General features: G+C 33.9%; 61 protein-coding genes and 1 tRNA gene (1 of these 62 only partly in view). 48 read left to right on the forward strand and 14 right to left on the reverse strand.

Annotated features, from left to right (window positions below):
* Positions 1-294 precede the first annotated feature (294 nt).
* The 3 genes from KQI85_RS06840 (at position 295) to KQI85_RS16910 (ending at position 3058) form a co-directional block, all read left to right on the forward strand.
* Positions 295-1074: an HAD family hydrolase gene (locus tag KQI85_RS06840; RefSeq protein WP_216575341.1), complete on the forward strand. Its 780-nt coding sequence runs from the start codon at positions 295-297 to the stop codon at positions 1072-1074.
* 583 nt (positions 1075-1657) lie between these two features.
* Positions 1658-1915: a glyoxalase gene (locus KQI85_RS06845; RefSeq protein WP_216575342.1), complete on the forward strand. Its 258-nt coding sequence runs from the start codon at positions 1658-1660 to the stop codon at positions 1913-1915.
* Positions 1916-2032: 117 nt separating this feature from the next.
* Complete coding sequence (locus KQI85_RS16910) at positions 2033-3058, forward strand: peptidylprolyl isomerase (RefSeq protein WP_216575343.1); 1026 nt, start codon at positions 2033-2035, stop codon at positions 3056-3058.
* Positions 3059-3196: 138 nt separating this feature from the next.
* Here KQI85_RS16910 and lepB (KQI85_RS06855) read toward each other — a convergent pair whose 3' ends face one another.
* From lepB (KQI85_RS06855) to KQI85_RS06870, 4 genes are all read right to left on the reverse strand, one after another.
* Complete coding sequence (gene lepB / locus KQI85_RS06855) at positions 3197-3898, reverse strand: signal peptidase I (protein ID WP_216575344.1); 702 nt, start codon at positions 3896-3898, stop codon at positions 3197-3199.
* A 75-nt stretch (positions 3899-3973) separates the two neighbouring features.
* Entirely contained in the window at positions 3974-4540 is a 567-nt protein-coding gene (gene lepB / locus KQI85_RS06860; RefSeq protein WP_371820563.1) for a signal peptidase I, read from the reverse strand.
* A 243-nt stretch (positions 4541-4783) separates the two neighbouring features.
* Positions 4784-6787: a molecular chaperone HtpG gene (gene htpG, locus KQI85_RS06865; RefSeq protein ID WP_216575345.1), complete on the reverse strand. Its 2004-nt coding sequence runs from the start codon at positions 6785-6787 to the stop codon at positions 4784-4786.
* Between the two features lie 135 nt (positions 6788-6922).
* Positions 6923-7420: a DUF5721 family protein gene (locus KQI85_RS06870; RefSeq protein ID WP_216575346.1), complete on the reverse strand. Its 498-nt coding sequence runs from the start codon at positions 7418-7420 to the stop codon at positions 6923-6925.
* Positions 7421-7669: 249 nt separating this feature from the next.
* Here KQI85_RS06870 and KQI85_RS06875 point away from each other — a divergent pair, with 249 nt between their 5' ends.
* Positions 7670-8965, forward strand: a complete 1296-nt coding sequence (locus KQI85_RS06875) for a M18 family aminopeptidase (RefSeq protein ID WP_216575347.1) — start codon at positions 7670-7672, stop codon at positions 8963-8965.
* Between the two features lie 291 nt (positions 8966-9256).
* Entirely contained in the window at positions 9257-10096 is an 840-nt protein-coding gene (locus KQI85_RS06880; protein WP_216575348.1) for a DegV family protein, read from the forward strand.
* Between the two features lie 228 nt (positions 10097-10324).
* Here the strand turns inward: KQI85_RS06880 and pdxT are convergent, their stop codons facing one another.
* Positions 10325-10936, reverse strand: coding sequence for a pyridoxal 5'-phosphate synthase glutaminase subunit PdxT (gene pdxT, locus KQI85_RS06885; protein ID WP_216575349.1), 612 nt, complete (start codon positions 10934-10936; stop codon positions 10325-10327).
* An 11-nt stretch (positions 10937-10947) separates the two neighbouring features.
* A complete protein-coding gene (gene pdxS, locus KQI85_RS06890) occupies positions 10948-11823 on the reverse strand; it encodes a pyridoxal 5'-phosphate synthase lyase subunit PdxS (protein WP_216575350.1) in 876 nt (291 codons plus the stop codon).
* A gap of 497 nt (positions 11824-12320) precedes the next feature.
* Here pdxS and KQI85_RS06895 point away from each other — a divergent pair, with 497 nt between their 5' ends.
* A complete protein-coding gene (locus tag KQI85_RS06895) occupies positions 12321-13295 on the forward strand; it encodes a bifunctional oligoribonuclease/PAP phosphatase NrnA (RefSeq protein WP_216575351.1) in 975 nt (324 codons plus the stop codon).
* A gap of 272 nt (positions 13296-13567) precedes the next feature.
* Here the strand turns inward: KQI85_RS06895 and KQI85_RS06900 are convergent, their stop codons facing one another.
* From KQI85_RS06900 to KQI85_RS06920, 5 genes are all read right to left on the reverse strand, one after another.
* Positions 13568-14032 carry a hypothetical protein gene (locus tag KQI85_RS06900; protein WP_216575352.1) on the reverse strand — a complete coding sequence of 155 codons (465 nt, stop codon included), beginning with the start codon at positions 14030-14032 and terminating at the stop codon, positions 13568-13570.
* Positions 14032-14730: an ATP-binding cassette domain-containing protein gene (locus KQI85_RS06905; protein WP_216575353.1), complete on the reverse strand. Its 699-nt coding sequence runs from the start codon at positions 14728-14730 to the stop codon at positions 14032-14034. Before KQI85_RS06905 ends, KQI85_RS06900 begins: the two co-directional genes overlap by 1 nt.
* 70 nt (positions 14731-14800) lie before the next feature.
* The gene (locus tag KQI85_RS06910; protein ID WP_216575354.1) at positions 14801-15169 is read right to left on the reverse strand and encodes a GntR family transcriptional regulator; all 369 of its coding nucleotides are present in this window, start codon (positions 15167-15169) and stop codon (positions 14801-14803) included.
* Between the two features lie 47 nt (positions 15170-15216).
* Positions 15217-15888: a hypothetical protein gene (locus KQI85_RS06915; RefSeq protein WP_216575355.1), complete on the reverse strand. Its 672-nt coding sequence runs from the start codon at positions 15886-15888 to the stop codon at positions 15217-15219.
* Complete coding sequence (locus KQI85_RS06920; protein WP_216575356.1) at positions 15881-16759, reverse strand: ATP-binding cassette domain-containing protein; 879 nt, start codon at positions 16757-16759, stop codon at positions 15881-15883. Before KQI85_RS06920 ends, KQI85_RS06915 begins: the two co-directional genes overlap by 8 nt.
* 388 nt (positions 16760-17147) lie before the next feature.
* Between KQI85_RS06920 and KQI85_RS06925 the strand changes: the two genes are divergently transcribed.
* The 14 genes from KQI85_RS06925 to KQI85_RS06990 all read left to right on the forward strand — a co-directional run bounded on the left by KQI85_RS06925 (position 17148) and on the right by KQI85_RS06990 (position 33459).
* Positions 17148-17218: transfer RNA gene (locus tag KQI85_RS06925), tRNA-Thr, on the forward strand.
* 156 nt (positions 17219-17374) lie between these two features.
* A complete protein-coding gene (locus KQI85_RS06930) occupies positions 17375-17842 on the forward strand; it encodes a PH domain-containing protein (protein WP_216575357.1) in 468 nt (155 codons plus the stop codon).
* A 168-nt stretch (positions 17843-18010) separates the two neighbouring features.
* On the forward strand, positions 18011-19096 hold the full coding sequence (asd, locus tag KQI85_RS06935; protein WP_216575358.1) for an aspartate-semialdehyde dehydrogenase: 1086 nt from the start codon (positions 18011-18013) through the stop codon (positions 19094-19096).
* Between the two features lie 171 nt (positions 19097-19267).
* A complete protein-coding gene (locus tag KQI85_RS06940; RefSeq protein ID WP_216575359.1) occupies positions 19268-20323 on the forward strand; it encodes an aldose epimerase family protein in 1056 nt (351 codons plus the stop codon).
* 43 nt (positions 20324-20366) lie between these two features.
* Complete coding sequence (locus KQI85_RS06945; protein ID WP_216575360.1) at positions 20367-21041, forward strand: methionine synthase; 675 nt, start codon at positions 20367-20369, stop codon at positions 21039-21041.
* Entirely contained in the window at positions 21031-23400 is a 2370-nt protein-coding gene (locus KQI85_RS06950; protein ID WP_216575361.1) for a homocysteine S-methyltransferase family protein, read from the forward strand. Before KQI85_RS06945 ends, KQI85_RS06950 begins: the two co-directional genes overlap by 11 nt.
* 108 nt (positions 23401-23508) lie before the next feature.
* Positions 23509-24873, forward strand: a complete 1365-nt coding sequence (locus KQI85_RS06955; RefSeq protein ID WP_216575362.1) for an ATP-binding protein — start codon at positions 23509-23511, stop codon at positions 24871-24873.
* A 64-nt stretch (positions 24874-24937) separates the two neighbouring features.
* Complete coding sequence (locus KQI85_RS06960) at positions 24938-26926, forward strand: DNA topoisomerase (protein ID WP_216575363.1); 1989 nt, start codon at positions 24938-24940, stop codon at positions 26924-26926.
* 18 nt (positions 26927-26944) lie between these two features.
* Positions 26945-28771, forward strand: a complete 1827-nt coding sequence (gene glmS / locus KQI85_RS06965) for a glutamine--fructose-6-phosphate transaminase (isomerizing) (protein ID WP_216575364.1) — start codon at positions 26945-26947, stop codon at positions 28769-28771.
* Positions 28772-28975: 204 nt separating this feature from the next.
* Positions 28976-29644, forward strand: a complete 669-nt coding sequence (locus tag KQI85_RS06970; RefSeq protein WP_216575365.1) for a UDP-N-acetylglucosamine pyrophosphorylase — start codon at positions 28976-28978, stop codon at positions 29642-29644.
* Between the two features lie 66 nt (positions 29645-29710).
* Complete coding sequence (gene vanR / locus KQI85_RS06975; RefSeq protein WP_216575366.1) at positions 29711-30403, forward strand: VanR-ABDEGLN family response regulator transcription factor; 693 nt, start codon at positions 29711-29713, stop codon at positions 30401-30403.
* Positions 30396-31526 (forward strand): cell wall metabolism sensor histidine kinase WalK, encoded by a 1131-nt coding sequence (locus KQI85_RS06980; protein ID WP_216575367.1) that lies wholly within the window; start codon positions 30396-30398, stop codon positions 31524-31526. The genes vanR and KQI85_RS06980 overlap by 8 nt, the downstream gene beginning before the upstream one ends.
* 212 nt (positions 31527-31738) lie before the next feature.
* Positions 31739-32431 carry an iron-sulfur cluster assembly scaffold protein gene (locus KQI85_RS06985; RefSeq protein WP_216575368.1) on the forward strand — a complete coding sequence of 231 codons (693 nt, stop codon included), beginning with the start codon at positions 31739-31741 and terminating at the stop codon, positions 32429-32431.
* A 17-nt stretch (positions 32432-32448) separates the two neighbouring features.
* A complete protein-coding gene (locus KQI85_RS06990) occupies positions 32449-33459 on the forward strand; it encodes a GGGtGRT protein (protein WP_216575369.1) in 1011 nt (336 codons plus the stop codon).
* A gap of 225 nt (positions 33460-33684) precedes the next feature.
* Here the strand turns inward: KQI85_RS06990 and KQI85_RS06995 are convergent, their stop codons facing one another.
* The 3 genes from KQI85_RS06995 to KQI85_RS07005 form a co-directional block, all read right to left on the reverse strand.
* Complete coding sequence (locus KQI85_RS06995; protein WP_216575370.1) at positions 33685-34791, reverse strand: tyrosine-type recombinase/integrase; 1107 nt, start codon at positions 34789-34791, stop codon at positions 33685-33687.
* A 565-nt stretch (positions 34792-35356) separates the two neighbouring features.
* Positions 35357-35815: a hypothetical protein gene (locus KQI85_RS07000; RefSeq protein WP_216575371.1), complete on the reverse strand. Its 459-nt coding sequence runs from the start codon at positions 35813-35815 to the stop codon at positions 35357-35359.
* A 17-nt stretch (positions 35816-35832) separates the two neighbouring features.
* Entirely contained in the window at positions 35833-36291 is a 459-nt protein-coding gene (locus KQI85_RS07005; RefSeq protein WP_216575372.1) for a helix-turn-helix transcriptional regulator, read from the reverse strand.
* A 153-nt stretch (positions 36292-36444) separates the two neighbouring features.
* On the opposite strand from KQI85_RS07005, the gene KQI85_RS16810 reads away from it, so the two are divergent.
* From KQI85_RS16810 to KQI85_RS07140, 28 genes are all read left to right on the forward strand, one after another.
* Entirely contained in the window at positions 36445-36567 is a 123-nt protein-coding gene (locus tag KQI85_RS16810) for a hypothetical protein (RefSeq protein ID WP_256448197.1), read from the forward strand.
* A 199-nt stretch (positions 36568-36766) separates the two neighbouring features.
* A complete protein-coding gene (locus KQI85_RS07010) occupies positions 36767-37018 on the forward strand; it encodes a helix-turn-helix transcriptional regulator (protein ID WP_216575373.1) in 252 nt (83 codons plus the stop codon).
* 257 nt (positions 37019-37275) lie between these two features.
* Positions 37276-37905: a BRO family protein gene (locus KQI85_RS07015; RefSeq protein ID WP_216575374.1), complete on the forward strand. Its 630-nt coding sequence runs from the start codon at positions 37276-37278 to the stop codon at positions 37903-37905.
* A gap of 165 nt (positions 37906-38070) precedes the next feature.
* Positions 38071-38973, forward strand: a complete 903-nt coding sequence (locus KQI85_RS07020; protein ID WP_216575375.1) for a hypothetical protein — start codon at positions 38071-38073, stop codon at positions 38971-38973.
* 64 nt (positions 38974-39037) lie between these two features.
* Positions 39038-39232, forward strand: a complete 195-nt coding sequence (locus KQI85_RS07025; protein WP_216575376.1) for a hypothetical protein — start codon at positions 39038-39040, stop codon at positions 39230-39232.
* Between the two features lie 2 nt (positions 39233-39234).
* A complete protein-coding gene (locus KQI85_RS07030; protein WP_216575377.1) occupies positions 39235-39408 on the forward strand; it encodes a hypothetical protein in 174 nt (57 codons plus the stop codon).
* Positions 39409-39443: 35 nt separating this feature from the next.
* Positions 39444-39704 carry a DUF6275 family protein gene (locus KQI85_RS07035; RefSeq protein ID WP_216575378.1) on the forward strand — a complete coding sequence of 87 codons (261 nt, stop codon included), beginning with the start codon at positions 39444-39446 and terminating at the stop codon, positions 39702-39704.
* A gap of 13 nt (positions 39705-39717) precedes the next feature.
* Positions 39718-39999, forward strand: a complete 282-nt coding sequence (locus tag KQI85_RS07040) for a hypothetical protein (protein WP_253293778.1) — start codon at positions 39718-39720, stop codon at positions 39997-39999.
* 37 nt (positions 40000-40036) lie between these two features.
* On the forward strand, positions 40037-41344 hold the full coding sequence (locus KQI85_RS07045; RefSeq protein ID WP_216575379.1) for a DEAD/DEAH box helicase: 1308 nt from the start codon (positions 40037-40039) through the stop codon (positions 41342-41344).
* Positions 41313-41498, forward strand: a complete 186-nt coding sequence (locus KQI85_RS07050) for a hypothetical protein (protein ID WP_216575380.1) — start codon at positions 41313-41315, stop codon at positions 41496-41498. The genes KQI85_RS07045 and KQI85_RS07050 overlap by 32 nt, the downstream gene beginning before the upstream one ends.
* Positions 41476-41853: a VRR-NUC domain-containing protein gene (locus KQI85_RS07055; RefSeq protein ID WP_216575381.1), complete on the forward strand. Its 378-nt coding sequence runs from the start codon at positions 41476-41478 to the stop codon at positions 41851-41853. Before KQI85_RS07050 ends, KQI85_RS07055 begins: the two co-directional genes overlap by 23 nt.
* A complete protein-coding gene (locus KQI85_RS07060; protein WP_216575382.1) occupies positions 41823-42506 on the forward strand; it encodes an HD domain-containing protein in 684 nt (227 codons plus the stop codon). Before KQI85_RS07055 ends, KQI85_RS07060 begins: the two co-directional genes overlap by 31 nt.
* Before the next feature lie 2 nt (positions 42507-42508).
* Complete coding sequence (locus KQI85_RS07065; RefSeq protein ID WP_216575383.1) at positions 42509-43579, forward strand: AAA family ATPase; 1071 nt, start codon at positions 42509-42511, stop codon at positions 43577-43579.
* A 36-nt stretch (positions 43580-43615) separates the two neighbouring features.
* On the forward strand, positions 43616-44056 hold the full coding sequence (locus KQI85_RS07070; RefSeq protein ID WP_216575384.1) for a DUF669 domain-containing protein: 441 nt from the start codon (positions 43616-43618) through the stop codon (positions 44054-44056).
* A 64-nt stretch (positions 44057-44120) separates the two neighbouring features.
* Entirely contained in the window at positions 44121-45995 is a 1875-nt protein-coding gene (locus KQI85_RS07075) for a hypothetical protein (RefSeq protein WP_216575385.1), read from the forward strand.
* Positions 45996-46001: 6 nt separating this feature from the next.
* Positions 46002-46451 carry a hypothetical protein gene (locus KQI85_RS07080; RefSeq protein ID WP_216575386.1) on the forward strand — a complete coding sequence of 150 codons (450 nt, stop codon included), beginning with the start codon at positions 46002-46004 and terminating at the stop codon, positions 46449-46451.
* A 23-nt stretch (positions 46452-46474) separates the two neighbouring features.
* Complete coding sequence (locus tag KQI85_RS07085; protein ID WP_216575387.1) at positions 46475-48373, forward strand: phage/plasmid primase, P4 family; 1899 nt, start codon at positions 46475-46477, stop codon at positions 48371-48373.
* Positions 48374-48377: 4 nt separating this feature from the next.
* Entirely contained in the window at positions 48378-48818 is a 441-nt protein-coding gene (locus tag KQI85_RS07090) for a DUF3310 domain-containing protein (RefSeq protein WP_216575388.1), read from the forward strand.
* 87 nt (positions 48819-48905) lie between these two features.
* Positions 48906-49295 carry a hypothetical protein gene (locus KQI85_RS07095; RefSeq protein WP_216575389.1) on the forward strand — a complete coding sequence of 130 codons (390 nt, stop codon included), beginning with the start codon at positions 48906-48908 and terminating at the stop codon, positions 49293-49295.
* 696 nt (positions 49296-49991) lie between these two features.
* The gene (locus KQI85_RS07100; protein WP_216575390.1) at positions 49992-50423 is read left to right on the forward strand and encodes a sigma factor-like helix-turn-helix DNA-binding protein; all 432 of its coding nucleotides are present in this window, start codon (positions 49992-49994) and stop codon (positions 50421-50423) included.
* Between the two features lie 145 nt (positions 50424-50568).
* Positions 50569-51003: a terminase small subunit gene (locus tag KQI85_RS07105; RefSeq protein ID WP_216575391.1), complete on the forward strand. Its 435-nt coding sequence runs from the start codon at positions 50569-50571 to the stop codon at positions 51001-51003.
* Between the two features lie 10 nt (positions 51004-51013).
* Positions 51014-52234, forward strand: a complete 1221-nt coding sequence (locus tag KQI85_RS07110; protein ID WP_216575392.1) for a PBSX family phage terminase large subunit — start codon at positions 51014-51016, stop codon at positions 52232-52234.
* A 1-nt stretch (position 52235) separates the two neighbouring features.
* Positions 52236-53681, forward strand: coding sequence for a phage portal protein (locus KQI85_RS07115; protein ID WP_216575393.1), 1446 nt, complete (start codon positions 52236-52238; stop codon positions 53679-53681).
* Positions 53674-55110 (forward strand): phage minor head protein, encoded by a 1437-nt coding sequence (locus KQI85_RS07120; protein ID WP_216575394.1) that lies wholly within the window; start codon positions 53674-53676, stop codon positions 55108-55110. Before KQI85_RS07115 ends, KQI85_RS07120 begins: the two co-directional genes overlap by 8 nt.
* Positions 55107-55277, forward strand: a complete 171-nt coding sequence (locus KQI85_RS07125) for a hypothetical protein (RefSeq protein WP_216575395.1) — start codon at positions 55107-55109, stop codon at positions 55275-55277. Before KQI85_RS07120 ends, KQI85_RS07125 begins: the two co-directional genes overlap by 4 nt.
* A 233-nt stretch (positions 55278-55510) precedes the next feature.
* Positions 55511-55810 (forward strand): hypothetical protein, encoded by a 300-nt coding sequence (locus KQI85_RS07130; protein WP_216575396.1) that lies wholly within the window; start codon positions 55511-55513, stop codon positions 55808-55810.
* 390 nt (positions 55811-56200) lie between these two features.
* Positions 56201-56869 carry a phage scaffolding protein gene (locus KQI85_RS07135; protein ID WP_216575397.1) on the forward strand — a complete coding sequence of 223 codons (669 nt, stop codon included), beginning with the start codon at positions 56201-56203 and terminating at the stop codon, positions 56867-56869.
* A gap of 12 nt (positions 56870-56881) precedes the next feature.
* On the forward strand, positions 56882-57671 hold the 5' portion of the coding sequence (locus KQI85_RS07140) for a N4-gp56 family major capsid protein (protein WP_216575398.1). It continues 227 nt past the right edge of the window; only the first 790 of its 1017 coding nucleotides appear in the window; the start codon lies at positions 56882-56884; the stop codon falls past the right edge of the window.

Raw genomic sequence — 57671 nt, forward strand, 5'->3', positions numbered from 1 at the left:
TAAGTTTCTAACAAGAACATACGAATCTTAGATGGAAACCTAACTAACTTATAAGAATATGAACTTAATATAAGTTAATTAAGTTTACATAAGTTCATTAATTCCACATAAGTTAATTAATTTCATATAAGTTAATTAATTTCATATAAGTTCATTAATTTTATATAAGTTAATTAATTTCACATAAGTTCATTAACTTCATATAAGTTCATTAACTTTATGTGAAGTTCATTAGCTTTACGTGATAGAGAAGTTATACTATAAAAAGATATTATGAAAGTGCAGGGTAAGAAGATGATAAAATTAATAGCAAGCGATCTTGATGGAACAATTTTAAGAAATGGAGCACAGGACTGTGATGAGAGATTATTCCCACTTGTGAAAGCATTAAAAGAGCGAGGGGTAATATTTGCACCAGCGAGTGGTAGACAGTATCCTAATCTAAAAAGACTATTTGCACCGGTAAGTGATGATCTGATGTATATATGTGAGAATGGTGCATTAGTTATATATAAGGATGAGATAATATATGAAAAACCAATGGATAGAGAACTTGGAATTGAGATTATGAGAGATATATATGATTATGAAGATTGTGAGATACTCTTATCAGGACGTAATACTTCATATCTTATGCCAAAATCCAAAGAATATGTACATAGGATGAAATATATAGTTAAAAATAATGTTACAATAGTGGATAATATATATGAAGTGGAAGAAGATTTGCTAAAGATATCTGTATACAATCCTACTGATATTGAATTATGCAGAGAACATTTTATGAATAAATGGTCAGATAAAGTACAGGCAGTCATATCAGGTAAGCAATGGCTTGACTTTACGGCATTTGGAGTGAATAAAGGTAATGCGATAAAGGCGATTCAGGAAAAACTTGGAATTGACAAAACAGAATGTATTGCATTTGGCGATAATTATAATGATATTGAGATGTTTGAAGCAGTTGGAAGAAGTTTCGGAATGAGTAGTGCTGCAGAAGATATACAGAGAAGATGCACTGATATAACAGATTGTGTGGAAACGGAACTTGACAGAATATTACAGGAAATGTAGTAACAAATATATATGAGCATATATGTATTGTACAAAAAGACTACTAAAAACATAAAAATAGGTCAATAGTACATTGAAAATAGGTCGTATTTCCTATTGTTCATAAAACTACTATTTGGTAAAATATAATTACGTTAAGGAACATTAGACCTTACGCAAAAGCAATTTTTATAAAATTTAATACCTTCAAAATAATAGAAATGCTGTTTATTCATCCTAGACAGCATTTCTATTTTTTTACTTCAGAATTAATATATTTGTGAGCATTTATTCTGTAAAAATCCAACTTAGTAAAAAACCAATTCAGTAAAAATCTAATTCTGCAAAAAACCAATTCTATAAAAAGCCAATTCTGCAGAAATTCAATTCTATAAAAGTCCAATTTTCAAATATCATAAAAATAGCTTTAGTGATGATTGAGAAGATTATTAATTATAGGAGAAAATGTAAAATATAATTGCCGATGAATAATATATATGGTATTATTTTATAAGCTAGAACGTAAAACCCACTACCTTTAGGTGATGGGCAGTTCACAGTAAAATATATATCTGTTAAAAACAGAATTTTGGAGGTAGAATTTATGGATATTACTATGTGTGCTGAGGTTTTTTTAAAGGAGCAGACTAAACTTTTTGATGAACCGGTTGCAGAGACTGTTGAAGAAGCAGAAGAATTTCTTGAGGATGTATTTGCACAGGAATTTGATTCTCTTGAAGATATAAGAGAATATTGGAAAGAAGAAGGAGTTGACGTTGAAGGAATGTCAATTGAAGATATAGAAGAATCATTAGAAGTATTTAAACTTCCTAATGGTAAGTTTCTAGTTGTTGAAGCATAATTGATGATTGAACTGTTTGTATATAGTAAAGATAATATACTGCTTTTGAAAATGCAGTTTTAAAACTTTACTTATGGTGATATAGTAAATAAACGATAACAGATGGGAGAATAGGGTGTGTCTTACAGGATGGATAAGATAAAAAAGAATTTTATTGTTATTGTAATGTCAATTTGTTTCATCTTTTCTGGGTGTAAAAGTAATGACGGAATATTTATATCAACAGGACTTAAGAATGATGAAATGTTTAAGATTGGTGGCAGTGTCTGCACTGTTAAGGAAGCAGAATTATTCCTATATACAGTCCGTAATCAATATGAAGCAGTATATGGTAAGGATATATGGAATGTAAAAGTTAATGATAATGACCAGACTATGCAAGAATATGTTAAGGATGTAGTTAAACAGCAATTAGCAAGGATAAAGTGCATGTATCTTCTTGCAAAGAATAAAGGCATAGAACTTGAAGCATCAGAAGAGCAGCAGATAGAGCTTGCAGCAGATGAATACTATAATGCACTGTCAGATGAAGAAAAGACAGGTCTTAAGATGGATATTGAATCTGTAAAAGAAATATATAGAGAGTATCTATATGCAGAGAAGATATATGAAGAACTTACAGGAAGCGTTAATGTAGAGATAAGTGATGATGATGCGAGAATTATTACGATCCAATATATACGAATTGAGAAGAATGAGCAGAATAGAGATGATAAGTTGTCTGCTATCAATGCGATTGCGACACAAGTAAAAGACGGTGGTGATTTTGCATCGCTTGCGGTAGAACATAGTGATGATGATATATATGAGAAGATGGTAAAACGTGGCGATATGCCAACACAGGTAGACGATGAGATATTTGAACTTGTGAATAATGAAGTATCAAAAGTTATAGAGACTTCAGATAGTTATTATCTTGCAAAGTGTATATCTGATTATAATAAAGATGAGACAGCTAAGAATAAGATAGATCTGCTTAGAAATGCAAAAGAAGAGGCATTTAATACAGAATATGATTCTTATATTAATACACTTCCTTCAGAATTTAATGATGATGTATGGGATAAAATTGATTTCACTGAAGAATCAGTAGGAACAAGTACGAATTTCTTTGATGTATATAATTCGCATTTTGGAAGCTAGAAGCAATAAAAGGGTTATAGTTGATTTAACTATAACCCTTTATATCGTTAAAAACTGGTTATCTTAAAAGAGCGGATAACCCTTTTAAGATAACCAGTTTAAAGAGAGGCTATTTCTTTTAAAGATAAGATATCTTACCTATTTGATAAGTTCAAACTCAGGTGAATAGATAAAGATTGCTTTTGCAAGAATCTTATCTTTGGATACAAACTTGTTATTCCAATAACGTGAGTCTTTAGAGTTAAGTCTGTTATCACCCATCATAAAGTAACTGTCATCAGGAACAACAGTAGCCGGAAAATCTTCCATATATGGATGAGCCGGAAGATATGATTCATCGAGAGCTTCACCATTGATATAGACTATTCCATTAGTTATCTCGATAATATCACCAGGTAATCCTATAATACGCTTAATATAGTTTTCCTCTTCATTATCAGGAAATTTGAATATAATAATGTCTCCACGTTCTGGTTCTGAGAACTTATATGAGAGACGGTTACCGATTATCTTGTCACCTTTCATAATAGTAGATTCCATCGAAGAAGATGGAACACTGGCATTAACAATTATGAAATTGTTAAATACAAGTGCTATAACTATTGCACATAATATAATCTTGATATAACTAAAGATTTCTTTTTTCAAATCAAAAGGTTCTTCATCTTTTGTACGTTTTTTCTTACTTTTTTTTGTAATATCTGAAGACGATGCTGTATAACCATTATCAGCGATAGAATCTCCGGATAGATTTTTATCCTCTTTTGCATTATTTACGGTTTCTTCATCATATAGATTGATATACTCAAAACCACTCTTTTTTTCGTTATCGTTTGCCATATACTAACCACCTATCATATTTTTTATACTGACATAGCCCCATTGCATTATAGCCTATTTTACCATAATTTACAACTATTTTAAAAGCTGGAAATGTGGATAATATACTACAATAGCTTTCGCAATAATGGTATCACGCTCAACAAATGGATTATTCCAAAAACGTGAATCAACAGAATCTTCTCTGTTATCACCAAGAACAAAGTAACATCCATCAGGAATTACAGTTTTTGGGTAATCATCCATACGAGGAGCTTTCGGAAGGTAACTTTCAAAGTATTCAGTACCATTTATATAAACAGCATTGTTCTTAATCTCTAAGGTATCACCAGGCATACCAACAATACGCTTGATATATGTTTTTTCTGGATTATCGGGGAAAGGAAATATAATAATATCCCCACGCTTTGGCTCTGAAAAGCAGTAACTTAATCGATTGCCAATAACTTTATCATTAGTCATAATAGTTGTCTCCATTGAACCGGAGGGTATATTTGCATTCATGATAATATATTTATTAAAACAAAAAGCAATGATGGCTGCAATCAGGATAATGACTATATAACTTATTATTTCTTTGAAGATTGTAGACTTTTTGGAGGATGAATTTATTCCACTATAAGCCTGTTCATTTTCTGCCACAATAATTCCGCCTTTCCTTTTTGTAACTTTGATATATTTATTATCTTACTATTGTACCTTATTCAGTAAAGAATAACAAGATATATGAAAGAGTATTGTAAAATTTACCTCGGCATATTTACAAAAAATATTAACAGGTTGAAATGAAATAAATAGAAAAACGCCAGATTTTTTGAAAAAACTGGCGTTTTTATCTATATGAATAATAAGTTCAAAGCCTGAGATTATAAAGCACTAAATATTTTACATATTAGTAAGGAGAGTCATAATCTCATTGCTTCGTGCAATGAATTTAGTCATTTCATCTGGTTTAAGCTGTGAATGACTTAATAAAGCAAGGTCATAAAGCTGTTCACAGAATAATGATATGTTATCAGCATCTTTATGATCTGCAACATATTTAACAAGACTATTGTTAGCATTAAGAACTAAAGTCTTTGATTCGCCAAACATTGAAGGATCCATTCCATACATATTATACATCTTCATCATATCCTGCATACGGCGATTTTGTTCATTAACAGTAATCATTGATGATATGTTTTCATTCTTTAATTTCTCAACTTTGATGTCGAGTTTGTCATTATTAAGAGCTTTCTTGAAGACATCTGTAAGTGTAGTAGTAAGAGTTTCAAGAGCTTCTTTATCTTCTTCTTTAGTCTCTTCCTTGAATGTATCAGTAAGATCTGAGTCTATACGAAGGAATTTGACATGTTCATTCTTCTGTTCAAGATGTGTTATGAATGGCTGATCAATGTTATGTTTAAGGATTATAGCATCAATGCCTTCTTCCTTGAACATATTGATATACTGGCTTTGTTCATTTTCATCAGTAACATAGAATACTGTATTCTCGTGTTTCTCTTTGTTCTCTTCAAGACATTCAGGAAGAGTAAGATATTTATTATCAAGATTTTTAAAGAGAATATAATCATTCATCTTTTCAGAGAATTTCTCATCTTTTAAGCATCCAAATTTGATGAATGGATTGATATCATCCCAATATTTCTCATAATTTTCTTTATCTGTCTTGCACATTCCTGATAACTTGTCAGCAACTTTCTTAGTTATATAATCACTAATCTTTTTAACAAAGCCATCATTTTGAAGAGCTGAACGTGATACGTTAAGAGGAAGATCAGGGCAGTCAATTACACCTTTTAAGAGAAGAAGGAATTCTGGGATAACTTCTTTAATGTTATCTGCGATGAATACCTGATTATTATATAATTTGATAGTTCCTTCAACTGTATCATATTCTGTATTAAGTTTAGGGAAGTAGAGAATACCTTTTAAGTTAAATGGATAATCCATGTTAAGGTGTATCCAGAATAAAGGTTCTTTATAATCTTTGAATACTTTCTGATAGAATTCTTTGTATTCTTCTTCTGTACAGTCATTAGGATGTTTTGTCCAAAGAGGAGAAGTCTCATTCATAAGAGTAGGTCTCTTTGCAATCTTAATGGAATCTTTAGCAGGTGATACTTCAACAGTCTCTTTAGTTCCGTCTTCTTTATCAACTTCTTTTGTCTTGGCATCTTCGTGGATTCTCTCAATGATTGTATCAGAGTCTTTGAGTTCGCTTTCATCTATTGTCTCATAAGCAGGTTCGCCACCTTCTCTTGAGAAGAAGATCTCAACAGGCATGAATGAACAATATTTCTCAATTACTTCTCTTGCTCTATATTCATTAGCGAATTCATAGCTGTCTTCATTTAAGAATAATGTAATCTCAGTACCATGTGTAGTCTTAGTTCCATCTGACATATCGAATTCAGTACCGCCGTCACAATCCCAATGAACGCTCTTAGAACCTTCTTTATAAGAGAGAGTATCGATAGTAACTCTGTCAGCAACCATGAATGCTGAGTAAAAACCAAGACCAAAGTGTCCAATTATCTGGTCTTCATTAGTCTTATCTTTGTATTTTTCAAGAAAATCAGCTGCACCTGAGAATGCGATCTGATTAATATATTCGTTAACTTCATCTTCTGTCATACCAATACCATTATCGATGAATTTGAGAGTCTTTTCATCTGGATTAGCGATAACAGAGATTTTGTAAACTGTATCATCTTTTGGTTCATATTCACCCATAATCTCAAGTTTTTTCAGTTTTGTAATAGCATCACAGCCATTAGAGATTAATTCTCTGAAGAATATATCATGATCAGAGTATAACCATTTCTTTATAATAGGAAAAATATTGTCACTGTTAATTGATAGATTGCCATGTGTATTTGCCATAATAAAAATCACTCCTTAATCGATTCTGTCAGTAATCTGACCTTTGTATCTTATAATAATACTGCTTATTATGAATGTCAAGGAAAAATTAGCACTCATTTTAAAAGAGTGCTAACAATGAAAATGGCGAAATGTTTATACATTGGTAAAAGGTATACCGCTTGCTTTTAGAAATTCGCTAAAAGTACTATCCCAGGCATGCTCTAGAGATTTATCCATAGTGAATATTTTAAGACTTGTTCCAGTTACAATAGATACAGTTTCATTTTCGTATTTTATAGTTATAAAAAGACCGGCTACATCTTCAGGATTAATATTCACACCACTATTATGTATTATTCTTGCAGCATTATCAGGTAACATTGATAGTACTATCTTGAATGAATGGGGAAGTTTGTTGCCTTTGATAAGTTCATACATTATAGGCTTTATCTTATCCCATAGAGCATAGTCATTGTCACGAAGTGCCATAAGTTCATCTGAATCATAAAAATCACTGTTTAATTTGCCATCAATATTAAATGTTGCGAATGTTGTAAGTGAAACTTCATGAGTGCGAAATGCATTAAAAGTATCTTTAATAAGTAATTTAGACATAAAAGATTTTGTGTCTTCTATTTTTATTCCTAACATATATCCTCCAATAGTTATCCATTCCAGATAATTGCATAACTTCCATCTATATAGTAAACACAATGAGAGTTTAGAAACACAATTATCTATTGCATAATGATATTTTGAATAATTATAACATAAATAATTATTGTGAGCAATGTAATGAGGTATGTAATAATCACATTGCAGTATCCGATAAATTGAGATATACTAAAAATAACTGTCAGTGGACAATTATAAAACTAAAAATTAAAAGGGAGAATTGAAATGGATTTTAGAAAAACAGCAGAACGATTAATAGATACATGTAATGCATCTACATGTTCATTTACTTCAGCTAGATATGCAATGAAGAGACTTTCAGAGGCAGGCTTTGAGAGCCTTGATTTGACTGGAGATTTTAATGTTCAATTTGGTGGCAGATACTATGTTAATGTGTTTGACTCATCAGTTATAGCATTTACAATAGGTAAGAAGTTTGCAGATAATAACAATATAAGAATAGCAGCATCACATACGGATCACCCATGTCTTGCGATTAAGCCTAATCCAGAGATGTTGGTTAAGGAATATGGAAGAATCAATGTAGAAGTATATGGTGGACCAATTCTTAATACATGGCTTGACAGACCTCTCTCAGTAGCAGGAAGAGTGTCACTTAAGAGTGATAATGTATTTGCACCTGAGAAGAAGATTGTTGATTTTGACAGACCGGTATTTACAATTCCAAACCTCGCTATTCATATGAATCGTAAGATTAATGAAGGAATTGAACTTAACAGACAGACAGATATGATACCACTTGCTACAGTTATAGAAGATGAACTTAATAAGAATGATTTCTTTATGGAATATCTTGCAAAGGAATTATCAGTAGCAAAAGATGATATTCTTGATTTTGAATTATATGTATATAATTATGATAAAGGTCAGTTTGTAGGTCTTAATGAAGAATTTATATCATGTCCAAGACTTGATAATACAACATCTGTTGAGAGCTGTGTGCAGGGAATTATTAATGCAGGCAGAGAAGAAGGATTTAATATTGCAGCTATGTTTGATAATGAAGAAGTTGGTAATAGAACTAAACAGGGAGCAGCATCTTCAGTTCTTACAATAATAATGGAAAGAGTATATGCAAAACTTGGATTTGACAGAGATAGATATCTTAGAGATCTTACAGATGGTTTCCTTCTCTCAATTGATGTTGCACATGCATGTCATCCAAATAGAAGTGAGAAAGCAGATCCTACTAATGTTAATATACTGAATCAGGGCGTTATTATTAAGAGAGCAGCTTCACAGACTTATGCAACAGATTGTGAATCAGTAGGAATAATAGAACAGTTATGTCATAAATATGATGTAAAATATCAGAAGTTTGCTAATAGATCTGATGGAACAACAGGAAGTACTCTTGGTTCACCGGCTTCAACACTTATGGCTATGAAAGCAGTTGATATTGGTATTCCAATGCTTGCTATGCATTCTGCAAGAGAGATGATGGGAGTAAAAGACCAGGTATATCTTGAACAGCTTGTTAATGCATTTTTTACAGAATAATTTTGGCAAAATGTGGCATATATAGAATGTCGAATTGTGAAATTTTAAAAATCATATTTAGAGAAATGTAAGATATTGAGATGAAGCTAAAAAATAAACTTTACAGAATATTGAGGCATAATGAATTGATTATACAAAAAAACTTCTTAATGTTATGGCATAGTTAGAATATAATGTTGAAAGATGTAGAAAAAAAGAACTGTTTGATGTAGAAATAGATATTTTCAAAACTGATATTAGGTGTTATAATAAGTAGTAATGGAAACCATATGAGATTGAGAGGGATAATATATGAACTACAGAATAGTTGTAGATAGTTGTTGTGATCTACCTGATGAATATAGAAAAAATGAACATTTCGTTTTTGTACCATTAACACTTGAAGTTGATGGTGAGAATATTGTTGATGATGAGAATTTTAATCAGATTGAATTCATTGAGAAGATGAAGAAGAGTGATAGTTGTCCAAAGTCAGCATGTCCATCACCGGATGCGTATGTTAAAGCTTATGAGTCAGATGAGATGACAGATGTCTATGTTGTAACATTATCATCTAAGTTAAGTGGCTCTTATAATAGTGCTGAACTTGGAAGGAATATATATATAGAAGAAGATGGCAAGAATAATGTCTATGTATGTGATTCAAAGTCTGCATCAGCAGGAGAAGGAGTTATTGCACTTAAGATATTAGAATTATGCGAGAGTGGAAAAAGTTTCGAAGAAGTAGTTGATGAGATTAGTAGATTTAGAGATGGAATGTGTACATATTTCATACTTGAGAGTCTTGATAATCTTAGAAAGAATGGACGACTTTCTAATGTTAAGGCATTCATTGCACAGGCACTTCATATTAAACCTATCATGGGAGCTGATGACGGAGATATTGTTCAGCTTGATCAGGTTCGTGGAATGAATAAAGCACTTAAGAGACTTGTAGAGATTGTTAATTCTGATGTGAAAGACTCTAAGAATAAAGTATTATCAATAGCTCATTGTAACTGCCCTGACAGAGCAGCAGTTCTTAAGGAGGCATTCTTAAAGTCTTGTGAGTACAAAGATATCATTGTAGTTAATACAAGAGGTGTAAGTACATTATATGCTAATGATGGTGGAGTAGTTATAAGTGTATAAAAGTATAATATAGGTAGTCAGGTCCTTATATTTTATACAATATGAAGATATAATATTTTGTAAATACAATGTAAGTACAATGTATTTACATGAGTAAATAGTATGTTTAAAAATAATAAAAAGACTGCAACTTGAAGTTACGGTCTTTTTATTATTGAACAAGCCTATAATTGAAATTCGTAAAGGAGATTTTATTGTAAGTAAAATCTTAATATAAATATGTTTTACTTAAACACATTTTTCATAAGTCTGGCTTGATATAGCGAGATTGTGTTCATGGATCATATTAAGAAAATATTCATGAACAGATGTATCATCATCAAGTTCAGGATGAAAAGCTGTTATAAGCTGGTTGTTATATCTTGCGGCAGTTATATTGCCGTCAGTAACAGCGAGAATTTCAACATCATCTGATAAAACTTCACTTATATATGGTGCTCTTATGTAAGTCATAGGTATAACTTTACCGGCAAAATTATCATCAGTATAAAAACTTCCAAGCTGTCTTCCGTAAGCATTTCTCTTAACACTTACAGGAAAAGTTGCGAGATGAGTTCTGCTATCATTATCTATAGATTGAGCAAGAAGAATCATGCCTGCACATGTTCCATATACAGGAAGTCCATTGTCGATAAGTTCTTTTAATGGTTCAAACATTCCGATAGTCTTAAGAAGTCTTCCAATAACAGTACTCTCACCACCTGGTATAATAATTCCATCCATAGGTCTGTGAATATCTTTTAATTCTCGTATTTCAAATGAATCAACACCGAGACGGTCAAGCATCTGGCGGTGTTCTATAAAAGCACCCTGAAGTGCCAGTACACCAACAGTATACATTACAATCCCTCCTATTTACCACGTTCAGCCATTAATAACTGAATCTCAGATTCGTTGATACCAACCATTGCTTCACCAAGATCTGTTGATAATTCGGCAAGAATTGCAGGATTGTTATAATTAGTAACAGCCTGAACAATAGCTCTTGCACGTTTTGCAGGATCGCCTGATTTGAAGATACCAGATCCTACGAATACACCTTCAGCACCAAGCTGCATCATAAGAGCTGCATCAGCAGGAGTAGCAACACCACCGGCAGCAAAGTTAACAACAGGAAGTTTTTTATTGTCATGAACATATTTTACAAGATCGTATGGTACCTGTAATTCTTTAGCTGCGTTGAAAAGTTCATGATCTTCAAGAGATGCAATTCTTCTGATCTCACTGTTCATCTTTCTCATATGGCGAACAGCCTGTACAATATCACCTGTTCCAGGTTCACCTTTTGTTCTGATCATTGAGGCACCTTCGTTAATTCTTCTGAGTGCTTCGCCAAGATCTTTTGCACCACATACAAAAGGTACTTTAAAAGCAGTTTTATCTATATGATATATGTCATCTGCAGGAGAGAGAACTTCACTCTCATCAATATAATCTATCTCGATTGCTTCAAGAATCTGAGCTTCTGCGAAGTGACCAATTCTTACTTTGGCCATAACAGGAATTGATACAGCTTCCTGAATTCCACGGATCATCTTAGGATCACTCATTCTTGATACACCACCGGCAGCTCTTATATCAGCCGGAATTCTCTCAAGTGCCATAACTGCACATGCACCTGCTTCTTCAGCAATCTTAGCCTGTTCAGGAGTTGTAACGTCCATAATAACGCCGCCTTTTAACATCTGGGCAAGTTCTTTATTTAATGAATATCTGTTATCTTTCATAATTGTAATCATCCTTATAATATAATATTATTCGCGAATTGAGTGAATTATAATACGCATATGGCTTGATAGGAATAGCCACTTTTGATTAATTTGACCATACCAGTTGCTTTTTCACTATAAAACAGCCTATTTGTACAGTAAAAAAATATTTTTAAAAGATAGATTTTGTAAGTACCGCAGTACAAGTATAATAGGCTGTTAGTACATGCAATTAGGAAAATATTACCATAGAAGATAAAGTGAGAAGAGTATATAATGTGTTGAGTGTTAGCGTCAATAGTAGATAATAGAGCATAATAATAAAATAATATTAATAATATATGGTATGATAAGAATATACCAATAACATATGAAGAATATATATATGCACATTCATTAGATTTATGGATTGTAAGACCGATACTATATGAGAATAGAAGAGTGTTAATGCATTGTGCCAGAGCCTTAATTCAAAAAAAGGGAGAGTTGAATTGAGACAGAGGAAGGAGTAAATAATGGCCGATTTTAAAGATATATTAAAGAATATAAGTGGGAACAAGATATATATACAGACACATAATTTTCCAGATCCGGATGCGATATCAAGTGCATTTGGTCTTCAAAGATTATTACAATATGAGAACATAGAAGCAAAGATAATCTATACAGGGGAGATAGACAGGTTATCTACTATTAGTATGATTAAGAAACTTAATATAGATATACATCGTATAGATTCGCTTCCGGAGATATTAAAGGATGATGAGATTATTCTTGTTGATGCACAAAGAGGTAATTCTAATATTACTGATACATGTTCAGACAGAGTATTATGTATAGATCATCATAGAATATTTGGGCAGTCACAGTATGGATATTCAGATATACGTCCTGATGTTGGAGCTTGTGCATCTATTATTGCTGAATACTATAAAGAAGCTGGAATTGCACCAGATCCTGATGTATGTACAGCACTTTTATATGGAATTAAGATAGATACAGCTAATCTTACAAGAAGTGTGTCAAAACTTGATTTGGATATGTTTTATGATTTATATTATAAAGCTGATTTGGAACTTATAAGTAAGCTTGAGACAAGTACATTACAACTATCTGATTTGCATGCTTATGCTAATGCGATTAACAGTATTAAAGTTATAGATACAACAAGTTTTGCTAATACAGGGCATAATTGTCCGGAAGCATTAATAGCAACAATTTCAGATTTTATGCTCGATATATCCGAAGTATCAATATCAATAGTATATTCATACAAAAAAGAAGGTATAAGATTATCAGTACGTTGTGATAGAGGTATATATGATGCAGGACTTATAACCAATGAAGCTTTAAAAGGAATTGGAAAAGGTGGCGGTCATGCAGTAATGGCAGGTGGACTTATACCATTTCGTGAAGGAATGTCAGAGATAAAGTCGGAAGACGTTGAGAGATATTTTCTTAATGCAATACGAAGATTATATCCGGTATAAAGCAGATTATATTGATAATATAGCAATATTATAATAAACAATTTGATAGAATATATAATAACAGCCGAGAATGTATATTTTCGGCTGTTATTGCATAATGAGTATTTGTTAATGATAGATTTATTAATGTTTTTAAGATTAACAATATTTTTAAGTATTAACAAAGTTTTTAAGTATTAGCAAAGTTTTTAAGTATTAGCAAAGTTTTTAAGTATTAGCAAAGTTTTTAAGTATTAACAAAGTTTTTTAAGTATTAACAAAGTTTTTAAGTATTAACAATTTTTTCCAAGATTAATATAGATATCAATAAGTCCGAATAGCATAAATGCTAAGAATGACACAGATGTAAAAGCAATTCTTGGCAGAATATGTATAGCAATACCATCTGCATATGCTATTGCAATGCTTAATATAAATCCTGGAATTGTATATAAAAGTGAAGCTATAAGAAGCTGTTTAATAGTTTTTTGTCTATATGCTGTAAAATCAGCTGGCATATAGGCGAATTTCTTAGCGAAAGATATCTTCCTTGAATTATAAGTAATGACTGTTCTGTAAGCTGTAATCTGATCAATTCCAAGAAGCGATAGTCCAAAATATGAGAAGATTATAGCTTTCTCACCATAAGCAACTGCAGATACCATTATACTTGCCGCAGAGAGCATGATAATTACAAATCTTTTCATAAGATAATCATATTTTTTTTGTGATTTTATTAATTCAAATACCTGTTCCATTATAGGACCTCCATATTATAAGTATTGTCTGCATTTACAATGATTCCATTATTAAAAGTGATTATATAATCAGCCCGTTCTCTTAATTCTGATATATTCTCTGCAACAAAAATAGCAGCAATATTATCAGTGTCAATAAGTGATGATACAATTTTAAGAAGCTCTTTTCTAAATACAATATCAAGTCCTGCTAAAGCTTCATCAAAAAGTAATATTTCTGAGTTGTGTGCGATAGCAATAGCAAGTTGAAATTTAATGAATTCACCTCTTGACAATGCACTTATTAATGTATTCTGATTAATAGCAAATGTTCGCATCCAACTGTTAAAAAGTTCAGTGTTAAAATCAGAATATATCATTGAACATATCTGCATATTCATATCAACTGACATATCATCAAAGAATATATTTTTCTCAGAGATATAACCAAGTCTGTTAAGCCACATAGAAGAGTTGTCTGTAATATCACAACCATTGTAGCATATATTGCCATTATAGATTGATTTTTTTGATACTAATGCAGTGCAGATTGAAGCAATGTCAGTTGAGGTATCACCTGTTATAAGCGTTATATAACCTCTTTGAATAGAGTAGTTCATATTGGTTATATGATAAGACTTGCCATTAGGAATATGACCTTTATCGGTTTGGTTGGTAAGTGTTACATTATTAAATTCTAATGTTGCTAGAGTATTCATATATTTAGTCTCCTTTTACAATAATTAAATAGTTTAGGCAATTAGATAATTGCAAAACGAACAATGAAAGTTAGTCATAGAGTTCGCTAATCATATCAATGAGTTCACTTTTTGATACACCTGAATTCTTAGCTTCGGTTACAAGTTCTGTAGCAATCTTTTCAACGAATACAAGCTGTTTTTCTTTTAGATAGCCTTTATTAATGTCATTGACGTAGAAACCTTTGCCTGCAACAGAACGAATTATTCCTTCTTTTTCAAGTTCTTCATAAGCTCTTTTAGTAGTGATTACACTTATCTCAAGTGACGATGCAAGACCTCTTATTGATGGCAGAGCTTCATCTGCTTTAATCTGTCCGGAAGCAATAGCGGACTTGATTTGTATTGCAATCTGTTCATAGATAGAATAATTGCTCTTGGGATCTATTATTATTCTCATAAATTACCTCCATTAAGTTGATGTATAAGCTGTTTTAACACTATTGATTATTCAGAAAGCAGACTAGTTATTGTTTCATAATCAGCTTGTACAAATACAGCGTTTCTAAAGTATTTTTTAAAATACACAATAGTCAATATGACAGACATTATACAGAATATTGCAATAATAATGAACTCATAGAAGTCACTATTGTTATGTCTAAGATCATATAATGCACTTACTGCAGATGAAGCTATTATCATATTTAGATATGAGATAATTAAACGATATATAATAAAACTCATAGCAGATATTTTCTTAAGTGCAGTCGAACTTACTGTTGACATTGGAGTATTAAATACACATATTGAAGCTGTATATATTACTCCTTCAATAATAAGATATACCAGCAGACTGTTATCATAAATAGATAATATAATCGCACCAACTATATAGAATAACAGAGATATAATAATTCGTGTAGAGTAATTGTGTATTACAATCCGTTCTCTTCCTTTGTGGCTAAGTGGCAACAGATAGAACTGTTTTACAAACATGCCATTATACATAGATGTAAAGAAAATAGAGATTGTCATACTAATAAAAAACCATACAAAAGCATATTGTGATTTGACTGAATTAATAGCTGGATATAGGAATGATAAGACCATAACTAATTCAGCCTGAGGATAGAGTTTACATTTTTGCATTTTGAGATTTTGCAGTTGATTAAGCATGATTATAGCCTCCTTTTATCACATAAAACAGAATATCTTCGATGGCAGGTCGGATTATTTTTACCGCACCATCTGCAAAGCTTTTAGAACATGTTCTGGTACGTTCGTTGTTTTTTATGAACACAGTTGTGCCATATTCATTAGATTCACAGAAGATGATATCCTGCTTGTCATATTTGTGTCGTATTATGCGGTCACCTTTTATAATAAAATAATTATCAAGAAGTGTTTCGATATCTTTTGAAAAAACAATATTTCCATTGTTAATCATAGTGATGTAATCAGCAATATTGTCAAGTTCTTCTGTTATATGTGTAGCAATAATAGCACATGCCATATGTTCGTTAATATATTTGCGAAGAATATGTGCAAACTTACGATTGAGTTTGTCATCAAAGCTTCCATTAGGTTCATCGAGAATAAGAAGTCTGGCATTATGAGACATTGCAAATGCAAACTCAAAGCGAATAAGCTCACTGTCAGAACAATCAAATACATCTTTGTTAATGTTAAGCTCAAGATCTTTTGCATATTGCAAAAATGTCTGATGGTCATATTCATTATAGAATTTGCCAAAAAAATGTGCATTTTTATCAAGAGACATCTTATCAAAAAAGCCATGATCACGACCACTTGCAACATAACCGATATTCTGCTTATAGGAATCTTCATTAAGCTCTGAATGAAGATTGTCAAAGGCTATGCTGCCAGAATCACTTTTTGTGAGTCCGCATAGCAGTCTGATAAGTGATGTTTTACCGGAACCATTAGCTCCGATAAGTCCCATTATATAACCATCTTCGAGTGTTAAATTGATATTATTTAATCTAAAATCGCCAAGTTGTTTATTAACATTAGTGACGTTTAGCATATAATCCCTCCTTTTAAGTTGTCTGCTTAAGTAATTGAAAAAACGGATTACTGGTAAGCATATAATATCCATTAGTAATAGTAAGCGTATAATGGTATGGTACTGCCATTAGCTATATTTTACATATTGCCATGTATTACTGTACATATCATTCATGCATATACTGTGCATATCACTTGTGTATATACTGTACTGTCATTCGTGCATATATTGTACATATCGTTTGTGTATATACTGTATATATCAACATACACAGTATATACACAAACGATGTGCTATGTCAAGAGTAATTTGCAATATAAGAATAATTATTTTAAAAATAAAAAATTGTAGAATATTAAAAAAACATTGAAAATATATAAAATATATAGTAAAATGGATTCTGCAAGCCGGTATAGTTAAATGGTATAACGGTTCACTCGTAATGAATTATTGGGAGTTCGATTCTCCCTACCGGCTTATAAGCAGCACATTGTAGTGTATTGAACAATCAAGACATTTCAGTGTGCTTTTTTTGTTGTATATAAAAAGAAAAGTTGATATAATAGACAAAAATATGACAAATGTAAATAAGATAAATAAGCTGTATATATGCAGCTTGTGAGGAGGAAAATAATGGGAAAGAAGAAATTTAAAAATCCTGAAATTGTATGGCAATGCAGAAGCAGGAACAAATTCGGATTGCCATTTACCCGTACTAAGTATATTCTCTATGAGAATAAACTTGTTATAAGACGTGGAATAATCAATGTTGTAGAAGATGAAGTTGAACTATATAAGATAAAAGATAAACAGGTTCATATTAATTTTCTTGGAAGAATATTCAATTATGGAACAATCTATATCAGTGCAAGTGCAGTATATAATCAGGAAAACTGTATAAAAAATGTTAAAAATGTCCGTGAAGTAATGAGCATATTTGAACATTATATTGATGCAGAAAGAGATAAATATCATGTAAGAGGCAGAGATATGGTTGGAGAAGCTGAGAATCATAATCCTGACTTCGAAAGAGATTATGACGAGATGGAAGTTGATGTTGAAGATGTAGACAATGACTTCGATCATGAAGACGATAATTAATAAAATTAACTTTTTTTTGAAAAAATATTAAAAAAAGATTGCATTTATCTCTGAGTTAGTATAATATACAATGTATAAAAGACAAATGTACGCGAGGGAAAGACAATATTGACTGAATGTACACATTATCTAATTAGTCTTAAATATTATGTATGAGGTGAATGAAAAATGAGTCAGAAATTGAGAGTTGGAATTTTAGGAGCTACAGGAATGGTAGGACAGCGTTTTATAGCATTGCTTGAGAACCATCCATGGTTTGAGGTTGTTGCTGTTGCAGCAAGCCCAAGATCAGCAGGCAAAGCATATGAGGACGCAGTTGGTGGAAGATGGAAGATGGATACACCAATGCCAGAAGCAGTTAAGAAACTTGTAGTACTTGATGTTAATGATGTTGAACATGTATCATCACAGGTGGATTTTGTATTTAGTGCAGTTGATATGACTAAGGACGAGATTAAAGCTATTGAAGAAGCATATGCTAAGACAGAGACACCAGTTGTATCTAACAATAGTGCACACAGATGGACACCAGATGTACCAATGGTAGTACCAGAACTTAATCCAGAGCATCTTGAAGTAATCAAATATCAGAAAGAACGTCTTGGTACTAAAAAAGGATTTATCGTTGTAAAACCTAACTGTTCAATCCAGAGTTATACACCAGCGCTTCATGCGTTAAAAGAATTTGGACCAAAACTTGTTGTTGCTACAACATATCAGGCAATCTCAGGAGCTGGTAAGACATTCAAAGAATGGCCAGAGATGGTTGGAAATATTATTCCATACATCGGTGGAGAAGAAGAGAAGAGTGAACAGGAACCATTAAGAATCTGGGGACATGTTGAAGACGGTAAGATTGTTAAAGCTGAAGGACCTGTAATAACAACACAGTGTATCAGAGTACCAGTACTTAATGGACATACAGCAGCAGTATTTGTAAACTTTGAGAAGAAACCTTCAAAAGAAGAGATTATAGAGAGATGGAGAGCATTCAAAGGCTTACCACAGGAACTTGAACTTCCAAGTGCTCCAAAGCATTTCATTCAGTATCTTGAAGAAGATAACCGTCCACAGGTAACACTTGATGTTAACTATGAGAATGGATTTGGTGTATCATTAGGACGTTTAAGAGAAGATACAGTATTTGATTACAAATTCGTTGGCTTGTCACATAATACAGTAAGAGGTGCAGCAGGCGGTGCAGTATTAATCGCAGAATTATTAAAAGCTCAGGGATATATAACAGCTAAATAATTGACATAATAGTTGATTATGATATATTAATATAAGAAGTAATTATGACGGAGTAATTTCACTCCGTCATTTTTTTAACATAAAAAATAAAAATGATGTTTCTCAACCTACAACATTGTGATAGAATGTTATAATGTAGATAGAAAATAATATATATAAGGAGAGAATGGTATGTCTATCGTAAAAACAGAATTTGGGAAATCACAAAATGGGGAAAGTGTATATTTATACACAGTAACTAATGAAAATGGAACAATAATGAAGATGACAAACTATGGAGCAATACTTCAGTCAGTAATTGTAAAGGACAAAAATGGTAATATGACAGATGTTGTACTTGGCTGTGATAATGTTGAAGAATATTATGATAATGGTCCTTCGCTTGGAGCTGTTGTTGGACGTAATGCTAATAGAATTGGTGGGGCTAAAGTTGTAATCAATGGTATAACATACGAACTTGCGAAGAATGATAATGGTAAGAACAATCTTCATAGTGGTCCGGATCTTTTTCAGAACAGAGTATGGGATGCTGAAGAATTTGCACAGGATGGACAGGGAGTTGAATTCACACTTGTAAGTCCGGAGATGGATCAGGGATATCCAGGTAACTTTAGTGTATCAGTAAAATATACACTTACAGATGATGATGCAGTGATGATTACATATAATGCAACTTCAGATGCAGATACAATTGCTAATATGACTAATCATTCATATTTTAATCTTGAAGGACATGATGCAGGCAGTGTGCTTGATAATGAAGTATATATTAATTCAGATGCATTTACACTTACAGACAGTGAATTAATACCTACAGGAGAATTATGTGATGTAACAGGAACACCTATGGATTTTAGAGAGATGAAGAAGCTTGGCAGAGATATTGATGCTTCATACGAACCACTAATTCTTGCAGGCGGTTACGATCATAATTATGTACTTAAGAATGAAGGCGATAATGAACTTGTAGCTAAGTTACATAGTGAAAAAACAGGTATAACAATGGAAGTATATACAGATCTTCCGGGAATTCAGCTATATACAGGTAATTTCCTTGGAGGAGATAAAAAAGGCAAAGGCGGACATTATTACAAAAAGAGAGATGGTGTATGCTTTGAATCACAGTATTTTCCAGATGCTAATAACCATGAGAACTTTGCTTCAACAATTCTTAAAGCAGGAGAAGTATATAATACAACAACTGTATATAAGTTTGTAACAGAGTAGATTAATATATGCAAAAGTAATGATTTGGTAAGGAATTGACATTATGCAAAAAATTGAAAGTTTAGATAAAAAAGAAGCATTAAGATATCTTGGATATGGTAATAATGAGCCGGATGAACAGGTAAAAAAGATACTTGATGAATGTGAAAAACAGATAACAGATATAGCAAAACCCGCATTTGCCTATAAGATATTTGATATCGAATGGAAAGATGACGGAATATATATACCCGGTACAACACTTGTGTTTACGGGGGAGTCAATTAGAGAGCATCTTGAAGGCTGCGAAAAAGTAATTCTTATGTGTGCGACATCCGGACAGGAAGTTGACAGACTTATAAGGACGACGCAGATTCGAGGAATGGCAAAAGCAGTTATTATGGATGCACTTGCAAGTGTATCTGTAGAGTATGTCTGTAATGAAGCAGAGAGGCTTATAAGAGATAATGTAAAAGATTACTATTTTACATGGAGATTCAGTCCTGGATATGGAGATCTTCCAATTGAGATACAGGGCAGTTTCCTTAATGTGCTTGATGCACCAAAAACAATGGGCGTATCAGTAACAGCAGGTGATATGTTAACACCTACCAAATCAGTAACAGCGATAATCGGTTTGTCAAAAGAACCACTTAAAGCCAAAACAAGAGGTTGTATAAGCTGTAGTATGAACGAAAGATGCAAATTCAGGGCAGGAGGAACACATTGTGGATTTTAAAAAATTATTAGAAAAAGAATGCGTCATATTAGATGGCGGAATGGGAACAATGCTTCAGGCAGCAGGAATGCAGCTTGGAGAGATACCAGAAGTATTAGGATTTACCAGTCCTGAGATATTATATGATATACACAGAGCTTATGCCTTAAGTGGTTCTGATATAATATATGCCAATACATTCGGTGCAAACAGGCATAAATTAAAAGATTCAGAATATACAGTAAGTGAAGTTATAAAAAAAGGACTTGCTAATGCAAAAGAGGCAGTAAAAGATCTTGGTACATACGTTGCACTTGATGTAGGACCGATAGGACAGCTACTTGAACCTACAGGAACACTTACATTTGAAGAAGCCTATGATATATTTAAGGAGATTGTTGTAGCAGGAAGAGATGATGCAGATGTTATAGTATTTGAGACAATGACAGATCTGTATGAATTAAAAGCAGCAGTGCTTGCAGCTAAAGAAAATTCAGATCTTCCAATTATGTGTACAATGACATTTGAAGAGAATTACAGAACATTCACAGGATGTAGTGTATCAGCTATGGCACTTACTATGGAAGGACTTGGAGTTGATGCAATAGGAATGAACTGCTCACTTGGTCCAAAAGAGATGTATCCAATAGTTGAAGAACTTGCAAGATGGACAACACTGCCTATGATAGTTAAGCCTAACGCAGGGCTTCCGGATCCTGAGACTAATCTTTATAATGTAACAGCTAAGGAATTTGCTGAATATATGGCAAGGCTTGCTGATATAGGAGTTAAGATATATGGAGGATGCTGTGGTACAACACCTGAATTTATAAAAGAGTTGAAAAATGCACTTGAAGGAGTAAAACCTGCAATCAATAAAGTTGTAGCAAAAAGTGCAATATGTACACCATGTAATACAGTTGTTATAGACAGACCAAGAATTATTGGTGAACGAATTAATCCTACAGGAAAAAAACTTTTTAAAGAAGCACTTAAGAATAATGATATAGATTATATATTAGGAAAAGCTTTAGAACAGATAGACGCAGGTGCTGATATTCTGGATGTTAATGTTGGACTTCCGGAGATTAATGAAAAAGATATGATGGTTCGTGTAGTCAAAGCAATTCAGGCAATAACAGATGTTCCATTACAGCTTGATTCGACAATGCCAGAAGTACTTGAAGCAGGACTTCGAGTATATAATGGTAAGCCAATAGTCAATTCAGTTAATGGTGAAGAACAGATAATGGAGAATATACTTCCATTAGTCAAAAAATATGGTGCATCAGTAGTCGGACTTACGCTTGATAATGGCGGTATACCTAAGAAGGCAGAAAAACGTTTTGAGATTGCAAAGAAGATACAAAAACATGCAAAAGAATATGGAATATCAAAGGAAAATGTATTCATTGACTGTCTTACATTAACAGCATCTGCAGAACAGGATGGTGTAATGGAGACACTTAATGCACTTAAGATGGTAAAAGATGAATTAGGATTAAGAACAGTTCTTGGTGTATCTAATATATCATTCGGACTTCCAAACAGAGAACTGATTAATCACAATTTCCTTACAATGGCACTTACTTATGGACTTGATCTTCCTATTATTAATCCTAATGTAGAATCTATGACAGGAGCTGTAAGATCATATAATCTGTTAACAGGCATAGATAAGAATTCGGTTGAATATATTGAAGCATACAACCAGGCAAATGGTGATATTAGGAAAAATGTATCAGGCGAGACAAAGCAGATGGATATAAAACAGGCGATACTAAGTGGACTAAAAGGTGAGACAAAGAGACTTACTGAGAAGATGCTAAATGAAGGAGCAGAAGCACTTAAGATAGTTGATGATATGTTAATACCGGCACTTGATGTAACAGGAGCAGAATTTGAAAAAGGCAAAATCTTTCTTCCACAGCTAATAATGTCAGCAGAAGCTGCACAGGCTGCATTTGAAGCAATAAAAGAAGATATGGTTAAGAAAAATAATGCACCGGTAAGCAAAGGCAAGATAATAATTGCTACTGTAAAAGGTGATATACATGATATTGGCAAGAATATAGTAAAAGTACTTCTTGAGAATTATGGATATAATGTAATAGACCTTGGCAGAGATGTTCCTTATGAGACAGTAGTTGAGACTGCAATAAAGGAAGATGTAAAACTTGTAGGGCTTAGCGCACTTATGACAACCACACTTGTAAGTATGGAGAAGACAATAGAGTTGCTTAGAAAAAGTGGACACGAATGTAAAGTAATGGTCGGCGGAGCAGTTCTTACTCCGGACTATGCACTTAAGATTGGTGCAGATTATTATGCAAAAGATGCAAAAGAGTCTGTAGATATTGCAAAAAAAGTATTAGGATAGTGACAAAAATGCAATACATTGGCAAGTATTTTAAGAATTATGTTTTGGTGGAAATACTAGAATAAGTGTGCTATAATCTAAAAGAAATTTGAGAGCAGGAGGCATGTTATGTTACTTGGAAGAAATACAGAGTTACAATCATTAGAAGACAGATATAACAGTAAAGAGAATACAATTACAGTCCTATATGGCAGAAAATATATAGGAAAAACGCATCTGTTAAAAGAGTTTGTAAGTAATAAGTCATGTCTCTATTATCATGCAAGACCAGCTTCTAAGATTGAGCAGATTAATCAGCTTAAGAGAGAAGTCAATGAATTGTTAGAGAGCAATATAGAAGATAATACATATGAAGATATATTTATAGAGACGGCTAAGATACCATCACCAGTGAAGCTTATTATAATAGAAGAATTTCAGAATATAGCCAAATATGATGATGAATTCATGGAAGCTGTTATAGCACTTAAGAATAACAGATTATATGAGGGACATATAATGATAATCTTAACAAGTTCGTCAATAGGATGGGTTGAGAATAATATGATCTCTCATATAGGTGTTAATGCACTTGAGATTAATGCATTTACTAAGCTTAAGTCACTTGAATTCATAGAAGTTGTACGTATGTTCCCTAAATATACAGTAGAACAGACTGTTGAAGTATATGCGATAACAGGAGGAATACCAGGTTATCTTGCACAGTGGGATAAAGACAGAACAGTTATAGACAATATAGCTGAGAATTATCTTGCAGACAGTTCTATGATGAAATATGAAGGACATTCATTTGTAAAAGAAGAACTTAGAGAGACTTCTGTATACAGTACTATATTAGGTGCAATTGCCCAGGGAATGTACAAGCTTAATGAATTGCATAACTATACAGGATTTGGAAGAGATAAGATAAGTGTATATATTAAGAATCTTATAGAACTTGAGATTGTTGAAAAAGTATTCTCTTATGACAGTGAAGGAAAAGAACATACGAAAAAAGGAATATATAGAATTAAAGATAACTATGTATATTTCTGGTATAGATATATATATCCTAATATGTCAAGACTTGAGATGCTTACAGGAAAAGAGTTTTATGATAGATATATATCTTCAACAATAGATGCATTTGTTGAAGAGACATTCGTAAATGTAGCACTTGAATATTTAGAACTTATGAACCGTATTAACAAATTGCCAGTTAAGATAAAAAGAAAAGGCAGCTGGTGGGGAAAAAGTGGCAATATAGACATAGTAATAGAAGGTGAGGATGGCAAACATATAGTTGCTATATGTAACTGGAAAGAAGAAGTTATGACATCTGCTATGTATGAAGAATTTCTTGATACAGTGGCACTCTCTGAGATATCACCTGATTATATATATGTCTTTTCAAAAGGTGCATTTGATGCACAGATTAAGAGGATAGAACAAGACAATGATAATGTTGTACTTGTAAGTATTAATGAATTATAGACAATATAGGGAGAAATAAGGTTTATATATGAATAAGCCAGATGAAAAGGAAAGTTGGAAATAAATGGGAAAATCTCTGTTTATAGCTGAAAAACCAAGTGTGGCACAGGAATTTGCCAAAGCACTTAAAGTAACAGGACCAAAGAAAGATGGTTATATAGAATCGCAGGATACGATAGTTACATGGTGTGTCGGTCATCTTGTCACAATGAGTTATCCGGAAGTATATGACATGAAGTACAAAAAGTGGTCATATGATACACTTCCATTCTTACCGAAGGAATTCTTATATGAAGTTATTCCGGCAGTAAGCAAACAATTTAATATAGTAAAAGGTCTCCTTACAAGAGAAGACGTTGATACAATATATGTATGTACTGACTCAGGACGAGAAGGAGAATATATATATCGCCTTGTCGAACAACTTGCAGGAGTTAAAGATAAACAAAGAAAAAGAGTCTGGATAGATTCACAGACAGAAGAAGAGATATTAAGAGGTGTAAAAGAAGCGAAAGATTTGTCTGAATACGATAATCTTTCAGATGCAGCTTATCTTAGAGCTAAGGAAGATTATCTTATGGGGATTAATTTTTCAAGACTTCTTACACTCAAATACGGGAATGCAATCTCAAGATATCTAAAGACTGATTATACAGTTATATCTGTAGGAAGAGTTATGACTTGTGTACTTGGGATGATAGTTCGAAGAGAGCGTGAGATTCGTTCATTTGTAAAGACACCATTCTACAGAGTGCTTGGTAAATTCGCACTTGATACAAGAGAGATAGAAGCAGAATGGAGAGCTGTTGAAGGCTCAATATTCTATGCTTCACCACATCTGTATAAAGAGAATGGTTTTAAGAAAAAAGAAGTAGCAGAAAAGTTCATCAAATGGTTTAATGAAGAACCAGGTAATGCAACTGTTATGAGTATTGAAAAGAAAAAAGAGAATAAGAATCCACCATTATTATACAATCTGGCAGAACTTCAGAATGAATGTTCAAGAATGTTCAAGATAAGTCCTGATCAGACACTTAATATTGTTCAGGAGTTATACGAGAAAAAGCTTGTAACATATCCAAGAACAGATGCCAGAGTATTATCAACTGCAGTTGCAAAAGAGATATCAAGAAATATAAAAGGACTTCTTGGTTATGGAATTGCAAAAGAATATGCAGGTGACATACTTAATGGTACTTCTTATAAAAATATAGCAAAGACAAGATATGTTAATGATAAGCAGATAACAGATCATTATGCAATAATACCTACAGGGCAGGGACTTAGAGAACTTAATAATCTCTCAGTTGCATCACAGAATGTGTATGAGACGATAGTAAGACGATTCTTAAGTATATTCTATCCACCTGCAGTATATCAGAAGATAAGTCTTAAGATAAAACTTAGGGATGAGCTGTTTTTTGCAAGTTTTAAAGTACTTGTAAGTGAAGGATATCTTAAAGTTACTGGTAATTCTTTTGATAAAAAGAAGAATGATACAGATCAGACAGAAGATGTAAAATGTGATAATGAGTTTCTTCAGGCACTTTCGACACTTAAAAAAGGAACTGAATTGCCTATTAATACATTATTCATAAAAGAGGGTGAGACATCACCTCCTAAAAGGTATAATTCAGGTAATCTTATTCTCGCAATGGAGAATGCAGGTCAGCTTATAGAAGATGAAGAACTTAGAGCACAGATAAAAGGAAGTGGCATTGGAACAAGTGCAACAAGAGCTGAGATTCTTAAAAAACTTGTTAATATAAAATATATTAATCTTAACAAAAAGACTCAGATAATTACACCCTCACAATTAGGTGAGATGATATATGATGTTGTAGCTAATTCAATAAAACATCTTCTTAATCCTGAACTTACAGCAAGTTGGGAAAAAGGACTTACAATGGTGGCAGAAGGAACAATAACATCAGATGAATATATGGCAAAACTTGAAGGGTTTGTCTCAAGACGAACGTCATATGTGATGAGTCTTAACAATCAATATGGTCTGAAGATATTTTTTGATCAGACAGCAGATAATTATAAATAGACAGATGGAGGTAAAAATATGTGCGGAATAGTTGGATATATAGGTAATCAGGAGGCAGCACCAATTCTGCTTGACGGATTAACAAAACTTGAATATAGAGGATATGATTCAGCAGGACTTGCTGTTTTTGACGGTGAGAATATTAATATAGTAAAAGCAAAAGGAAGACTTCAGGTACTTCGTGAACTTACAGGAGATGGAAAAGCATTAAAAGGATGCATAGGAATCGGACATACAAGATGGGCTACTCATGGAGCACCATCTGTTACTAATTCTCATCCACATCATAATGCTAAAGAGACAATAGCTGTTGTTCATAATGGTATTATTGAGAATTATATGAAGTTAAAAGAGAAGCTTATTAAAAAAGGCTATACATTCATATCTGAGACAGATACAGAGGTTGTAGCTCATTTACTTGACTATTATTATAATGGCAACCCGGTTGAGACAATAGCAAAAGTTATGCATAGAGTTGAAGGTTCATATGCATTAGGTATAATCTTTAAAGATCATCCAGACAAATTATATGCAGTAAGAAAAGATAGTCCGCTTATTGTAGGTGTAGGTGAGCATGAGAACTTTATTGCATCAGATGTACCGGCAATATTGAAATATACACGTAATGTATATTTTATTGAGAATGAAGAGATTGTTGAGCTTAGCAAAAAAGATGTACATTTCTACAATTCAGATGTTGAAGAGATTGAAAAAGAGATGTCAGAAGTAAAATGGGATATATCAGCAGCAGAAAAATCAGGATATGAACATTTTATGTTAAAAGAGATATATGAACAGCCAAAAGCATTAAGAGATACAATCAGTCCTAGAGTAAAAAATGGAGAGATAGTAATTGATGAACTTACAATGACAGAAGAAGATATTAAGAATATCAAAAAAATATTCATCGTTGCATGTGGTTCTGCTTATCATGCAGGTGTTAATGGCAAATATGTAATAGAAGGTGCTGCAAGAATTCCAGTAGAAGTAGATCTTGCATCTGAATTCAGATATCGTAACCCTATTCTTGAAGAAGGAACACTTGTAATTATAATAAGCCAGTCAGGTGAAACTGCAGATTCAATCGCAGCATTACGAGAAGCTAAATCAAGAGGAATAAAAGTGTTAGGTATTGTTAATGTAGTAGGAAGTACAATAGCAAGAGAATCAGATAATGTTATGTATACATGGGCAGGACCTGAGATAGCTGTAGCTACTACTAAGGCATATTCAACACAGTTATCAGCATTATATCTTCTTGCAATGTATTTTGGAAAAGTTAAAGGAACACTTGCAAAAGAGGAATATTCCGATATGTTAAAAGAACTTATGTTATTACCTGATAAAGTTCAGACAATACTTGGAGATAAAGAGAACATACAGTTCTTCGCTAACAGATATGTGGGAGCAAAAGATGTATTCTTCATCGGAAGAGGTCAGGATTATGCAGTATCACTTGAAGGCTCATTGAAGTTAAAAGAGATATCATATATTCATTCAGAAGCCTATGCTGCAGGTGAATTAAAACATGGAACAATATCACTTATAGAAGAAGGAACACTTGTAACAGCAGTATTAACTAATGAAGAACTTTACAAGAAGACAATAAGCAATATAGTAGAAGTTCGTACAAGAGGAGCATTTGTTCTTGCTGTAACTAATGAAGATAATATTCTTGATAAAGAGACAGCAGATTATGTAATATACATACCAAAGACTCATAAATATTTTACATCATCACTTGCAGTAGTTCCACTTCAGTTATTTGGATATTATGTATCAGTAGGCAGAGGATGTGATGTTGATAAACCTCGTAACCTTGCAAAATCAGTAACTGTTGAGTAATAAGTATAGATAGTTATAAGATAATAAAATTGTAAGAACATATAAGCAGGATGACAATCCCGCGATATGCGAATACTCAGTGGAATTGTGGGAGTGCGTAGCACGGAGCAATTCGTAGGCATCAAAGTTGGGGCTTTTGACCCCAACATCATATACATTAGTCTGGTAGCTGATAAGAGAATATAGAAAGAGGTATAGATAGGAATGGAAGAGTTAAAGATTAAGAATCTGTATAACCTTGATGAGACAATAGCAAAAGATATATTTGCAGGAAAAGAATATCCATGGGAAGTGTTGCCATATATAGGTGAGTATATTAAGGAGCTTGGAAGTACACTTCCTACAGATGAATATGACAAAGTCGGAGAAGATATATGGATTGCAAAAAGTGCAAAAGTAGCAAAGACAGCATATATTAATGGACCATGTATTATAGGTAAGAATACAGAAGTACGTCATTGTGCTTTTATAAGAGGTAATGCACTTGTTGGTGAAGGCTGTGTAGTTGGTAATTCAACAGAACTTAAGAACGTAATAATATTTAACTGTGTGCAGGTACCACATTATAATTATGTAGGCGACTCAGTACTCGGATACAAATCACACATGGGTGCAGGCTCTATAACATCTAATGTAAAACAGGATAAGACACTAGTAACAGTTAATATTAATGGAATAAAAGTTGATACAGGACTTAAGAAATTTGGTGCTATGTTAGGTGATAATGTTGAAGTCGGATGTAATTCCGTACTTAATCCGGGAACAGTTGTTGGCCGTCACAGTAACATATATCCATTATCAATGGTAAGAGGATACATAGCAGCAGATAGTATATACAAGAAGTCAGGGGAAATTGTAGCAAAAAACTGTTAGAATAGAATCTTTTGTAGTTACAATGTTAATAAGTAATACCAGTACATAAGAGATGAGGTGACATAATTGGGAAAAACGATAGTAGTAGTAGATGATGAAAAAGAGATAGCAGATTTTATAGAGATGTATCTTGTTAATGAGGATTTTGAAGTTAAGAAGTTCTACGATGGAACTTCAGCACTTGAATATATTGAAAAATACAATGTAGATCTTGCACTTCTTGATGTAATGCTTCCTGATACTGATGGATTTAAGATGCTAAAGGAGATTAGAGAAAAATTCAATTTTCCAGTAATTATGTTAACTGCGAAGACTGATTACATGGATAAGATTACAGGGCTTACACTTGGAGCAGATGATTATATTCCAAAGCCTTTCAATCCATTAGAACTTGTGGCAAGAGTTAAAGCTCAGATTAGACGTTATACAAGTTATAATGAAGCATACAAAGGCGATACAGAATATATAGAATATAGAGGACTTGAACTATGTAAAGACACGCATAGAGCAGTATATAATGGAGAAGAACTAGTACTTACACCGATAGAATTCTCCATTCTTTGGATTTTGTGTGATAACAGAGGTAAGGTAATAAGCTCAGAACAGTTGTTTGAGACTATCTGGGGCGAAAAATATTTTAAAAATAGTAACAATACAGTGATGGTTCATATAAGACATATCAGAGAGAAGATGCACGAACCCGCCGGAAAAGCAGAGTTTGTTAAGACGATATGGGGTGTAGGATACAAAGTTGAGTAAGCAGACAAAATATAATGAATTAAAGATTAAAATATTCAGAAATACACTTTTAATGACAGTGCTTGCAGGGATTACAATATTTTTTATATTTAATCTTCTTATTGATGGAATATTACAAGATCCATTTGCAGAATTTTTTATAAGAACATTAAGACATATGTTTGGAATGACAAGAGATGAAGCGATAGAATGGTACAAAGTTATATTTAGAAGAAATAAGACATTATATGTGCTATTTGGCTTTATATCTATGTTTGCCGTATATTTCTATATAGGAATGTCCAAGTTTAGTAAGTACTTTGATGAAGTTGGTAATGGAATTGACAGCATAATAGATCCGGCTTCAGGAAGAATTGTGCTGTCGCATGAACTTGAACCAATAGAGAAGAAACTTAATAGAATTCAGGATACAATAGAACTTAAAGAAAAACAGGCGAAGCTTAGTGAAGAGAGAAAGAACGATCTTGTACTCTATCTGGCACATGATCTTAAGACACCGCTCACTTCGATAATAGCATATCTTACAATGCTTAGAGATAACCCTGATATGGATACAGAGAAACGTGCAAAATGTGTTAATATATCACTTGAAAAAGCAAACAGACTTAACGAACTTATAAAAGAATTTTTTGAGATAACATGTTATAATGTGGCTGACATGAAGATAGAGAAACAGGAGATTAATCTATCTATGATGTTAAGTCAGATTACAGATGAATTCTATCCTCTTTTGTATCCTAAGAATATGACATTCGAGACAGATATAGAAGATGATATAATTATAAATGCAGATCCGGACAGGCTTGCAAGAGTATTCGACAACCTGTTGAGAAATGCAATAGCATACAGTTATGAGAACACAGCCATTATAGTCAAGGCGGTTCATATAGGCGGTCGAGTAATGATAACTTTCTCTAATAAAGGTGATGATATTAAAAAAGAACAGTTAGATTCGCTTTTTGATAAGTTCTTCAGACTCGATTCATCAAGATCATCAGCAACAGGTGGCTCTGGTCTTGGACTTGCAATCGCTAAAGAGATAGTTAACCGACACGATGGGACAATAACAGCATCGTGTGTCGATGGTCAGACTACATTTTTAGTGGTTATTCCTGTAGCTTAGACCAATTTTTTCATAAAAAATGAATAAATTTGAAAAAAACTATGGACTAATTTAAAAGGATGTGAGAGAATAACTTCGGATGTGGTTAAAGTTTTATCAATCATATAGACCACATATTACACAAGTCAGTAAGTACGTCTTTTAATCTGCAAAGAAGAAGTATTTATTATGTGCCTACAATTTGAAATTCAAATTTTGAAAGGAGAAATACAATGATTTATTCACATGAAGTAGAAAAAATGTGTACAGTAGCACAGGGTGTTAAACATGGTGCTGCTCCAATCCCAGAAGAAGCAAAATGGGTAAAAGCAAAAGAAATTAAAGACATTTCAGGTCTTACACACGGTATTGGCTGGTGTGCTCCACAGCAGGGTGCCTGCAAACTTACTCTTAACGTTAAAGAGGGCATTATCCAGGAAGCATTAGTTGAAACTATTGGATGTTCAGGTATGACTCATTCAGCAGCTATGGCATCAGAAATCTTACCAGGAAGAACAATTCTTGAAGCATTAAATACAGACTTAGTATGTGATGCTATCAATACAGCTATGAGAGAATTATTCTTACAGATCGTATACGGAAGAACACAGTCAGCTTTCTCAGAAGAAGGACTTCCAATTGGTGCTGGTCTTGAAGATTTAGGTAAAGGATTAAGAAGCCAGGTTGGTACTATGTATGGTACACTTAAGAAAGGTCCTCGTTACCTTGAGATGGCAGAAGGTTATGTAACAGGAATCGCTCTTGACGAAGAAGATCAGATTATCGGATACCAGTTCGTATCACTTGGTAAGATGACAGACTTCATCAAAAAAGGTGACGATCCTAACACAGCTTGGGAAAAAGCTAAAGGTCAGTATGGTAGAGTAGCAGATGCTGTTAAGATTATTGACCCAAGAAACGAATAATCAAGGAGGTAACGAAAATGTCTTTATTTGAATCATATGAAAGAAGAATAGATAAAATCAATGCTGTATTAAACAGCTATGGTATTTCTTCAATTGAAGAAGCAGAAAAAATTACAAAAGATGCTGGATTAGATGTTTACAGCCAGGTAAAAGGTATTCAGCCAATTTGTTTTGAAAATGCATGTTGGGCTTACACAGTAGGTGCAGCTATCGCAATCAAAAAAGGATGCAGAAGAGCAGCTGATGCAGCAGCAGCAATCGGTGAAGGTCTTCAGGCATTCTGTATTCCAGGTTCAGTTGCTGACCAGAGAAAAGTTGGTTTAGGACATGGTAACCTTGGTAAGATGTTACTTGAAGAAGATACAGATTGTTTCTGTTTCTTAGCTGGTCATGAATCATTCGCAGCAGCTGAAGGTGCAATCGGTATTGCAGAAAAAGCTAACAAAGTTCGTCAGAAACCTTTAAGAGTTATCTTAAATGGTCTTGGCAAAGATGCAGCTCAAGTTATCTCAAGAATTAATGGTTTCACATACGTTGAAACAGAGATGAACTACTATACAGGCGAAGTTAAAGAAGTATTCAGAAAATCATATTCAACAGGTCTTCGTGCAAAAGTTAATTGCTACGGTGCTAATGATGTAACAGAAGGTGTTGCAATCATGCATAAAGAAGGTGTTGACGTATCTATCACAGGTAACTCAACAAACCCAACACGTTTCCAGCATCCAGTAGCAGGTACATATAAGAAAGAATGTATCGAACAGGGTAAGAAATACTTCTCAGTTGCTTCAGGTGGTGGTACAGGACGTACACTTCACCCAGATAACATGGCAGCAGGTCCTGCTTCATATGGTATGACAGATACTATGGGACGTATGCATTCAGATGCTCAGTTCGCAGGTTCATCATCAGTTCCAGCTCATGTTGAGATGATGGGTCTTATCGGAATGGGTAACAACCCAATGGTTGGTGCTACAGTTGCAGTTGCTGTTTCTATCGAGGAAGCCGCTAAAGCTGGTAAATTCTAATTAAAAAACACGGAAAGCCTTGAAATATCAATGTTTCAAGGCTTTTTTTGTGTCCCGAAAATCAAGTAAAAATCGTGTAAAATAGGTCGATTTTTAAGAGGTATGACACACGTATGACACACGTATGACACACGCACATGACACAAGTATGACACACAAGAAAGTTAGTAAAAAAGCCACTTTCCAATGGAAAATGGCTGATGGTTGGTGCGCTTTTTAATTATATTATTGGATCTTTTCTATCTCTGCTCTCATATCGTCAATAGTTCTGTGAGTATATACCGATTCGGTAACGTCTTGTATCGCATGGCCAGCGATTAATTTGAGGACGTATTCATTTACTTCATATCTCTTAGCGAGAGTTATAAAAGTATGCCTGGTATCGTGTGGACGATGCTCCATGTTAAATCTCTTCATTACTTTTGTAAAACGTCCACGATATTTATCGTATGTCAGATTAGTTCCTTGTTGTCCATTCTCATCGTTAAATAAAGTGTCAGCCCCCATATCCAAAGCTTTCTTATAATTGTCTTTAACGATACCTTTAATCTTTGAATGAACTGGGACTATTCTGTTACGTCCTGCATCTGTTTTAAGACCCCCTTTTATTATCCAGTCGTTAATATCAACATCTGTAATTTTAAGGATTGCAAGCTCCTGTGGTCTGAATCCGGTATAGATACCTATAAGAATCATATCAACAAATGGAAAGTCGATATTATCCCATAATGTCTGTATCTCATCATCTGAAAATGGAACTCTTACAATCTGCGCTTTAGGTTTTTTGATACTGTCACACAGAGCTGCATAATCTGTATTAGTGATTTCATGCTTAATCGCCCATCTATACATTAAATTGAAAAGTGACTTCATTCTACCCTTGGTATTATCACCAACTTTGGCATTTTTAATTGTCTGCTCCAGGTGATAAGTTCTGATGTCTTTAAAACGCATACCATAAAGTGGAGTACAGTAACTGTATGCTGATTTCCACGTTCTTACTGCCGATGGTACAATATTATTAAAATGCTCATCGGACCATTTATCATAAACATCTGCAAATGTGAGATTGGAACGTTCCAAATCATAAGGATCATCATTATATTCTGCAAGAACCTTTATCGCTTCGGTCCTGGTAGCATAACATCCTAAAGTCGAATATACCTGTTTTTGCTTAACTTCTCCAGATATAAGCTGCTCTTGGGTGGGATTAGTTATCTGCTCCCCCGATTCATTGACATATACCCATCCTTTTGTTATACGAACTCGCCAAGGCTTACGTCTGTTACCACTCAATTTGCTTATGTTACCATAACTGTTTGGATTTTTCATAAAAATAACCTCCTAATGTTACCATTACCACCGTAGTGGTGTATTATAAAAGTGCCATTGATGTATACCGAACCCCCGATGTGTGTATAACAATTGGTATTGAATTTTTCATTAGTAATAATTATCCTTTCTAAGAAAGAGTACTCAACCCCCTTCGCTTATGAGTACTCTTTCTTTGTGTCTATAATACAGAACATATATTTGAAAATTACACTTTTTACACTTCAATTACACTTTGATTACACTTTCAAAACAAAAGTGTAATCGCTGTAGCCCTTGCCACAAGCGGGATTGCGAGATTTGATTACACTTATTACAAAAAAATGCCCCTATATATAATTATTTTTTATTATAATATATAATATATATACTATATAAATATAATTAAAATATATAAGAAATAGATAAAAAGTGTAATAAGTGTAATTTTTTATCAAGAATGTAGTAATTAAGCTACTTACAGAGATTACACTTATACTCAAAAAAGTGTAATAAAGTGTAATTCTTAATAAAAAAGTGTAATCTTGGGGCTAAAAAAATAACTCAATGTTGAGTTCTAATTGAGTTATTTCAGTCTGATAACCCCCAAGCAAGGACAAAAGTAAATGATGTAATGATTGAACATGGTATAAGTACCATATTTTTTAGTATAACAATCAATGGCATCTTGTAGATATTCATCTGTCACATCAAGATATTCAGCAACTTCACTGGAAGTTTTACAACCATGTTCAAATGCTTTCACAAGTCCCATAAGTCCGATTTTCATATTATAACCATACAATCTTGCTCTGTATTCCTGTTTTCTATTCGCCACGTCTTCCTGATTAAGAATATCACCAGAAGTAGTGTGGTAGTGTCCTAACTCTTCAGCAAGAACACAAGACTTTTCAACTTGTGTTTCAATGTCTTTACGAATAGCGATTCTATTACCATTTACACGTCCGTCACTCGCTTGAAGTGGCTTTTCTTTTATAATCAGATTGTATTTATCTGATTCAATCAACATCTCTTCATAGAGCATATATAACACCTGCCTAATTAGAAATTATCATCATCCATGATATCATCATCATGCTTAATCATGTCTGCTGTTACTTCTATGTCGGTTCGCTCATGAGCTGCAACAGCTTGTAGATAGTTGTCGTTGTAAAGCGGGTTGCATGCCATTTCACGAGCAGTATCAATTAATTTAATCTTTCCATTATCATTTAAATTCTGAATTTCAGAGATTAACTTATTCTCATAACTGCTTTTCTGAATTGTTACTGTGTCTTTATTAGTATGTTCTTCTACGAGGTCGGCTTTGGTTATGCCGAAGTAGTTCGCCATTAATTCAATCTTATCAATACGAGGATAAGTTTTCGCATGAATCCAATCAGAAAAAGTTGGCATCTTAATACCTAAAGTATTACATAATTCTGTTTGAGATACATTTGATAATGACATATAGTATTTAATGTTTTTAGCCATTATTTCTTTATTGCCTAAAGCACTCATTAGACCACCTCCATGTCTTTATTATATGGTAAAACCGTAAAAAAATCAATATTTTAAGAAAAAAATTAGAAAAAACCGTTGACATTTCGGTAAAACCGAAGTATAATAAGAGAGTAGCAAGGAAACAGTCATAAGAGAAAGGAGGAAGAAACGGTGGATGAAATGATAAGGAAAATAAAAAAAGCCAGAAAAGTGGTAACAGCACTCATCTGGCTCGCCTTGGAAATAGGCACTCTACTCTCAGTCATAAAAATGATAGTAGAGTCATTATTTTAGAGGGAGGGGCGAAAGCCCCAACCCGCTTTTACCTTATCATGGATTCACTGATAAATCAATATGAAAAAGTTAATTTATGAATTGATTAAGTTAATTTTGGCGATTGTAATTCTTATTTGTACAGTAGTAGGCCTTTACTTGTTGCTGTTCTGATAAGAAAGAGCTGTCCTATCGGCGATACGGGGAGAAAGGTTGATACATGAGAACGATTAATAAGATACCTGAAACAATGAGAACTACATTAAAACAAGCAAGAGAATTGTGCGGATATACACAAATTGAAGCTGCTAAATATCTGGGGATTAGTGTAGATACTTTAAGCAATTATGAAAGAGGAAAAAGCTATCCGGATATACCAATTTTAAAGAAGATAGAACACTTATATGGTGTGCCTTATAACAGGCTTATTTTTTTACCTTTAGACTTCGGTTTAACCGAAATAGAAAGCTGAATAGTTAGGTTGTTCCAAAATGGAACGCCCTATTTAAATGGTTGATGAAATTATTTAAGGTTTTCTCTCATAATAGTATCGTAAGTAGATTAATGTTGAATATTAGGAGGATTTAATTAAGAATTTTAACTGCTATACGGAGACAAGTTTTTTAAATTTTTTCTACCATAATATATGTGAAACAAGAAAATCCATACGGAGAGAAAATATTTTACTCAAAACTCCCATAATAGGAGTATGAAAGGAGAAAATGAAATATGAACAATTTACAGATTTTTAAGAGTACAGAATTTGGAACAATAAGAACAGTAATGACAAATAACGAGCCTTGGTTCGTGGGAAAAGATGTGGCAACAGTATTGGGATATGAGAGAGCAACGAAAGCCATTAGAGACCATGTAGATGAGGATGATGTAGATGAAATCCCAATTCAGGACTCCATAGGTAGAATGCAGAATACACCTATCATTAACGAGTCAGGCTTATACAGTCTAATCCTAGGAAGTAAACTTCCATCAGCCAAAAGATTTAAGCACTGGGTAACAAGCGAAGTTCTTCCAAGCATCAGAAAAACAGGACACTATGAGATGTCAGGATATACACCAAAAGCGACAAGCCTTGGTGAGGTGGTTAATCTCATTAAAGTAACAAGAGAAACAATGAAAGCACAAAAGGCATCACCGACAGAGATTGCAACAGCAGTCAAGAAGATATGTGAGCAGTTCGGTGTTGAACTTCCAGAATGTTTTATTAAACCAGAGCGAATGACAATGGCTGATGCAATGGATATGGTAGATTTTATCTACTCACAACCAAAAGGTAAAAAGCAACCAACGTATGAAGATTACATCATATATAGGGCAAATAAGAAGAGATTAAATGGTTGATGAAATTATTTGAGGTTTTCTACCATAATAGTATCGTAAGAAATTAATGTTGAATAGTAGGAGGAATTAATTATGAATTTTACCAGTTATATGGAGACAAGTTTTTAAAATTTTTTCTCCCATAATATAAGAGAAACAAGTACAGGAACAATAGGAGGTAATGGAATGAAAGGATTCAAAGTATTCAATCCAGACTGGACTTGCAGAGGGTTTCAGTTTGAAGTGGGAAAAACATTCACAGAAGATGTCACACCAAAATGTTGTGACAGGGGATTTCATTTCTGCACAAAAGTAGCAGATTGTTTCAATTATTATTCGTTTAATCCTGATAACAAGGTTGCAGAAGTGGAAGCACTTGGTGACATTGACACCAACAATGATAACAGCAAGTGCAGCACCAACAAAATTCATATTATCAGGGAAATCACCTGGCAGGAAGTGCTTGACCTGGTGAACCTTGGAAAAGCCTGCACTGGTCTTTGCAACAGTGGACATTACAACAGTGGAAATTGGAACAGTGGAAATTGGAACAGTGGAAATTGGAACAGTGGAAATTGGAACAGTGGACATTACAACAGTGGCGATTGGAGCAGTGGAAATTACAACAGTGGAAATTGCAACAGTGGACATTACAACAGTGGAAATTACAACAGTGGACATTACAACAGTGGAAATTACAACAGTGGAAATTGGAACAGTGGCGATTGGAACAAGACTTGCTGTTCAAATGGTTGTTTCAACACAGAATCACCAAAGATTTTCCTGTTTAATAAACCTTCTGATTGGACATATCAGGATTGGTTGAAGTCGGACGCAAGAGATATTCTAACAAAATGTCCTTTAAATGTGTTTACTTGGATAAATAAAGAGGTTATGACAGATGAAGAGAAGAGACTTCATCCAGAATATTCAACAACAGGTGGATTCTTGAAGTACATTAAAAAAGAATCAAAAAGACAAGAGTGGTGGAATAATTTATCCTCATCTGATAAAGATGCTGTAATGAGTCTTCCAAACTTTGATAAAGAGATTTTTAGAGAAATTACAGGAATTGATGTTGAGATATAAAAACAACCGAAACTTTTAAATTTTTTCTCCCATAATATAAGAGAAGATGAAAGGATGATGACTAATGAGTAAGAACAGATTAACAGTCAAAGAAGCAGCTGAACTTATGAACTGTACACAGCAATTCATCAGAGTAGGGTTACAGAGAAACATCTTCACATTTGGATACGCAATTAAGACATCAACGAGATGGAGTTATTACATAAGTCGTCAGAAGTTTGAAGAAGTGACAGGAATAAAGATTGAAGAGGAGAAATGACAATGACAAGAGCAGAAGAAGAAGAATTATTGAAATTACTGATTGAGTACAGAAATGATAACAAGAGAATTGCAAACACGATAGATGATGAAGTATTAAGTAGTATCATACTATCTCATAATCTGACTGTTGAGAGTGTCATATTAATGATATCAACAGGGTTAAATATTGATTAGACAAGACTGCAGGTTTAAAAGGTAGGTGATTAAAAATGACAAGTTGCGAATTTGAGAAAGTTGCAAAAAATGCAGTAATTCAGACATTAAGTGAGAATATCAGTGTTGACCAGTTGGATCTTGTGTGGTTTGCGCATGAGTTAGGTTATAAGAAGTGTACTATTTGGGGGCAACCAATGGGTAATAAGTATGCAGAAGTTACTTATAACAGAGATAAAGATGAAGTGTATGTAGATATTTATCAGAAGATTATCAACAATAAGATTTCATCTGATGAGTTTAATTTTGAAATGTAAAGGAGAACAAATTATGGAATTATTTAAAACAGTAGACAAAAAATTAGCAGATATTGGATTTGTTAAAATCAAAGAAGATAAGTATGGTGTAAGATACGAGAGAAAAAATAGTAAATATAATTTTACTCAATCTGTAGATATTTTACATAAAGCTTCTGGCAAACATATTTTACAGTCTTATGATAGTGAGTTAATGGACAAAAAGAAGATTGGTAATACTTGTGTTGGTCTTACAGGATACGAGATGAAGTTATTTCTTAAAAAAATGAAACAAATTGATTTGTACAGTAAATAAATTACTGTTTCTTGTGGATTTTAAGGAGGTGATTGAAATGTTAAAGTTATATCCACATCAGATAAAAGCATTAGACAAGACTGCAGGTTTAAATAGATGTGCATATTATCTTGATATGGGTCTTGGAAAAACTTTTGTTGGTGCTGAAAAAATGATACAGCTTGGTAACAAAATAAATCTCGTGATATGTCAGAAATCAAAAATTGACGATTGGGTAGAGCATTTTAGGACAGTACCAAACACGGATGGATTTTTAATTGATGATGTTTTTGACTTAACAGATAAAAAACAATTTGAACTGTTTATTAAAATGACTTCTATGAAAGTTTTTCCACCAAGATATATGTTTGTTGGTGTCATCAATTATGAACTTGCATGGAGACGCAAGGAACTGTTAACTCTTAAGGACTTCACATTAATGCTTGATGAGAGCTCACTCATTCAGAATGAGAAAGCCAAACAGAGCAAGTTTATTCTGAAATTAACACCGGAAAATGTGATTCTGCTATCAGGTACTCCGGTCGCAGGCAAGTATGAGAATATGTGGTCGCAGTGCCAATTACTTGGATGGAACATTAAGCGTGAGATATATGACAGGCAGTATATAAATTGGACAACTATTGATGTCGCTGGAGTACCACACAAGATTGTTGATAAGTCAGATCCTTATAAGAATGTTGACAGATTGAAACGTAAGCTCCGGGAACATGGTGCAGTATTTATGAAGACAGAGGAATGTTTTGAACTTCCAGAACAGACATTCATTAAGAACTATGTATCAATACCAAAAGAATATAAGAGATTTAAACAAACAGGTTATGTATGCGTTGATGATGTTGAATTGATTGCTGATACATCGCTGACCAAGAGATTATATATGCGTCAGTTATGTAGTACATACAGCAGAGAGAAGTTAAAAGCATTTGAGGATTTATTGGAATCTACCAATGACAGACTTATAGTTTTCTACAATTTCACATGTGAATTAGAAGAATTATTAGCTATTGTATGTGAGCGTGAAATACCACACAGCATAGTGAATGGTATAGATAAGGATTTATATTCTTATGGGAGATATGACAATTCCGTCACGTTTATTCAATACCAAGCTGGCGCCATGGGACTTAATTTACAGAAAGCCAATAAAATTATTTATTACAGTCTTCCGGAAAGGTCAGATTTATTTGAACAGAGCAAGAAAAGGATCCATCGAATTGGACAGACACAGTCGTGTTTCTACTATGTGATGTTATGCAGAAACAGTATAGAAGAGGACATATACAAGGCACTAGAAGAAAAGAGGGATTATACAGATGAGTTATTCAGAAAAGGATTCACTAATTAGGATAATTCATAATAGAAGTAACAGCACAGGTGATAAATTGATTGAATTTATGAATATGTATGAACTCGACCGCCTGAAAGATGCGACAGTTAAACAGTTACGAGAATATGTTGATATGAGAGGATATGGAGATGGCAGGAGAAAAGCTATTTGAAAACAAGATTAAAGACTATCTGAAATACAGTGGAGCATGGGAGATTAAATACTGGGGCGGTGGACAGTTCACCAAAGCAGGTATTCCGGATCTGCTTATATGTCACATGGGTATGTTTATTGCAGTTGAGATTAAAGCTGATGAAGGTAGACCATCGGCAGTGCAACTTGTGACATTAAGAGAGATAGATAAGTCCGGTGGATATGCGATACTGCTGTATCCGGATATGTTTGAAACATTTAAATTGTTTATTGACTCCATTACACATGGAGATTTGATAAAGGCTAATGAATATTACGCAATAATGCAAAGGAGAAGATTAACATGGAACAAAAAATTGAAAATCAGACAGTAGTGTCTGAAAACACAACTAAAAGCAAAAAAGAAGAGATGGAAACAACAGTGATAGTTAATGAGGTATCAGATTCAGTTGAGAAAACTAAAAGACACATAATCAGTGAGTTATTGAGAACTGGACGAGATGGAATGGAGAGTCTTGTTGATTACATGGATGAGATAGGGTTCTTTACAGCTCCGGCAAGTGGAGGTAATCACATGGCACAGCCGGGAGGACTCGCTGAACATAGTTTGAATGTATATACAACAGCGATGTCAATAGCAGGTATATTGAAATTTGACACTGACATGGCAAACAGTGTAATTATTGCATCATTACTCCATGATCTTGGTAAATGTGGAGATTATGGTAAGCAGATGTATGTACCAAATGTACTGAAGAGTGGAAAACTTTCAGCAGCCAAACCATATAAACGCAATCCGGATCTTTTACCAATAGACCACGCTACAAGAAGTATCAAGTTAGCAAGTCTGTTTATTGATTTAACTGAAGAAGAGGAATTTGCAATCAGATACCACGATGGGTTATATGAGACAGCTAACTACGGTGTTAAAGGTAACGAGACACCACTGTATATGATATTACACTTTGCTGATTTATGGTCAAGCAGAGTTATAGAACACGCAACAATAGAAAGTGAGGAAGAATAATAATGGCACAGATGGTTTTAATTATGGGTGAATCAGGTACAGGAAAGAGTACAAGTATAAGAAATTGTGATCCAAAGACAACAGCAATAATAAATCCGGTTGGTAAACCATTACCATTCAAGGGTAAGTTCACAATGCTTAATAGTGAAACTGAAGCAGGTAAAATTTGTAAGTTTATGAGAGAAGAGGTTAATGCAGGTAAGAAGTTATTAGTAGTTGATGACTTCCAGTACATTCTTTCAGTTCCATATATGAACCGTATTAAGGAAGCAGGCTGGGATAAATGGAATGATTTCGGTTCGAATTATTTTGAGATTATTGAGATATGCAAAGAACTTCCTGATGATGTTGTAGTCGCTTATATGACTCATACAGAGACACTTGAAAATGGTATAACCACAATCAAATTAATTGGAAAATTACTTCGTGAGAAGATTACAATTGAAGGACTTTTTACTATCGTTTTAAGAACTGGTGTGAATGAAGGTAAATATTACTTCTACACACAGAACAGTGGTAAAGATACAGTAAAGTCACCTATGGGGATGTTCCCAACTTATGCAGTTGATAATGATTTGAATTATGTTGTTGATAAGATCCGTAATTTCTATGAAATTGGTGATTATAAGAGTGACACAGCAATGGAGCGGGCAGATGAACAGGTTGCATCTGACATTGAAAAACCGGATGCAAATGGCAGACGCACAAGAAAACGTGCATCACAGTCTGAGGAAGAGACAGCAGAAAAACCAAAGCGTACAAGAGGAAGAGCAAAAGCAGAAGAAGAGTTAAAAGATACTCTTGAAGCTGTTGATAAGATTGCAGAAGAGGAAAATACAGAAGCTGTTGACTTCGACAGAATCGGTGAAGAGTCTGCAGATATAAAGGAAGAACAGCAGACAGTAACAGCAGAGACAGCATGGTTCAGAACAGCAGATAATAATTACATAGTTAAACATAAAGGTGACATCATAGAGTCTGACTGGGTGGAAGTAACACAGGAAGAATTTACAAAAGGTGCAACTGAGATTGCAACAACCCGCCGTGGAAGAACACGCAAGGTGAGAGCATAGATAAAATAACAATCATAGAATAGGAGAAAATAAGACATGAACAGAGAACAGTTAATGGAAGAATGGAACAAAAAGATTGGAACAGAAGATTTTGAGAAAGAACCTGAACATGGTAACAGAGAACCTTTACCAGATGGTAAATATGTATGTGAAGTTAATAATATTGAATTGAAAGCAACTAAGTCAAATAAGTTAATGACATCAATATGGTTCAAGGTTATAGAGGGTCAGTATAAGAATAAGATGATATTCAGTAACCAGGTAGTAGAACATAAATGGCAGATTAACATTGTATTAGAGATGTTAAGACAGTTATCTGTTGAAACAGATGTTGAATTTGAAGATTACAACCAATTTGCAGATATGCTACAGGATGTACTCGAAGAAGTAGGTGGGAATGTTGCTTGTGAAGTTGAATATTCAACCAATGATAAAGGATACAGTAAAATTGAAATAGGTGACGTATGGGATAAATAATTAATAACTAGAAATCACATCCTGCAGCATAGTTATTATTCCTGCAGGATGTGTGAGAGGTGACATGATGATTATTTATGATTATGAAGTTTTTAAATATGACTGGCTTGTAGTTGCGGTTGATATGAATACAGGTGAAGAATACCATATACACAATGATACGGAAAGACTTAAAAAGCTGCATGACAGTAATGCTAATGGTGTATGGGTAGGATTTAATAACAGACATTATGATATGTATATCCACAAAGCAATACTGTTGGGACTTAATCCAAAGAAAGTGAACGACTGGATAATAAAAGAAGGTCGTGAGGGATGGCAGTACACAACGGCATTTAATCAGATACAGATGATTAATTATGATGTGATGACTGCAACAGGAAGAATAGGATTAAAGACTGTAGAAGCTTTTTTATATGATGATATAACAGAGACAGAAGTACCATTTGATATTGACAGACCACTTACAGATGAAGAGATTCAGATGACATTCAAATACTGTCACATGGATGTCATGCAGACAATAAGAATTATGTTATTAACAAGTGATGTGTGGGATGCAACAATAGGGATTATTAAAGCATTCCCAGACATGGTATCAATAAAAGATGTCGGAGATACTGAATCAAGACTTACAGCGAAAGTCCTTGGATGTATAAGACGTGAGTACAAAGATGAGTTTGATTTTGCCATATTACCATGTATACAGCTTAAGAAATACAAATTTGTTGCAGATTGGTTTGTGCAGATTATGTCAGAAGCCAAAGCACTTAACTTTGAAAATGAAAATGAAAAAAGAGCATGGTATAAATCAAAATCACTCACAGTTGAGATTGCAGGTATACCACATACATTCGGTTTCGGTGGTCTGCATGGAGCAGAGAATAAACCTGTACACATGTCACATAAAGATGGTGCAGGATATCATGTCGATGTTAACAACTATTATCCATCGATGTTACTCGCATGGGAACTTGTTACAAGAGCAGCAACTAATGATAATTACAAGATTGTATACGACACACGTAAGGAACTTAAGAAAAAACAGAAAGCCGCAAAGGATAAAGAAGAAGTAAAGAAGTGGAAAAAAGCACAGTTGCCATATAAAAAAATGCTTAATGCACTATCAGGAGCAATGAAAGATATAACAAACCCTGCATATGATCCTCGTAACAATAATCTGATGTGCATCAATGGACAGTTAATGTTACTTGATTTAATTGAACATCTTGAAGTGATACCAGGGTTCAGATTAATTCAATCAAATACTGATGGTTTGATTATATGGTTGCCTGATACAGATGAAGCATTCGAATTACTGGATGATATATGTTATGAGTGGGAGCAGAGATGTAGTACAGATAATTGTGATATACGACTTGCTCTTGACTGCATAGATGAGATTTATCAGAGAGATGTTAATAATTATCTGTGGATTGATGTAAACAGCGAGGTTGAGCGAATAGGCGCAGTAAAACCACTGTCACCGATAGATAACGATTTACCAATAGTGAATAAAGCTGTTGTTGATTATATGGTACATAAGACACCTGTTAAGGATACTGTATATAACTGTAATGAATTTGGAATGTTCCAGAAGATAGTGAAACTTTCATCACTTTATAATCATGTTGAACATGAACATTGTGAACCAAGAGTAGTGACAACAGGTGTAAGAGTTAAGAAAACAAATTATGTATATGACAGTACAGATAAATATGTTAATAAATCATACAGAGTGTTTGCAAGTACTGATATGTCAGATGGAAGAATACTAAAAATCAGAGATGGAGAACGTAGTAAGTTTGCCAATACACCTGACCACTGTTTTATACATAATGAATCAGTTGAGGGTATGACGGTGCCGCAGAAACTTGACAGACAATATTACATAGATAAAGCGAATAAGATATTAGCTGGATTTGGAGAGAGGAGATAGGTAAATATGAATTACATAAAAATACAGCAGGAAGTGCTTAAGACGAATATAAAGGCGATAGAGAATAAGACATTTGGTAGAAAGTGGAAATATGGATGCATGGATAATGAAATCGGACTTATAGACCCACTCGGATACTACATGATCCTTATACCGGTCGATAAATTTTATCTTGACCTTAAGATATTCGATATGACTCCAGTGAAAATAAAGCCTATGTTTGACGTAGACACAACACCAGCGACAAAAACAAATGTATTCAGAATGAGTAACGATGGCAAGACAACATTAGTGGAATTTAAAATCAGCGATGATGCAATGGTGTATGTTGATGCAAAATTATTAAAACAGTTCGACAGCTGCAATACATTCAGAGGGCGCGATGGTCATTCACCTATATTCTGTTATGAAGATGATAAGTTATGCGGTATGATACTTCCATTTTATTTAAAATAAATTAGACAGGACGGTGATTGAAAATGCAGTATTTCAGAGGATATGTTCTCACAAATGGTAAAAAGTGTATAGAGAAGTTTAAGGACCGTACAGATTTAAAGACATATGATGATGTTAAAAATGCTGAGAGTTTTGCCGGAGTACTTGCTGATAATACTGTACTCATTGATATTGATGATACTGTGCAGGCAGATATACTGTACAGAATCGTCACAGACAGACATATCAACTGTCGTATATATCAGACAACAAGAGGTAAACACTTTCTATTTAAAGATGATGGTAAGATAAAACAGTGTGCAACCAATGTACCCTTGGCATGTGGATTGAGAGCAGATATAAAAGTTGGTAAAAAGAACAGTTACTCAATACTTAAGATACATGGTACTGAACGTCAGATGATACAGGATTCAGAAGAACCGGACAAAGTACCATATTTCTTAAGACCTGTAGCATCAGCAAAAGAGATGGTTAATCTGAAGGAACATGATGCACGAAACAGTGCGCTGTTTGGTTATATATTGTCACTTCAGACAGCTGGAATGTCAACAGAAGATGCAAGAGACACAATAAAGATAATTAACAGTTATGTATTTGCTGAACCCCTTGCAGATGAAGAACTTGAAGTAATATTAAGGGATGAAGCATTTCAGACAACACTATTTTTTGATGAAGATAACAAGTTCCAATTTGATGTATTTGCAGAGTTTATTAAGAATAAAGAGCATGTAATCAGGTTAAATGGACAGTTACACACATATAAAGATGGTATATATGTAACAGGTACAGATGTAATAGAAGCCGCAATGATTAAATATCTTCCAAAATTATCAAGGTCAAGAAGGCAGGAAGTACTTGAATACATAAAACTGATTGTACCTGATGATGTACAGCCTGCACCACCTAATATCATAGGATTTAGAAACGGTCTTTATGACGTGCTGACGGACGAATTTAGCAGTTTTACACCGGAAGTCGTAATAACTAACCTTATACCATGGAACTACTCTGAAAACGCACACAGCGATGCGATAGACACAATGCTTAATAATGTGTCATGTAACGACATTGGAGTGAGAGCGGTACTTGAAGAAGTCGCTGGTTCATGTATGTACAGATCCAATACACTTGCAGGTGGTAAGGCTGTAATGCTTACAGGAAGTGGTGCAAATGGAAAGAGTACATATTTAAAAACAGTATCAAACATGCTGTCGGAAAAAAATACATCAGCTCTTGATTTAAAGAGATTGGATGACAGATTTTCAACAGTTATGATGTATAACAAACTTGCCAATATCGGTGATGATATATCAGGTGAATTTATAGTTGATACGGCAACATTCAAGAAGATTGTCACAGGTGAGACGATTGACGCAGAGCAGAAAGGACAGCCGAAGTTCAATTTTAAACCGTTCTGTAAGCTGTTATTTTCAGCAAACGCAATCCCAAGGCTTGGTAAAGGTGCAGATGCTCAGGCAATCTTAAGAAGATTAATAATCGTACCTTTTAAAGCTAATTTTAAAACATCTGATGTAGCATTTAATCCAAACATTGAATATGAACTTAAGACGGATGAGAGTATGGAGTATATGATCCAGCTTGCATTAAAAGGATTAAAACGCTTGCTTAAAGTAAACAATTATACAACCTGTGCTGCAGTTGAAACAGAACTTGATGAATACAGTGTAATTAATAATCCGGTCCTTGGATTTTTAAGACATTGTGAAGAAGAAAACATTAACATAAATGGGGAACTGACACGCAGAGTGTATGAAAAATATGAAGGATTCTGTGTATCGGAAAACCTTAAACCATTAAGCCTTGCAGCATTTACCAGACAGTTAAAAGGCTATGATTATGAAGTTAAAGTCGCAAATATTAATAAAAAATCAGTAAGAATATATATAAGAAGTGGAGAATAGATGTATGAGCAAGGAAAAAGAAATGATTAACCACCCAGAGCACTATAATGTGCCTGGGAGAAAAGAATGTATTGTAGAGATGGAAGAACTTTTTTCACCACAGATTGTATTTGGTTTCTGTATTGGCAACGAGTATAAATATACCTATCGTGCAGGACATAAAGGTGATATAGAGCAAGATGCAAAAAAAGCAGTATGGTATCAGCAAAAAGCAAAAGAATTATCAGAAAAATATTATTATCCGGCCATTAAAAAAGCCACAGATACTAAGACACCTGAGAGTGTGATAGCCATGCTTTATGATTATTATGGTGCGTATACTTTAGCAGACATTTTGGGAGATATTTTTAATGATAAAGATGCAGAGATTGAAGAACTTAAAGCAGAGCTTGATGATTTCAAAGAGCAGATATGTGACTTAATGGAAGAATTGGAGGGAGATTGATAATGAGCAAAAGAGCATCTAAGCAACACAACAGTTACAAGAATCTAAAAAAATCAGCATGGAAGGCAATAACAAGGGGGATAAGAAATGGGCAAGAGAGCAAAGAGATACTACACAGTGTATTTATGCAAGACAGACGAGGTGATAGCACAGGGAACAGCAGAAGAGTGTGCAAAACAGATGGGATTTAGTCAGGCTAATTCGTTTTTCTCATCTTTGGTTAAGCATAAAAATGGCAAAGCACATAAATATATATTTGTGTCTGATGCAGATGAACTTGAAGAAGTACCAGGACGTGTAGAACTTAAACGACAGATTTATAAGGATTTCTTAAAAGGTGTCACATGGGAAGAAATGTCGCATAAATATGGATACAGTACATCCATGTTAAAAAAATGCGTCAGCAGCATGCGTCCAACTGCAGCACAGGTATTAAAAGAGTGGGATATGATACATGAAAAATATGGACGGAGGTAGAAATGAACATATTAAAATTTTATATTTTCTGTGGACTTATGTTTGTCTTATGTGTCAAGCTGGAGCAGAAAATCAGTAGAAAAAAGTAATAACTATAAAAGTACATAATTAAAAATGAGTTTTGAAGAAAAAGTCGCTGAAACGTAGTAACAGTGCGGTGTTTACAGTTTTTGGTGCTTGACTGAAAAAAAGTGTAATTTTGGCTGTGGATAAAATGTGGATAACTCGTGTAATGTAGTAATACCAATGGCTACAGCGATTACACTTTTTGAGGGGCAAAAGTGTAATTAAGTGTAATAAAAGTGTAATTTTTATGGTCATAAAATAAAATTTTACAGTACTAAAGAAAATGTCAGAAAACAAAAGTGTAACCTTAACGCAATAAAGTGTAATCGCTACAGACAGCACCAATGCTTAATTACAACAGTTTTGGTATAAAAAACTGATTACACTTTATTACACTTTTAAAATAAAAAGTGTAATCGCTACAAGTCGCATAGATACTAGGTTTCTAAGAAAAAATTACACTTATTACACTTTTTTCTCTATTTTTATATATTTTAAAGAGAAATCGCAGATTTAGACTAATAAATAAAATATATATAATATAATAAAAAAGTGTAATCTATAAAAGGAGTTAACACACTGACAATATAGAAATACATTGACGATATAGCAGAGGGAGGACAGATGAGGATGAACGCAAAAACTTATCTATCACAGGTGAGGTTACTTGAGATAAAAATTAGACAGAAGAAACAGGAATGTGAAAGTCTTAAAGAACTTGCAATGTCATCAGGCGGACTTGATTATTCCAAAGACAGAGTACAGACAGGTTTTGTGTCAAACGAAAGTCTGAGTAAGAGTGTTATTAAATATACAGAGCTGGAACATGAGATAGAACTTGATATTAATGCACTGATAGAACTGAAGCATACAAGAATAAATGAGATACATAAACTTGATGATGTCAGAGACATTGAGATTCTGTATAAACGATACATTGAGTATAAGAGCCTGGAACTGATAGCTGTTGAAATGTCATTTAGTTATGAACATGTAAGGCATCTGCATGGAAGAGCATTACAGCATTTCGCATCAAGAATGACACAACTTAACACACAATAACACATTCAGATATGGTATACTGATATTGTGAAAAATTAAAGTTAACACACAATAACACATTTTGATGTGCTATAATAGTATTATCAAAGAGCATCCAAAAGAGGACGCTCTTTTTTATGTTTAAGAGAAAGGCAGGTGACAGGTAATGACAGACAAACAAAGAAAGTTTTGTGATGAATATTTAATTGATTGCAATGGAACCAGAGCATATAAGGCTGCATATCCAAATGTGAAAAAAGATAGTTCTGCTGCAGTATGTGCTAATAAATTGCTAAAAATTACTAAGATTCAGGAGTATATCAATAAACAGCTCAATAAAATCAGTTCTGAAAAGACTGCTGATGCAAAAGAAGTCATGGAATACCTGACATCTGTTTTGCGCGGTGAATCCCAGGCAGAAATAGTGGTCATTGAGGGGACAGGTGACGGCTGTTCAGATGCAAGAAAAATGAAAAAAGCACCTGATGAAAAAGAAAGACTAAGAGCAGCTGAATTACTTGGTAAACGTTATGGTTTATTTAAAGAATCAGTGAGTATGGAAGTCGAACCGGTTGTTATCGTAAATGACCTAAAAGAGTAGGTGAGCCGGTATGAAATTATCATTACAGGAAGTAGTCGGTAAAGGTTATTCAGAATATTGGAATACCAAAAAACGATATAGGGTCTGTAAAGGTTCACGAGCAAGTAAAAAATCAAAAACAACAGCTCTTTGGTACATCGTGAATATGATGAAGTATCCACAGGCGAACACTCTTGTTGTCAGGAAGACATACAGAACACTTAAAGACTCATGTTTTACAGAACTTAAGTGGGCAATTCACCGACTTGGTGCTGATGTTTACTGGGATGTAAAACAGTCACCACTTGAAATGACATACATACCAACAGGACAGAAGATATATTTCAGAGGCTTGGATGATCCTTTGAAAGTCACATCTATTACAGTTGATAATGGATGCCTATGTTGGATGTGGGTAGAGGAGTCATATGAGCTGATGAATGAATCAGATTTTGATGTACTTGATGAATCAATCCGAGGTGAAGTACCAGGTGAACTTTTCAAACAAGTTACATTAACGTTCAATCCATGGAATGAGCATCACTGGATAAAAAAACGATTCTTTGATAATCCGGATGATGATACACTTGCAATTACAACAAATTATAAGTGTAATGAGTGGCTTGATAAAGCCGATTTAAGAGTATTTGAACGAATGAAGGTGAATAATCCGAGACGTTATCAGGTCGCAGGTCTCGGAAATTGGGGTATTGTAGATGGTTTGGTGTATGAGAACTGGAAAGAACAGTCATTTACACTTGAAGAAATAAAACATTGTAAAACTGTAGCAGGTTTGGACTTTGGTTATACGAATGATCCGACTGCTTTTTTTATTGGATTCATTGATACAGATAATGAAAAATTATATGTGTGGGATGAAGTTTATCAGAAAGGTATGTCAAACAAGATGATTTATAACAGTATTGCTGACGCTGGTTATAGCAAAGAGAGAATAACGGCTGATTCAGCAGAACCAAAATCGATAGATGAGTTAAAAGGTTATGGACTCAGAATAAAAGGTGCAGAAAAAGGTAAAGACAGCATTAATAACGGTATTCAGTTTATACAGAATTTTGAAATTATCATACATCCAAGATGTGTAAACTTTCTGACAGAGATAAGCAATTACACATGGGATAAGGATAAATTTGGTCAGATGATGAACAGACCTATTGATGATTTTAACCATCTTATGGATGCGATGAGGTATGCAGTTGAAGCATATACAAAAAACAGAAAGTGGGTGATGTAGAGTGTTAACGGTTAATGAGATACAACAGTTTATTGGAGATGATATTGCATCGCAGTTAAAACATGATGCCAGAGAGGGAGAAAGATATTACGATGGACTGAATGATATACTGCAGTACAGAATGTTTTATTACAATGCAGATGGTGAGATAGTAGAGGATAAGACAAGAAGTAACATGAAAATACCACATCTGTTTTATCGTGAACTTGTAGACCAGGGTACACAGTACATGTTATCTGATACAGACATGATTAAGTCTGATATACCTGAGCTGCAGGATATACTTGATGAGTATTTTAATAATAATCAGGATTTTATAGCAGAGCTGACAGAAGCAGTTACAGGATGTCAGAGAAGTGGTTACAGTTATATGTATGCGTACCGTAACGCAGATAATAAAATATCATTCCAGTGTGCTGACTCAATCGGTGTAGTAGAAGTCAGAGCAAACGATACAGACAGTGATGCCGACCACGTCATCTACTGGTATAATGACAGACTTGCAAAGTCAAATAAAATAATAAAACGAATACAAGTATGGGACGCTCAGAACGTCTATTTTTATGTTCAGGATAACGAGGGTGTAATTGTTCCCGATGATAGCGAAAAACTCAATCCTAGACCCCACACGCTGTATAAAAGGGATAAGAAAGTTTTATATAAAGGTTTTGGATTCATTCCTTTCTTTAGATTGGATAACAACAAAAAGAAATTATCAAACTTAAAGCCTATAAAAGCCCTGATTGATGATTATGATTTAATGGCATCAAGCTTATCCAATAATCTCGTAGATTTTGATACACCACTGCATGTAGTCAAGGGTTTTGAGGGTGATAACTTCGATGAATTGCAGACAAACCTTAAGACAAAGAAGATTATTGGAGTCGGTGATGAAGGTGATGTTGATGTAAAAACAGTAAATGTACCTTATGAGGCGAGAGTTGCGAAACTTGAACTTGATGAGAAGAATATATACAGATTTGGTATGGGACTTAATACAGCAGGACTTAAAGACACATCAGCGACAACGAACATAGCAATCAAAGCAGCATATTCATTACTTGATTTAAGATGTTCACAGCTTGAAATCAGATTAAAACAGTTCCTGAATAAACTTGTAAAGGTTGTGCTTGATGATGTCAATCAAACAGAAGTAAAAGATTACCAGCTGAAAGATGTGTATTACAGTTTTACACATAACATAATGAGTAACGCAGTGGAAAATGCACAGATTGAATTAACCAATGCACAGAAACAGCAGACTGCAATTACAACACTGCTTAATATTGCACAGCGACTTGATAATGAGACACTGATGCAGTTAATCTGTGAACAGCTTGACATATCGTATGAAGATATCAAAGATAAATTACCTGATATAAACGAAGCAGACAACAGTATCAACAGTGCAATGCAGACATTAAAGGATGTGAACATAGATGAATAAGAGGGAAAAAGAAGTACTTGAAGAGACACTGAAAAATGAGAAAAAAGTACTAAAAGAACTTGATAAAGTCTATGCAGAAGCACTTACAGAGATAGATGATAAAATATCACAATTGTTAGCAAGAGACGATGGTAATATGCAAAATGTCATCTATCAGGTGGAATATCAGAAAGCATTAAAACAGCAGATTGAGAGTGCGATTGATACACTTCACTCAAAAGAGTTTACCTCAGTCAGCGAATATCTGACAGACTGTTATAATACAGGATTCATAGGTACCATGTATAATCTGCATGGTCAGAATATACCACTTATGATACCAATTGACCAGGAGCAGGTGGTACAGGCAATAACCAAAGATACGAAACTATCCGAATCGCTGTATAACAGACTTGGTAAAGATATTAAAACTCTTAAAAAGCAGATAGCATCCGAATTATCAGTTGGAATAGCAACAGCACAGTCATATGCAGATATACATCGTAACATAGCAACAGTCGCAGGAATAAGCAAAAACAAAGCAATGCGAATTGCAAGAACGGAAGGACACAGGATACAGCAGACAGCATCTTATGATGCACAGAAAAAAGCCAAGGAGAAAGGTGCTGACATAGTAAAACAATGGTCTGCTGCTTTGGATGGAAGAACTAGAGAAAGTCACAGACGAGTAGACGGTGAGATAAGGGAACTTGATGAACCATTCAGTAATGGACTTATGATACCAGGTGACCATGAAGCACCAGCGAGTGAAGTTGTCAATTGTCGGTGTGCATTGTTGCAAAGGGCAAGATGGGCATTGGATGAATCAGAACTTGAAACACTTCGTAAAAGAGCATCTTTTCATGGATTGCTTGTTGATGATTCGAAGAAATTTGGACATGAGAAGGCAATTGACTTTTCAGATTTCAAAGCAAAGTATTTGAAGGCTTCTCATGAAGAAAACGCAAAGGAAGCATTCAAGAAGAAATATGGTATAACTGAAAAGGATGAAAAAGCAATATATGATTATGTGTCTTTTAAGTCATATGTAGTTAATGATAAATTAAGACGAAAACAACCCTTGACACATGATGAAGAACGGTTCACAATGGAACTGAACAATGCACTTGACAAAATGCCAACTTATAGTGGAAATCTTCAAAGGTCATTATTACTCAGAGATGAAAAAGCTGTACAAGACTTCTTGAAAGAATATAAAATTGGTAAAACTATCGCATATAAAGAATTTCTTTCTACAACAAAAGGTGATACATACAACCCTGATGGTCAAATACAGATATTTATTCAAGATGCAAAGAATGGTAAAGATATTTCTGTATTTAATGAACAAGAACAAGAAGTGTTATATAAAAATGATTTAGAATTTAATGTTATTTATATGACAGAAAATGAAGGAAAATACTATATTTTATTGGAGGAAAGTAAATGAGTGAAGAATTAAGACGTGGTATACCAAAAGCAATTCCGACAGGTAAAGAAGTTATCTTTACAGAAGAAGAAAAAAGAAAGCATGAAGAAGATTTTGAAAAAATCCTTAAGCAATTTGGAGTATTGAAGGAAAATGAATCAATAAAAGATTGGAAAAAAAGGACTTAACTGCATTTCATAAAAAACAAGGTTATGATATAAAAACCTTGAATGAATTTTTTAGTCAATTCGTTGAAAGCAGACTATGAAACAGGATTGAGGGAAGATGGATTGATGTAATTTATTGATTGAAAGCACTGTCAAATGACGGTGCTTTTTTCGTACCCTAACAAAGTCATCAATGAATTGATTTTCATTGCTATATGACGATTATATGAGGTCAGAAAGGAAGTGTAAACACTATGAAGAAGTTATTTATTAGTCAGCCAATGAAAGATAAGACTAACGAACAGATTCTTGCAGAAAGAGAAAAGGCAATTCGGGTAGCAAAGGAACGTGTTGCCGATGATGTGGAAGTCATTGATTCATTTTTCAAGGATGCACCACATGATGCAAGACCACTTTGGTTTCTTGGCAAGTCACTTGAACTTTTATCAACCGCAGATGTCGCATACTTTGCAGAAGGTTGGGATAAGTACAGGGGTTGCAAGATAGAACACACTTGTGCAGTGGAATATGGTATTGACTGCATAGAAGCATAGAAAGACGGTGGTCTTTTTTTTTATACCAGGAGTTGATAAACTTGGGATTGTACATCAGAAAGTCACAACAAAAAGATGAGTGGATTCTTTATAATCCTGATTCTTTTGAAACTTGTCATACTCATTGCAGACACAAACGTGTTGCAGTCAAAATTAAATATCTTGTAGAACATCATATAGTGCCACAGAGCCACGATATACGATTTGTCGACAGTTGTATAAGGGTGACTAAAAATAAACGCTATTTGAGTGAATTACGAGCATACAGAGACACTTTGATTTAATAAGTGTCTTTTTTATTGTCCGATGGCATGTGATGACGATTAAAAGCATCTGTCAGAAATTAAAGTCGGTGAGACATTTAAAATCACAATAAGGGAGAGATTATATATGGATTTTTTAAAAGAATTACTTGGTGATGAGCTATTTGCAACAGTTCAGAAAAAGATTGAGGAACATAATGCAGATGAGAAAAATAAAGACAATCAGATAAAGATTGGAAATCTCGGACGTGGTGATTATGTAGCGCGTGGTAAGTTTTTAACAGAAACAGAAAAACTTAATAACATGATTGCAAATAAAGACCTTGAAATTGGTGAAGCAAATAAACTGATTACCACGTTAAAATCAGCAACTAAGGACAATGAGAGTTTACAGGGTAAAATCAGTGACTATGAGAAACAAGTCAGCGATTTACAGACTCAGCTTGAAGATGTCAAATTGAAAGCTGCATTAAAGGTTGCACTTATGGCTGAAAAAGCGGTTGATGTTGATTATCTCACATACAAGCTGAAAGAAAAAGGTGAACCACTTAAACTCGATGAAAATGGACATATTGAGAACTGGAGTGATAAAGCACAGGCATTAAAAATACAGTTTCCAAGTATGTTTGAAAGTATGTCATCGGACGGACTGCAGGTCCTTGGTGATAATCGACTTCCTGATGCAAACACCAAAAAATCATTAACAAGACAGGAACTATTAAACAAACCATACGCAGAACGCATGAAGATATTCAGTGAAACACCTGATGTTTACAATGCGGCGATGCATAATTAGGAGGTAAAAGTTATGGGATTTACAAAAATATCAGATGTTATTAATCCAGAAGTTATGGGAGATATGATTGAAGCAAAAATTAATGCTTTAGCAAAACTCACACCATACGCAAAAGTAGATACAACACTTGTCGGTGTAGCTGGCGATACAAAGACAGTACCATCATGGAATTACATTGGTGATGCAGAAGATTTTGACCCTGAATCAGGTGAAGAAGTCGCAACAGCAAAACTTACAGCAACATCAGCAACATTTAAAATTAAATGTGCGATAAAGTCAGTCGGCATCTCACAGACAGCAATTAACAGCGGCCTTGGTAATCCGGTAGGACAGGCAGAGACACAGCTTGCAAAATCAATCATAGGTAAAGTGGATAATGATTTATTAGATGCAGCATATACAGCAAAAAATGTATATGTAGGTGATTCGCTTGCAAAAATCGGTTACGATGGAATTGTTGATGCATGTGCAAAATTTGAAGATGAAGAAGATGGAATTGAAAAAGTGATGTTTATCAATCCATTACAGGAATCATCATTACTTAAAGAGGATAATTTTAAGTCAGCAGATAAGTTTGACAAATCTGTAATAGTTAAAGGCTCAATCGGTAAGATTGGTTCATGCTGGGTTAAGAAGTCAAAGAAAGTCAAATTAATTCAATATGAAGCAAACGCAGGCGGTTCAATTACAATTGTTGAAGATGGTACAGATGAAACAGCAACAGCAAGGCATTTATCAACAGTACAGTCATATTGTCAGGCAGTATTAAAAGTCGGTGATAAGGTTAATAGTGTGACTGCTG

The organism is Falcatimonas sp. MSJ-15 (assembly GCF_018918265.1).
In the GTDB taxonomy this organism is placed as follows: domain Bacteria; phylum Bacillota; class Clostridia; order Lachnospirales; family Lachnospiraceae; genus Falcatimonas.

Excerpts from the sequence above, each read along its gene's own strand:
- KQI85_RS06840 (WP_216575341.1), top strand. The coding sequence starts at position 295 with ATGATAAAATTAATAGCAAGCGATCTTGATGGAACAATTTTAAGAAAT.
- KQI85_RS06845 (WP_216575342.1), top strand. The coding sequence starts at position 1,658 with ATGGATATTACTATGTGTGCTGAGGTTTTTTTAAAGGAGCAGACTAAA.
- lepB (WP_216575344.1), bottom strand. The coding sequence starts at position 3,898 with ATGGCAAACGATAACGAAAAAAAGAGTGGTTTTGAGTATATCAATCTA.
- htpG (WP_216575345.1), bottom strand. The coding sequence starts at position 6,787 with ATGGCAAATACACATGGCAATCTATCAATTAACAGTGACAATATTTTT.
- KQI85_RS06870 (WP_216575346.1), bottom strand. The coding sequence starts at position 7,420 with ATGTTAGGAATAAAAATAGAAGACACAAAATCTTTTATGTCTAAATTA.
- KQI85_RS06875 (WP_216575347.1), top strand. The coding sequence starts at position 7,670 with ATGGATTTTAGAAAAACAGCAGAACGATTAATAGATACATGTAATGCA.
- KQI85_RS06880 (WP_216575348.1), top strand. The coding sequence starts at position 9,257 with ATGAACTACAGAATAGTTGTAGATAGTTGTTGTGATCTACCTGATGAA.
- pdxT (WP_216575349.1), bottom strand. The coding sequence starts at position 10,936 with ATGTATACTGTTGGTGTACTGGCACTTCAGGGTGCTTTTATAGAACAC.
- pdxS (WP_216575350.1), bottom strand. The coding sequence starts at position 11,823 with ATGAAAGATAACAGATATTCATTAAATAAAGAACTTGCCCAGATGTTA.
- KQI85_RS06895 (WP_216575351.1), top strand. The coding sequence starts at position 12,321 with ATGGCCGATTTTAAAGATATATTAAAGAATATAAGTGGGAACAAGATA.
- KQI85_RS06900 (WP_216575352.1), bottom strand. The coding sequence starts at position 14,032 with ATGGAACAGGTATTTGAATTAATAAAATCACAAAAAAAATATGATTAT.
- KQI85_RS06905 (WP_216575353.1), bottom strand. The coding sequence starts at position 14,730 with ATGAATACTCTAGCAACATTAGAATTTAATAATGTAACACTTACCAAC.
- KQI85_RS06910 (WP_216575354.1), bottom strand. The coding sequence starts at position 15,169 with ATGAGAATAATAATAGATCCCAAGAGCAATTATTCTATCTATGAACAG.
- KQI85_RS06915 (WP_216575355.1), bottom strand. The coding sequence starts at position 15,888 with ATGCTTAATCAACTGCAAAATCTCAAAATGCAAAAATGTAAACTCTAT.
- KQI85_RS06920 (WP_216575356.1), bottom strand. The coding sequence starts at position 16,759 with ATGCTAAACGTCACTAATGTTAATAAACAACTTGGCGATTTTAGATTA.
- KQI85_RS06930 (WP_216575357.1), top strand. The coding sequence starts at position 17,375 with ATGGGAAAGAAGAAATTTAAAAATCCTGAAATTGTATGGCAATGCAGA.
- asd (WP_216575358.1), top strand. The coding sequence starts at position 18,011 with ATGAGTCAGAAATTGAGAGTTGGAATTTTAGGAGCTACAGGAATGGTA.
- KQI85_RS06940 (WP_216575359.1), top strand. The coding sequence starts at position 19,268 with ATGTCTATCGTAAAAACAGAATTTGGGAAATCACAAAATGGGGAAAGT.
- KQI85_RS06945 (WP_216575360.1), top strand. The coding sequence starts at position 20,367 with ATGCAAAAAATTGAAAGTTTAGATAAAAAAGAAGCATTAAGATATCTT.
- KQI85_RS06955 (WP_216575362.1), top strand. The coding sequence starts at position 23,509 with ATGTTACTTGGAAGAAATACAGAGTTACAATCATTAGAAGACAGATAT.
- KQI85_RS06960 (WP_216575363.1), top strand. The coding sequence starts at position 24,938 with ATGGGAAAATCTCTGTTTATAGCTGAAAAACCAAGTGTGGCACAGGAA.
- glmS (WP_216575364.1), top strand. The coding sequence starts at position 26,945 with ATGTGCGGAATAGTTGGATATATAGGTAATCAGGAGGCAGCACCAATT.
- KQI85_RS06970 (WP_216575365.1), top strand. The coding sequence starts at position 28,976 with ATGGAAGAGTTAAAGATTAAGAATCTGTATAACCTTGATGAGACAATA.
- KQI85_RS06985 (WP_216575368.1), top strand. The coding sequence starts at position 31,739 with ATGATTTATTCACATGAAGTAGAAAAAATGTGTACAGTAGCACAGGGT.
- KQI85_RS06990 (WP_216575369.1), top strand. The coding sequence starts at position 32,449 with ATGTCTTTATTTGAATCATATGAAAGAAGAATAGATAAAATCAATGCT.
- KQI85_RS06995 (WP_216575370.1), bottom strand. The coding sequence starts at position 34,791 with ATGAAAAATCCAAACAGTTATGGTAACATAAGCAAATTGAGTGGTAAC.
- KQI85_RS07000 (WP_216575371.1), bottom strand. The coding sequence starts at position 35,815 with ATGCTCTATGAAGAGATGTTGATTGAATCAGATAAATACAATCTGATT.
- KQI85_RS07005 (WP_216575372.1), bottom strand. The coding sequence starts at position 36,291 with ATGAGTGCTTTAGGCAATAAAGAAATAATGGCTAAAAACATTAAATAC.
- KQI85_RS07010 (WP_216575373.1), top strand. The coding sequence starts at position 36,767 with ATGAGAACGATTAATAAGATACCTGAAACAATGAGAACTACATTAAAA.
- KQI85_RS07015 (WP_216575374.1), top strand. The coding sequence starts at position 37,276 with ATGAACAATTTACAGATTTTTAAGAGTACAGAATTTGGAACAATAAGA.
- KQI85_RS07020 (WP_216575375.1), top strand. The coding sequence starts at position 38,071 with ATGAAAGGATTCAAAGTATTCAATCCAGACTGGACTTGCAGAGGGTTT.
- KQI85_RS07025 (WP_216575376.1), top strand. The coding sequence starts at position 39,038 with ATGAGTAAGAACAGATTAACAGTCAAAGAAGCAGCTGAACTTATGAAC.
- KQI85_RS07030 (WP_216575377.1), top strand. The coding sequence starts at position 39,235 with ATGACAAGAGCAGAAGAAGAAGAATTATTGAAATTACTGATTGAGTAC.
- KQI85_RS07035 (WP_216575378.1), top strand. The coding sequence starts at position 39,444 with ATGACAAGTTGCGAATTTGAGAAAGTTGCAAAAAATGCAGTAATTCAG.
- KQI85_RS07040 (WP_253293778.1), top strand. The coding sequence starts at position 39,718 with ATGGAATTATTTAAAACAGTAGACAAAAAATTAGCAGATATTGGATTT.
- KQI85_RS07045 (WP_216575379.1), top strand. The coding sequence starts at position 40,037 with ATGTTAAAGTTATATCCACATCAGATAAAAGCATTAGACAAGACTGCA.
- KQI85_RS07050 (WP_216575380.1), top strand. The coding sequence starts at position 41,313 with ATGAGTTATTCAGAAAAGGATTCACTAATTAGGATAATTCATAATAGA.
- KQI85_RS07055 (WP_216575381.1), top strand. The coding sequence starts at position 41,476 with ATGGCAGGAGAAAAGCTATTTGAAAACAAGATTAAAGACTATCTGAAA.
- KQI85_RS07060 (WP_216575382.1), top strand. The coding sequence starts at position 41,823 with ATGGAACAAAAAATTGAAAATCAGACAGTAGTGTCTGAAAACACAACT.
- KQI85_RS07065 (WP_216575383.1), top strand. The coding sequence starts at position 42,509 with ATGGCACAGATGGTTTTAATTATGGGTGAATCAGGTACAGGAAAGAGT.
- KQI85_RS07070 (WP_216575384.1), top strand. The coding sequence starts at position 43,616 with ATGAACAGAGAACAGTTAATGGAAGAATGGAACAAAAAGATTGGAACA.
- KQI85_RS07075 (WP_216575385.1), top strand. The coding sequence starts at position 44,121 with ATGATGATTATTTATGATTATGAAGTTTTTAAATATGACTGGCTTGTA.
- KQI85_RS07080 (WP_216575386.1), top strand. The coding sequence starts at position 46,002 with ATGAATTACATAAAAATACAGCAGGAAGTGCTTAAGACGAATATAAAG.
- KQI85_RS07085 (WP_216575387.1), top strand. The coding sequence starts at position 46,475 with ATGCAGTATTTCAGAGGATATGTTCTCACAAATGGTAAAAAGTGTATA.
- KQI85_RS07090 (WP_216575388.1), top strand. The coding sequence starts at position 48,378 with ATGAGCAAGGAAAAAGAAATGATTAACCACCCAGAGCACTATAATGTG.
- KQI85_RS07095 (WP_216575389.1), top strand. The coding sequence starts at position 48,906 with ATGGGCAAGAGAGCAAAGAGATACTACACAGTGTATTTATGCAAGACA.
- KQI85_RS07100 (WP_216575390.1), top strand. The coding sequence starts at position 49,992 with ATGAACGCAAAAACTTATCTATCACAGGTGAGGTTACTTGAGATAAAA.
- KQI85_RS07105 (WP_216575391.1), top strand. The coding sequence starts at position 50,569 with ATGACAGACAAACAAAGAAAGTTTTGTGATGAATATTTAATTGATTGC.
- KQI85_RS07110 (WP_216575392.1), top strand. The coding sequence starts at position 51,014 with ATGAAATTATCATTACAGGAAGTAGTCGGTAAAGGTTATTCAGAATAT.
- KQI85_RS07120 (WP_216575394.1), top strand. The coding sequence starts at position 53,674 with ATGAATAAGAGGGAAAAAGAAGTACTTGAAGAGACACTGAAAAATGAG.
- KQI85_RS07125 (WP_216575395.1), top strand. The coding sequence starts at position 55,107 with ATGAGTGAAGAATTAAGACGTGGTATACCAAAAGCAATTCCGACAGGT.
- KQI85_RS07130 (WP_216575396.1), top strand. The coding sequence starts at position 55,511 with ATGAAGAAGTTATTTATTAGTCAGCCAATGAAAGATAAGACTAACGAA.
- KQI85_RS07135 (WP_216575397.1), top strand. The coding sequence starts at position 56,201 with ATGGATTTTTTAAAAGAATTACTTGGTGATGAGCTATTTGCAACAGTT.